Origin of the sequence: Streptomyces sp. NRRL B-1347, from assembly GCF_000720325.1 — a bacterium.
Taxonomy (GTDB): domain Bacteria; phylum Actinomycetota; class Actinomycetes; order Streptomycetales; family Streptomycetaceae; genus Streptomyces.
Window position 1 is genome coordinate 1 of record NZ_JOJM01000021.1, and the last position, 55,235, is coordinate 55,235.

At 73.0% G+C, this 55,235-nt stretch carries 56 protein-coding genes, 1 rRNA gene, 1 pseudogene and 1 riboswitch (1 of these 59 running past the window's edge); of the genes and pseudogenes, 35 read left to right on the forward strand and 23 right to left on the reverse strand.

All coding sequences use genetic code 11. The features are described from left to right. The 11 genes and pseudogenes from rrf to IG74_RS0119175 form a co-directional block, all read left to right on the forward strand. Nucleotides 1-96 (forward strand): 5S ribosomal RNA (gene rrf / locus IG74_RS48040); the annotation flags it as partial. Nucleotides 97-245: 149 nt separating this feature from the next. After that, complete coding sequence (locus IG74_RS0119130; RefSeq protein ID WP_030678291.1) at nt 246-854, forward strand: CDP-alcohol phosphatidyltransferase family protein; 609 nt, start codon at nt 246-248, stop codon at nt 852-854. Nucleotides 855-967: 113 nt separating this feature from the next. Then, entirely contained in the window at nt 968-3,463 is a 2,496-nt protein-coding gene (locus IG74_RS0119135; RefSeq protein ID WP_030678293.1) for a mannose-1-phosphate guanyltransferase, read from the forward strand. A gap of 88 nt (nt 3,464-3,551) precedes the next feature. After that, nucleotides 3,552-4,451 carry a DUF881 domain-containing protein gene (locus IG74_RS0119140; RefSeq protein ID WP_030678295.1) on the forward strand — a complete coding sequence of 300 codons (900 nt, stop codon included), beginning with the start codon at nt 3,552-3,554 and terminating at the stop codon, nt 4,449-4,451. Then, nucleotides 4,448-4,780 (forward strand): small basic family protein, encoded by a 333-nt coding sequence (locus tag IG74_RS0119145; RefSeq protein WP_003988855.1) that lies wholly within the window; start codon nt 4,448-4,450, stop codon nt 4,778-4,780. Before IG74_RS0119140 ends, IG74_RS0119145 begins: the two co-directional genes overlap by 4 nt. A 5-nt stretch (nt 4,781-4,785) precedes the next feature. Next, nucleotides 4,786-5,643, forward strand: a complete 858-nt coding sequence (locus IG74_RS0119150; RefSeq protein ID WP_030678298.1) for a DUF881 domain-containing protein — start codon at nt 4,786-4,788, stop codon at nt 5,641-5,643. Nucleotides 5,644-5,725: 82 nt separating this feature from the next. Next, complete coding sequence (locus IG74_RS49500) at nt 5,726-6,673, forward strand: FHA domain-containing protein (RefSeq protein ID WP_078868882.1); 948 nt, start codon at nt 5,726-5,728, stop codon at nt 6,671-6,673. Between the two features lie 43 nt (nt 6,674-6,716). After that, nucleotides 6,717-7,460, forward strand: a complete 744-nt coding sequence (locus IG74_RS0119160; RefSeq protein WP_030678301.1) for a MerR family transcriptional regulator — start codon at nt 6,717-6,719, stop codon at nt 7,458-7,460. Between the two features lie 53 nt (nt 7,461-7,513). After that, nucleotides 7,514-7,987 (forward strand): bifunctional nuclease family protein, encoded by a 474-nt coding sequence (locus tag IG74_RS0119165; RefSeq protein WP_028797289.1) that lies wholly within the window; start codon nt 7,514-7,516, stop codon nt 7,985-7,987. Between the two features lie 214 nt (nt 7,988-8,201). Further along, nucleotides 8,202-8,888: a MerR family transcriptional regulator gene (locus IG74_RS0119170; protein WP_420709917.1), complete on the forward strand. Its 687-nt coding sequence runs from the start codon at nt 8,202-8,204 to the stop codon at nt 8,886-8,888. A gap of 197 nt (nt 8,889-9,085) precedes the next feature. After that, nucleotides 9,086-10,684 (forward strand): annotated as a pseudogene (locus IG74_RS0119175) (DNA polymerase IV). Here IG74_RS0119175 and IG74_RS0119180 read toward each other — a convergent pair. Next, nucleotides 10,609-10,980 carry a PRC-barrel domain-containing protein gene (locus tag IG74_RS0119180; protein WP_030678310.1) on the reverse strand — a complete coding sequence of 124 codons (372 nt, stop codon included), beginning with the start codon at nt 10,978-10,980 and terminating at the stop codon, nt 10,609-10,611. The pseudogene IG74_RS0119175 and the gene IG74_RS0119180 overlap by 76 nt on opposite strands. A 135-nt stretch (nt 10,981-11,115) precedes the next feature. Then, nucleotides 11,116-11,213, forward strand: a riboswitch (glycine riboswitch). Between the two features lie 186 nt (nt 11,214-11,399). Here IG74_RS0119180 and gcvP point away from each other — a divergent pair. Then, on the forward strand, nt 11,400-14,288 hold the full coding sequence (gene gcvP / locus IG74_RS0119185) for an aminomethyl-transferring glycine dehydrogenase (RefSeq protein WP_030678312.1): 2,889 nt from the start codon (nt 11,400-11,402) through the stop codon (nt 14,286-14,288). 179 nt (nt 14,289-14,467) lie between these two features. Here gcvP and IG74_RS0119190 read toward each other — a convergent pair whose 3' ends face one another. Further along, nucleotides 14,468-14,674 carry a DUF5999 family protein gene (locus IG74_RS0119190; RefSeq protein WP_030678314.1) on the reverse strand — a complete coding sequence of 69 codons (207 nt, stop codon included), beginning with the start codon at nt 14,672-14,674 and terminating at the stop codon, nt 14,468-14,470. 322 nt (nt 14,675-14,996) lie between these two features. Continuing rightward, nucleotides 14,997-15,593 (reverse strand): hypothetical protein, encoded by a 597-nt coding sequence (locus tag IG74_RS0119195; RefSeq protein WP_030678316.1) that lies wholly within the window; start codon nt 15,591-15,593, stop codon nt 14,997-14,999. 501 nt (nt 15,594-16,094) lie between these two features. On the opposite strand from IG74_RS0119195, the gene IG74_RS0119200 reads away from it, so the two are divergent. Both IG74_RS0119200 and IG74_RS0119205 read left to right on the forward strand, forming a co-directional pair. After that, the gene (locus IG74_RS0119200; RefSeq protein WP_030678318.1) at nt 16,095-17,615 is read left to right on the forward strand and encodes a glutamate--cysteine ligase; all 1,521 of its coding nucleotides are present in this window, start codon (nt 16,095-16,097) and stop codon (nt 17,613-17,615) included. 209 nt (nt 17,616-17,824) lie between these two features. Continuing rightward, nucleotides 17,825-18,625 carry a CPBP family intramembrane glutamic endopeptidase gene (locus IG74_RS0119205; protein ID WP_030678320.1) on the forward strand — a complete coding sequence of 267 codons (801 nt, stop codon included), beginning with the start codon at nt 17,825-17,827 and terminating at the stop codon, nt 18,623-18,625. Nucleotides 18,626-18,649: 24 nt separating this feature from the next. Here the strand turns inward: IG74_RS0119205 and IG74_RS0119210 are convergent, their stop codons facing one another. Both IG74_RS0119210 and IG74_RS0119215 read right to left on the reverse strand, forming a co-directional pair. Beyond that, nucleotides 18,650-19,477 carry a PhzF family phenazine biosynthesis protein gene (locus IG74_RS0119210; protein ID WP_030678322.1) on the reverse strand — a complete coding sequence of 276 codons (828 nt, stop codon included), beginning with the start codon at nt 19,475-19,477 and terminating at the stop codon, nt 18,650-18,652. Between the two features lie 174 nt (nt 19,478-19,651). Then, complete coding sequence (locus IG74_RS0119215; RefSeq protein WP_030678324.1) at nt 19,652-20,059, reverse strand: hypothetical protein; 408 nt, start codon at nt 20,057-20,059, stop codon at nt 19,652-19,654. Nucleotides 20,060-20,587: 528 nt separating this feature from the next. Here IG74_RS0119215 and IG74_RS0119220 point away from each other — a divergent pair. Beyond that, the gene (locus IG74_RS0119220) at nt 20,588-21,220 is read left to right on the forward strand and encodes a PadR family transcriptional regulator (protein WP_030678327.1); all 633 of its coding nucleotides are present in this window, start codon (nt 20,588-20,590) and stop codon (nt 21,218-21,220) included. Between the two features lie 93 nt (nt 21,221-21,313). Here IG74_RS0119220 and IG74_RS0119225 read toward each other — a convergent pair whose 3' ends face one another. Further along, nucleotides 21,314-21,742, reverse strand: coding sequence for an SRPBCC family protein (locus tag IG74_RS0119225; RefSeq protein ID WP_030678331.1), 429 nt, complete (start codon nt 21,740-21,742; stop codon nt 21,314-21,316). A gap of 175 nt (nt 21,743-21,917) precedes the next feature. Here IG74_RS0119225 and IG74_RS0119230 point away from each other — a divergent pair, with 175 nt between their 5' ends. Further along, nucleotides 21,918-22,724 carry a putative protein N(5)-glutamine methyltransferase gene (locus IG74_RS0119230; RefSeq protein ID WP_030678335.1) on the forward strand — a complete coding sequence of 269 codons (807 nt, stop codon included), beginning with the start codon at nt 21,918-21,920 and terminating at the stop codon, nt 22,722-22,724. Nucleotides 22,725-22,760: 36 nt separating this feature from the next. Here IG74_RS0119230 and IG74_RS0119235 read toward each other — a convergent pair whose 3' ends face one another. Further along, nucleotides 22,761-22,949, reverse strand: a complete 189-nt coding sequence (locus IG74_RS0119235; protein ID WP_030678336.1) for a hypothetical protein — start codon at nt 22,947-22,949, stop codon at nt 22,761-22,763. Between the two features lie 198 nt (nt 22,950-23,147). Between IG74_RS0119235 and IG74_RS0119240 the strand changes: the two genes are divergently transcribed. The 3 genes from IG74_RS0119240 (at nt 23,148) to IG74_RS0119250 (ending at nt 26,101) form a co-directional block, all read left to right on the forward strand. Beyond that, the gene (locus IG74_RS0119240) at nt 23,148-23,690 is read left to right on the forward strand and encodes a Clp protease N-terminal domain-containing protein (protein ID WP_037825737.1); all 543 of its coding nucleotides are present in this window, start codon (nt 23,148-23,150) and stop codon (nt 23,688-23,690) included. Between the two features lie 108 nt (nt 23,691-23,798). Next, entirely contained in the window at nt 23,799-24,815 is a 1,017-nt protein-coding gene (locus IG74_RS0119245) for an EamA family transporter (protein WP_107058976.1), read from the forward strand. A 332-nt stretch (nt 24,816-25,147) separates the two neighbouring features. After that, entirely contained in the window at nt 25,148-26,101 is a 954-nt protein-coding gene (locus tag IG74_RS0119250) for a DMT family transporter (protein ID WP_030678344.1), read from the forward strand. Here IG74_RS0119250 and IG74_RS0119255 read toward each other — a convergent pair. Then, entirely contained in the window at nt 26,083-26,787 is a 705-nt protein-coding gene (locus IG74_RS0119255) for a pyridoxamine 5'-phosphate oxidase family protein (RefSeq protein ID WP_030678346.1), read from the reverse strand. The two genes, IG74_RS0119250 and IG74_RS0119255, sit on opposite strands and share 19 nt — an antisense overlap. Before the next feature lie 95 nt (nt 26,788-26,882). Between IG74_RS0119255 and IG74_RS0119260 the strand changes: the two genes are divergently transcribed. Beyond that, complete coding sequence (locus IG74_RS0119260) at nt 26,883-28,214, forward strand: aminotransferase class I/II-fold pyridoxal phosphate-dependent enzyme (RefSeq protein WP_030678348.1); 1,332 nt, start codon at nt 26,883-26,885, stop codon at nt 28,212-28,214. Between the two features lie 64 nt (nt 28,215-28,278). Here IG74_RS0119260 and IG74_RS0119265 read toward each other — a convergent pair whose 3' ends face one another. Continuing rightward, nucleotides 28,279-29,265, reverse strand: coding sequence for a DMT family transporter (locus IG74_RS0119265; protein ID WP_030678351.1), 987 nt, complete (start codon nt 29,263-29,265; stop codon nt 28,279-28,281). 114 nt (nt 29,266-29,379) lie between these two features. Between IG74_RS0119265 and IG74_RS0119270 the strand changes: the two genes are divergently transcribed. Next, nucleotides 29,380-30,282 carry a LysR family transcriptional regulator gene (locus IG74_RS0119270; RefSeq protein ID WP_030678353.1) on the forward strand — a complete coding sequence of 301 codons (903 nt, stop codon included), beginning with the start codon at nt 29,380-29,382 and terminating at the stop codon, nt 30,280-30,282. Nucleotides 30,283-30,339: 57 nt separating this feature from the next. Here the strand turns inward: IG74_RS0119270 and IG74_RS0119275 are convergent, their stop codons facing one another. Next, entirely contained in the window at nt 30,340-30,825 is a 486-nt protein-coding gene (locus tag IG74_RS0119275; RefSeq protein WP_030678355.1) for a pyridoxamine 5'-phosphate oxidase family protein, read from the reverse strand. 247 nt (nt 30,826-31,072) lie between these two features. On the opposite strand from IG74_RS0119275, the gene IG74_RS0119280 reads away from it, so the two are divergent. Further along, nucleotides 31,073-31,723, forward strand: a complete 651-nt coding sequence (locus tag IG74_RS0119280; RefSeq protein WP_030678359.1) for a cysteine hydrolase — start codon at nt 31,073-31,075, stop codon at nt 31,721-31,723. Nucleotides 31,724-31,727: 4 nt separating this feature from the next. On the opposite strand, the gene IG74_RS0119285 is transcribed toward IG74_RS0119280, so the two are convergent. After that, a complete protein-coding gene (locus tag IG74_RS0119285) occupies nt 31,728-32,207 on the reverse strand; it encodes a Rieske (2Fe-2S) protein (protein ID WP_030678362.1) in 480 nt (159 codons plus the stop codon). 89 nt (nt 32,208-32,296) lie between these two features. On the opposite strand from IG74_RS0119285, the gene IG74_RS0119290 reads away from it, so the two are divergent. The 7 genes from IG74_RS0119290 (at nt 32,297) to IG74_RS0119320 (ending at nt 38,426) form a co-directional block, all read left to right on the forward strand. After that, nucleotides 32,297-33,073, forward strand: a complete 777-nt coding sequence (locus IG74_RS0119290) for a HipA family kinase (RefSeq protein ID WP_030678364.1) — start codon at nt 32,297-32,299, stop codon at nt 33,071-33,073. After that, nucleotides 33,070-33,471 (forward strand): DUF3037 domain-containing protein, encoded by a 402-nt coding sequence (locus tag IG74_RS0119295; RefSeq protein WP_030678367.1) that lies wholly within the window; start codon nt 33,070-33,072, stop codon nt 33,469-33,471. The genes IG74_RS0119290 and IG74_RS0119295 overlap by 4 nt, the downstream gene beginning before the upstream one ends. Nucleotides 33,472-33,617: 146 nt before the next feature. Then, the gene (gene fabG / locus IG74_RS0119300) at nt 33,618-34,379 is read left to right on the forward strand and encodes a 3-oxoacyl-ACP reductase FabG (protein WP_030678370.1); all 762 of its coding nucleotides are present in this window, start codon (nt 33,618-33,620) and stop codon (nt 34,377-34,379) included. Nucleotides 34,380-34,417: 38 nt separating this feature from the next. Next, a complete protein-coding gene (locus tag IG74_RS0119305) occupies nt 34,418-35,173 on the forward strand; it encodes an SDR family oxidoreductase (protein ID WP_030678373.1) in 756 nt (251 codons plus the stop codon). A gap of 202 nt (nt 35,174-35,375) precedes the next feature. Beyond that, a complete protein-coding gene (locus tag IG74_RS0119310; protein WP_030678377.1) occupies nt 35,376-36,962 on the forward strand; it encodes an ABC transporter substrate-binding protein in 1,587 nt (528 codons plus the stop codon). 130 nt (nt 36,963-37,092) lie between these two features. Next, nucleotides 37,093-37,761, forward strand: a complete 669-nt coding sequence (gene ung / locus IG74_RS0119315; protein ID WP_199818860.1) for a uracil-DNA glycosylase — start codon at nt 37,093-37,095, stop codon at nt 37,759-37,761. Nucleotides 37,762-37,931: 170 nt separating this feature from the next. Further along, on the forward strand, nt 37,932-38,426 hold the full coding sequence (locus IG74_RS0119320; protein ID WP_030678382.1) for a hypothetical protein: 495 nt from the start codon (nt 37,932-37,934) through the stop codon (nt 38,424-38,426). Between the two features lie 3 nt (nt 38,427-38,429). Here IG74_RS0119320 and IG74_RS52145 read toward each other — a convergent pair whose 3' ends face one another. Both IG74_RS52145 and IG74_RS0119330 read right to left on the reverse strand, forming a co-directional pair. Then, the gene (locus IG74_RS52145) at nt 38,430-38,927 is read right to left on the reverse strand and encodes a hypothetical protein (protein ID WP_158857688.1); all 498 of its coding nucleotides are present in this window, start codon (nt 38,925-38,927) and stop codon (nt 38,430-38,432) included. Between the two features lie 142 nt (nt 38,928-39,069). Then, the gene (locus IG74_RS0119330; RefSeq protein WP_030678391.1) at nt 39,070-39,666 is read right to left on the reverse strand and encodes a TetR/AcrR family transcriptional regulator; all 597 of its coding nucleotides are present in this window, start codon (nt 39,664-39,666) and stop codon (nt 39,070-39,072) included. Between the two features lie 94 nt (nt 39,667-39,760). Between IG74_RS0119330 and IG74_RS0119335 the strand changes: the two genes are divergently transcribed. After that, a complete protein-coding gene (locus tag IG74_RS0119335) occupies nt 39,761-41,062 on the forward strand; it encodes an FAD-dependent monooxygenase (RefSeq protein ID WP_078868889.1) in 1,302 nt (433 codons plus the stop codon). Nucleotides 41,063-41,072: 10 nt separating this feature from the next. Then, nucleotides 41,073-41,978 (forward strand): Gfo/Idh/MocA family protein, encoded by a 906-nt coding sequence (locus tag IG74_RS0119340; RefSeq protein WP_030678397.1) that lies wholly within the window; start codon nt 41,073-41,075, stop codon nt 41,976-41,978. Here the strand turns inward: IG74_RS0119340 and lnt are convergent. The 5 genes from lnt to IG74_RS0119365 all read right to left on the reverse strand — a co-directional run bounded on the left by lnt (nt 41,902) and on the right by IG74_RS0119365 (nt 46,920). After that, nucleotides 41,902-43,548 (reverse strand): apolipoprotein N-acyltransferase, encoded by a 1,647-nt coding sequence (lnt, locus tag IG74_RS0119345; RefSeq protein ID WP_078868897.1) that lies wholly within the window; start codon nt 43,546-43,548, stop codon nt 41,902-41,904. The two genes, IG74_RS0119340 and lnt, sit on opposite strands and share 77 nt — an antisense overlap. 121 nt (nt 43,549-43,669) lie before the next feature. After that, the gene (locus tag IG74_RS0119350) at nt 43,670-44,200 is read right to left on the reverse strand and encodes a nuclear transport factor 2 family protein (RefSeq protein WP_063761264.1); all 531 of its coding nucleotides are present in this window, start codon (nt 44,198-44,200) and stop codon (nt 43,670-43,672) included. A 138-nt stretch (nt 44,201-44,338) separates the two neighbouring features. Continuing rightward, on the reverse strand, nt 44,339-44,488 hold the full coding sequence (locus tag IG74_RS49505; protein ID WP_374120593.1) for a hypothetical protein: 150 nt from the start codon (nt 44,486-44,488) through the stop codon (nt 44,339-44,341). A gap of 127 nt (nt 44,489-44,615) precedes the next feature. Beyond that, on the reverse strand, nt 44,616-45,206 hold the full coding sequence (locus tag IG74_RS0119360) for a DUF2165 domain-containing protein (protein WP_078868891.1): 591 nt from the start codon (nt 45,204-45,206) through the stop codon (nt 44,616-44,618). Nucleotides 45,207-45,429: 223 nt separating this feature from the next. Then, on the reverse strand, nt 45,430-46,920 hold the full coding sequence (locus IG74_RS0119365) for an MFS transporter (protein WP_234334375.1): 1,491 nt from the start codon (nt 46,918-46,920) through the stop codon (nt 45,430-45,432). Between the two features lie 67 nt (nt 46,921-46,987). Between IG74_RS0119365 and IG74_RS0119370 the strand changes: the two genes are divergently transcribed. After that, the gene (locus IG74_RS0119370; RefSeq protein WP_037825739.1) at nt 46,988-47,644 is read left to right on the forward strand and encodes a TetR/AcrR family transcriptional regulator; all 657 of its coding nucleotides are present in this window, start codon (nt 46,988-46,990) and stop codon (nt 47,642-47,644) included. 60 nt (nt 47,645-47,704) lie between these two features. Here the strand turns inward: IG74_RS0119370 and IG74_RS0119375 are convergent, their stop codons facing one another. Then, complete coding sequence (locus IG74_RS0119375) at nt 47,705-48,571, reverse strand: LysR family transcriptional regulator (protein WP_030678414.1); 867 nt, start codon at nt 48,569-48,571, stop codon at nt 47,705-47,707. Nucleotides 48,572-48,731: 160 nt separating this feature from the next. Here IG74_RS0119375 and IG74_RS0119380 point away from each other — a divergent pair, with 160 nt between their 5' ends. Beyond that, entirely contained in the window at nt 48,732-49,283 is a 552-nt protein-coding gene (locus IG74_RS0119380; RefSeq protein WP_051855026.1) for a cupin domain-containing protein, read from the forward strand. 119 nt (nt 49,284-49,402) lie between these two features. Then, entirely contained in the window at nt 49,403-51,178 is a 1,776-nt protein-coding gene (locus tag IG74_RS0119385) for a hypothetical protein (RefSeq protein WP_030678419.1), read from the forward strand. A gap of 40 nt (nt 51,179-51,218) precedes the next feature. Here the strand turns inward: IG74_RS0119385 and IG74_RS0119390 are convergent, their stop codons facing one another. Together IG74_RS0119390 and IG74_RS0119395 are read right to left on the reverse strand one after the other, a co-directional pair. Continuing rightward, nucleotides 51,219-52,274 (reverse strand): S1 family peptidase, encoded by a 1,056-nt coding sequence (locus IG74_RS0119390; RefSeq protein WP_030678422.1) that lies wholly within the window; start codon nt 52,272-52,274, stop codon nt 51,219-51,221. A gap of 142 nt (nt 52,275-52,416) precedes the next feature. Continuing rightward, nucleotides 52,417-53,055, reverse strand: a complete 639-nt coding sequence (locus tag IG74_RS0119395; protein WP_051855027.1) for a LysR family transcriptional regulator substrate-binding protein — start codon at nt 53,053-53,055, stop codon at nt 52,417-52,419. Here IG74_RS0119395 and IG74_RS48045 point away from each other — a divergent pair. Then, nucleotides 53,047-53,232, forward strand: coding sequence for a hypothetical protein (locus IG74_RS48045; RefSeq protein ID WP_158857690.1), 186 nt, complete (start codon nt 53,047-53,049; stop codon nt 53,230-53,232). The genes IG74_RS0119395 and IG74_RS48045 overlap by 9 nt on opposite strands. On the opposite strand, the gene IG74_RS0119405 is transcribed toward IG74_RS48045, so the two are convergent. Then, nucleotides 53,219-54,205, reverse strand: a complete 987-nt coding sequence (locus IG74_RS0119405) for an NAD(P)/FAD-dependent oxidoreductase (protein ID WP_420709916.1) — start codon at nt 54,203-54,205, stop codon at nt 53,219-53,221. The genes IG74_RS48045 and IG74_RS0119405 overlap by 14 nt on opposite strands. A gap of 116 nt (nt 54,206-54,321) precedes the next feature. After that, on the reverse strand, nt 54,322-55,235 hold the 3' portion of the coding sequence (locus IG74_RS0119410; protein ID WP_051855028.1) for an SMP-30/gluconolactonase/LRE family protein. The gene runs 97 nt beyond the window's last position; only the last 914 of its 1,011 coding nucleotides appear in the window; its start codon lies beyond the right edge, outside the window; it ends in the stop codon at nt 54,322-54,324.

The window sequence follows — 55,235 nt, forward strand, 5'->3', positions numbered from 1 at the left end:
GAAACGCCCGGTTACATTCCGAACCCGGAAGCTAAGCCTTACAGCGCCGATGGTACTGCAGGGGGGACCCTGTGGGAGAGTAGGACGCCGCCGAACTAAATTTAGGGAAAGCCGTGTTCCTTGAGTCGAAAGACTCGGGGAGCACGGCTTTCTTGCGTTGTCCGTCGAGACCCCTCCGCACTGCGACCCGACAGCTGACGGTAAGGTCTGGGGGCATCATCGGCTCGTTCACAGGAGGCCCCCGGGTGGAGGTCCAAGAGACCCGTGTCCAGACGGACCGGGTCCTCACCATCCCCAACATCCTCAGCATGGCGCGCCTCGTCGGCGTGCCCCTCTTCCTGTGGCTGATCCTCAGGCCGGAGTTCGGCGGACCGAAGAGCGACGGCTGGGCGCTGCTCGTCCTGGCGTTCAGCGGCGTCAGCGACTACCTCGACGGGAAGCTCGCCCGCCGGTGGAACCAGATCAGCAGCCTCGGCCGGATCCTCGACCCCGCGGCCGACCGGCTCTACATCCTGTCGACACTGGTGGGCCTGACATGGCGGGAGATTCTCCCGCTATGGCTGACCGCAGCGCTCCTGCTGCGCGAGCTGGTTCTGCTGGTGATGGTCGGGATCCTCAGGCGACACGGCTATCCGCCGCCGCAGGTGAACTTCCTGGGCAAGGCCGCCACCTTCAACCTGATGTACGCCTTTCCGCTGCTTCTCCTCAGCGACGGAACTGGCTGGTTCTACACGCTCGCTGGTATTTTCGGATGGGCGTTCGCCGGATGGGGTACAACGCTGTACTGGTGGGCAGGGATCCTCTACGTGGTTCAAGTCCGCCGACTTGTCAAGGCGGATGCCATGGCCGATTGAGCTCGCCAGTAAGGCAGCTGTAGCGGCTTGCGGGCCCGAAAGACACCTGAACGGGTCAATATCGGCGGGCTGAGTCGGCTAGATCGTCACCTATCAAGGAGGACGTTTCCGACATGAAGGCCGTCGTGATGGCCGGAGGCGAAGGCACACGCCTGCGCCCCATGACCTCGAGCATGCCCAAGCCGCTCCTGCCGGTGGCCAACCGGCCGATCATGGAGCATGTGCTGCGCCTGCTGAAAAGGCACGGGCTCACCGAGACCGTAGTGACAGTGCAGTTCCTGGCATCTCTCGTCAAGAACTACTTCGGCGACGGTGAAGAGCTCGGAATGGAGCTCACCTATGCCAATGAGGAGAAGCCACTCGGCACCGCCGGCAGTGTGAAGAACGCCGAGGAAGCACTGAAGGACGACGCCTTCCTCGTCATCTCCGGTGACGCTCTGACCGACTTCGACCTCACCGACCTGATCAGCTTTCACAAGGAGAAGGGCGCGCTCGTCACCGTCTGCCTGACGCGCGTCCCCAATCCGCTGGAATTCGGCATCACCATCGTCGACGAAGAGGGCAAGGTCGAGCGCTTCCTGGAGAAGCCGACCTGGGGCCAGGTCTTCTCCGACACGGTGAACACGGGCATCTACGTCATGGAGCCCGAGGTCTTCGACTACGTCGAGGCCGATGTGCCCGTCGACTGGTCCGGGGACGTGTTCCCGCAGCTCATGAAGGAAGGCAAGCCGATCTACGGCTATGTCGCCGAGGGCTACTGGGAAGACGTCGGCACCCACGAAAGCTACGTCAAGGCGCAGGCCGACGTCCTCGAAGGCAAGGTCGACGTCGAACTCGACGGCTTCGAGATCTCACCCGGAGTATGGGTCGCCGAAGGAGCCGAGGTGCACCCCGACGCCGTCCTCCGCGGCCCGCTCTACGTCGGTGACTACGCGAAGATCGAAGCAGACGTCGAGATCCGTGAGCACACCGTCGTGGGCTCGAACGTCGTCGTGAAGAGCGGCGCCTTCCTGCACAAGGCCGTAGTCCACGACAACGTGTACATCGGGCAGCACAGCAACCTCCGCGGCTGCGTCGTCGGCAAGAACACCGACATCATGCGAGCCGCCCGCATCGAGGACGGAGCCGTCATCGGCGACGAGTGCCTCGTCGGTGAGGAATCGATTGTCCAAGGGAACGTACGCGTCTACCCGTTCAAGACGATCGAAGCCGGTGCCTTCGTCAACACCTCGGTCATCTGGGAGTCCCGAGGCCAGGCGCACCTCTTCGGCGCCCGCGGGGTGTCCGGCATCCTCAATGTGGAGATCACGCCGGAGCTCGCGGTGCGGCTCGCCGGAGCGTATGCGACGACCCTGAAGAAGGGCTCCACGGTCACCACGGCCCGTGACCACTCCCGCGGCGCGCGGGCGCTCAAGCGGGCGGTCATCTCCGCGCTGCAGGCCAGCGCCATCGACGTACGGGACCTGGAGAACGTGCCGCTGCCGGTGGCGCGGCAGCAGACGGCGCGGGGGAGCGCCGGCGGGATCATGATCCGGACGACGACCGGGGTGCCGGACTCCGTCGACATCATGTTCTTCGACGGCGAGGGAGCCGACCTCTCCCAGGCGAAGCAGCGCAAGCTCGACCGGGTGTACGCACGCCAGGAGTACCGGCGGGCCTTCCCCGGGGAGATCGGTGACCTGCACTTCCCCTCCAGCGTCTTCGACTCGTACACCGGGTCGCTGTTGCGGAACGTGGACACGACGGGCATCGCGGAGGCGGAGCTGAAGGTCGTCGTCGACGCTTCCAACGGCAGCGCCGGGCTCGTCCTGCCCAGCCTGCTCGGCAAGCTCGGCGTCGACGCGCTGACGATCAACCCCGGCCTCGACGAGTCGCGGCCCACTGAGTCGTCCGACGCGCGCAGGTCCGGGCTCGTCCGGCTCGGAGAGATCGTGGCGTCGGCGCGCGCCGCCTTCGGGGTGCGGTTCGACCCCGTCGGCGAGCGTCTCTCGCTCGTGGACGAGAAGGGGCGGATCGTCGAGGACGACCGGGCGCTCCTGGTGATGCTGGACCTGGTGGCGGCGGAGCGGCGCAGCGGACGGGTGGCGCTGCCGGTGACGACGACGCGCATCGCCGAGCAGGTGGCGGCGTACCACGGCACGCAGGTCGACTGGACGACCACTTCGCCGGACGACCTGACCCGGGTCGGGCGCGGTGATTCGACGATCTTCGGTGGGGACGGGCGCGGCGGCTTCATCGTGCCGGAGTTCAGCAGCGTGTTCGACGGCACGGCGGCGTTCGTACGGCTCATCGGTCTGGTGGCGCGCACACAGCTCACTCTCAGCCAGATCGACGCCCGCATTCCGCGCGCGCACGTGCAGCGCCGTGACATCCCCACGCCGTGGGCGGTCAAGGGCCTGGTGATGCGGAGCGTGGTGGAGGCCGCGGGCGACCGGTCCGTGGACACCACCGACGGCGTACGGGTCGTGGAGGCGGACGGGCGCTGGGTCCTGGTGCTGCCGGACCCGGCGGAAGCGGTCACTCATCTGTGGGCCGAGGGGCCCGACGACGCTTCGGCTCAAGCCCTGCTTGACGAGTGGTCGGCGATTGTGGACGGCGCCGGGCGCTGACGTGCGGGTGTGCCGGGCCGCACCCGTAAGTGGTGCTGTCCGGCACACCGGTGGGGCCATTCGGAGGTAGCGCCCGCGACGTGCGACGATGTGCGGCATGCCGCAGCAGCCCCCCGTTCGGAGCACCGTCTCGCGACCCCCGCGCCCGGACGCCTCCATGTCGCTGCTCACCACCGTCATGGACCACAGCCTGGACGAGGGATACGCGGAGGCCGCCGCCCGCAAGAGGGAATCCGGCACGGGTGGAGTGCCGAAGACCCTCCGGGCGAAGCTGGGGCTCGCGGCGGGTCTCGTCCTGGCCGCGCTCGTCGTGACCGTAGGGGCCGCCCAGGCGCGGATAGCGGCACCCGTCCTCGCCAAGGAGCGCGCCGAGCTGATCGACCGGGTCGAGTCGGCGACGGCGGACGCGGACGACCTCGAGGACGACGTCGACGACCTGCGCAACGACGTGAGCGCGCGGCAGCGTGCCGCGCTGCGGAAACACGGCGGCGGCCAGGCCGAGTTGGTGTCCCTGCTCTCCGGCGCCACGCCCGTGCGCGGGCCGGGCGTACGACTCGTCGTCAACGACAAGAAGCAGGCCGACCAGGGCGGTGGCGGGCCCCGGGACAGTGCCGGGTTCTCCGACACCGGCCGGGTGCGTGACCGCGACATGCAGCGCGTCGTCAACGGACTGTGGCAGTCCGGCGCCGAGGCGATCGCCATCAACGACCAGCGGCTGACCGCGCTGTCGGCGATCAGGGCGGCCGGTGACGCGATACTGGTCGACAACAAGCCGCTGGTGCCTCCGTATACGGTGCTGGCGGTGGGCCAGGGGCAACAGCTGAGCACCAGGTTCCAGAACAGCCCCGACGGTCAGTATCTGCATGCTCTGCAGGAGAACTTCGGCATCCGGACCAGCATCTCCGTGGCCGACGGCCTCCGGCTGCCGGCAGCCCCCAGTGTGACCGTACGTACAGCAGAGCCGAAGGCAGGAAAGGGCACATCGTGATCGCCGTACTGGGCCTCGTCGTGGGAGTCGTGGCCGGATTGTTGGTCCGGCCCGAGGTTCCCGCGGTGGTGGAGCCTTATCTTCCGATCGCCGTGGTGGCGGCGCTCGACGCGGTGTTCGGAGGCCTGCGGGCGATGCTCGACGGGATCTTCGACGACAAGGTCTTCGTGGTGTCGTTCCTGTCCAACGTGGTGGTGGCCGCGCTGATCGTCTTCCTGGGGGACAAGCTCGGCGTGGGCGCCCAGCTGTCGACGGGCGTTGTCGTGGTCCTCGGGATCCGTATCTTCTCCAACGCCGCGGCCATCCGCCGGCACGTCTTCCGGGCGTGACGCCGATGAGCCCGACGAGCCCCGCGAACGGGGACGACACGCCCGGAGACGGCCGGCGCAGGGAACTGCCTCCCGAGGTCCCGGTGACGCCTGGGAAGGCCGGGGAGGGAGCGCCGGGCGCAGCGGGCCCCGCGCCGCTGACCGGCCGCCAGCGGCTCGTACAGGGGCTGTGGCCACCGCGCCTGACACGTGCTCAACTCATCGTGGCCCTGCTGCTCTTCGTCCTCGGCCTGGGCCTTGCGATCCAGGTGCGGTCCACCAACGACAGCAGCGACGCGCTGCGCGGGGCGCGACAAGAAGATCTTGTTCGCATCCTCGATGAACTGGATGACCGTACTCAGCGTCTGGAAGATGAGAAGCGGCGCCTCGAAGAACAGCGCACCGGTCTCGAGAACAGCTCGGACCAGGCGGAGGAGGCCCGCAAGCAGACCGCCGAGAGGGAACGGCAACTCGGCATCCTCGCGGGTACGGTCGCCGCGCAGGGGCCGGGCATCACGCTGACGATCGACGACAAGAAGGGGACGGTGGAGGCACACATGCTGCTCGACGCCATCCAGGAGCTGCGCGCCGCGGGCGCCGAGGCCATCCAGGTCAATGACGTACGGGTGGTGGCCAGCACCCATCTGTCGGACGCGGCGGGCGGCGGTGTGCGTGTGGACGGCCAGAAGGTGGCCGAGCCCTACCGCTTCAAGGTCATCGGCAAGCCCCAGGACCTGGAGCCTGCGCTGAACATCCCGGGAGGGGTGGTGCAGACTCTGGAGAAGGAGCAGGCCACGGTCGTTGTCGCACGTACGGAGAAGATCGTCGTGGACGCCTTGCGACCGGCGAAGCGCCCTGACTACGCTCGGTCGTCCTCCCAGTGAGGCGGGGGTGCATGCGGGCCTCGGGTCCAGGGCATGAGGTTGCGGGGGGTCGCCGCACCCGGGACGGGGTGCGTGGTGGAAACTGTTTGGCGGATACGGACGTTGTGAAGATGTCCGTGTTGGCGATGCACGCCGGTGTGTGCAGTCAGGGTTCGTCCTGCCCCACGGGCGGGTCTGTTTCGGTCAAGGGGAATCGCCCGTGAAGTTGTTTGCGAAGTTGTTCGGCAAGAGTGCGCGTGAGGACGCGCGTCATCGTGCGCCGCGCCAGGGAGACGTGCCGGAGACCCAGGTGGGCGAGCGCCCGCTGTTCCGGGACCAGGTGGCTGGTCCGGGTGGTGACAATTCGGGCGGACAGGGCGCGTCGTCTGTTGACCCTGCTACTTCCGGCCGCATAGGTTTCGGGGATCCGTCGACCTCAGGTACGGGTGGAGGGTTTTCCGACCCGTACGCGTCCCACGCCCCAGCGGGGCAGCCGCGGCAGGAGGATCCGTCCATGTCGGCCCTGGTGTGTCAGAGGTGCGGTAACCGCAATGCGCAGGCGAGCCGGTTCTGTTCCAACTGCGGCGCGCCGCTGCGGCCCGGAGCGGTGAGCGAGCGCCCGTCCGAAACCACTTCGACGATCTCCATCTCCGGTCTTGAGGCCTACGACGCCGAGACCACGGGTCAGACGCTGTCCCCGGCGCTGTCGCCCGAGGCCCAGGCGGCCGTGGACGCGCTGCCGCTCGGCTCGGCGCTGCTCGTGGTCCGGCGCGGGCCGAACTCGGGCAGCCGCTTCCTGCTGGACGGCGACCTGACGACGGCGGGCCGTCACCCGCAGAGCGACATCTTCCTGGACGACGTGACCGTGTCGCGCCGCCACGTGGAGTTCCGTCGCGCCGCGGACGGCAGCTTCACCGTCGCCGACGTCGGCAGCCTCAACGGCACGTACGTGAACCGGGAGCGGATCGACTCCGTCGCCCTGTCCAACGGCGACGAGGTGCAGATCGGCAAGTACCGGCTGGTCTTCTACGCGAGCCAGCGGGGCATCTGACCCTCCCCCGGACACCGTCCGGGGGAACGCTGAGGGAAGGTCCATGCTGCACACACCGAGGGGCGGTGCCGGTCACGGCACCGCCGCTGCGGAACACCGGCTGATGAGCATCGGCGCCGTGCTGAACGTGCTGCGTGACGAGTTTCCCGAGGTCACCATCTCCAAGATCAGGTTCTTGGAGTCCGAGGGCCTCATCGAACCGCAGCGCACGCCGTCCGGGTACCGCAAGTTCAGCCCCGAGGACGTCGAGCGCCTGGCGCACGTCCTGCGGATGCAGCGTGACCACTATCTGCCCCTGAAGGTCATCCGCGAGCAGCTGGACGCGCTGGAGCGGGGCGAGCAGGTCACGCTGCCCTCGGTGGGCCAGCAGCGCGACGGGGGCGACGGTGACGGCACCCCGGCGGAGGACGAGCGCACCGCCGCCCGGGTGGGGCGCGAAGCCCTGCTCGCCGCCGTGGAGGCCGACGAGGGGCAATTGGCCGAGTGGGAGTCGTACGGCCTGATCGGCGCGCTGCCGGACGGCAGCTATGACGCGGACGCCGTGACCGTGGCCGCGCTCGTCGTCGAGCTCGGGCGGTTCGGTATCGAGCCGCGCCATCTGCGTGCCATGAAGGCCGCGGCGGAGCGGGACGCGGCGCTCGTCGACCAGGTCGTGGCGCCGCTGCGCAGGCACCGCAATCCGCAGACCAGGGCCCATGCGGAAGCGCGTACGAAGGAGCTCGCGGGGCTCGCGGGACGGCTGCACGCGGCGCTCGTGCACAGTGCGCTGGGCGTGCGGGCACGCTGACTCGACGGGTGCCCGACTACCCAAACCCGCCGGGCACGTCCTAGGGTTGCTGTGTGAACGAGCTCGACGTCGTAGGTGTCCGGGTCGAAATGCCCTCCAACCAGCCGATCGTGCTCCTGCGTGAAGTGGGAGGCGACCGGTACCTCCCCATCTGGATCGGACCAGGGGAGGCGACCGCCATCGCCTTCGCACAGCAGGGCATGGCACCCGCGCGGCCGCTGACCCACGACCTGTTCAAGGACGTGTTGGAGGCCGTCGGTCAGGAGCTCACCGAAGTGCGCATCACCGACCTGAGGGAAGGCGTGTTCTACGCCGAGCTGGTCTTCGCCAGCGGGGTCGAGGTGAGCGCCCGTCCCTCGGACGCCATAGCCCTCGCGCTGCGCACCGGGACGCCGATCTTCGGCAGCGACGGCGTGCTCGACGACGCGGGCATCGCGATCCCGGACGAGCAGGAGGACGAGGTGGAGAAGTTCCGCGAGTTCCTCGACCAGATCTCGCCCGAGGACTTCGGTACCAGCAGCCAGTGAGAGGTCGGAATCCGCTGAGCGGTGGCGGCCCGGTCCGTGGGAAGCGGGCCGGGTGCCGACGGCGGCGGACGGACGGCTGAGGGCCCCTGTGAGGGGCGGCCGAGGGGCCCGCTCCGGAGCATTCGGCTAGCCTTTCCCCGCAGTGTGGGACGGGAAACCACTCGCAGGGTGATTATCACTCGGCGTGCCGAGTGTGGCGATCGTTGACGAGCCCCTGGCGACTGCCTACCGTCGAGAAGGCAGGTCAAGGACGGAGGTCGGCGTGAGAAGCAGCGGCGACGGTACAGCGGTGGGCGGTTCGTATCCGCTGCACGGTGGCTCGGCCGAACCCTCGTTGAGGCGCCCGGTGCCGGTTCACGGTAGCGGCAGCCCCTTCGGACCGGAAGGCCAGGAGCAGCAGGGCGAGACCGACCGGATCGGTTATCGGGGCCCGACGGCGTGCGCGGCCGCGGGCATCACCTATCGACAGCTCGACTACTGGGCCCGCACCGGTCTCGTCGAGCCCAGCGTGCGCGCCGCGGGCGGCTCCGGCACTCAGCGGCTCTACAGCTTCCGCGACGTCGTCGTCCTGAAGATCGTGAAGCGTTTCCTCGACACGGGTGTGTCGTTGCAGAACATCCGCACCACGGTCCAGCACCTGCGGGACAGCGGCTTCCGGGACCTCGAACGCACGACGCTGATGAGCGACGGCGCGACGGTGTACGAGTGCACGTCGCCCGGCGAGGTGCACGAGCTGCTCCAGGGCGGCCAGGGCGTCTTCGGGATCGCGGTGGGCGTCGTCTGGCGCGACGTCGAGGCGGCCCTCTCGCAGCTGCACGGGGAGCGCGTCGACACGGGGGAGACCCTCGTCGGGAACCACCCGGGGGACGAGCTGGCGCAGCGCCGCAATCGCGCTGTGTGAGGCGCTGAGGGGCGAGCGGAGGCTCTGATGCCCTCCGCCCCTCCCTGCGCGCCCCAGGCGCGCACAGGCCCGTACACGCCCTTGGCGGGCGCCCGCCCGCGCCGCCACCGCACGGTCCCGCCCGCGCCGTCGCCGCAGGCCCCGCTCGTCGTCGCTGGTCACGGGCATTGTCAGTGGCGTAGGGCAGCATCAGTGGCGTGAGAACCGCGCCGACGATCCTGCATCTCGACATGGATGCCTTCTACGCGTCCGCCGAGCAGGCCGCGAAGCCGAGCCTGCGCGGCAAGGCCGTCGTGGTCGGCGGCCTGGGTCCGCGCGGTGTGGTCGCGACCGCGTCGTACGAGGCCCGGCGGTTCGGGGTGCACTCGGCGATGCCGATGGGGCAGGCGCGGCGCCTCGCGCCGAACGCCGCGTACCTCGTGCCCCGCTTCGGCCTGTACCGGGAGGTCAGCGAGCAGGTCATGGGGCTGCTGCGGCAGCTGTCGCCGCTGGTGGAGCCGCTCAGCCTCGACGAGGCCTTCGTGGACCTGGAGGCGGGCGGCGTCGCGGACGACGCGGCGTCCGCGCGGGCCGTGGGGGAGCGGCTGCGGGCGGACATCCGGCGGGTGACCGGGCTCACCGGGTCCGTGGGCCTGGCCGTGTCCAAGATGCTGGCGAAGATCGCCTCGGAGCAGGCGAAGCCCGACGGCCTCGTGCTGATAGCCCCCGGCACGGAGCGGGCGCTGCTCGGGCCGATGCCGGTGCGGGTGCTGCCCGGCGTGGGCCCCGCGACCGGTGACCATCTGCGGCGGGCCGGGATCACCACGGTGGCCGAGATCGCCGAGGCCGGGGAGGACGAGCTGGTGCGGCTCCTGGGCAAGGCCCACGGCGGGGCGCTGTACGCGATGGCGCTGGCGCGGGACGAGCGGTCCGTGGTGGCCGAGCGGGACACCAAGTCGGTCAGCGTCGAGGACACGTACGACGTGGACATCCACGACCGCGTGCGGGTGCGGATGGAGGTGGCGCGGCTCGCCGACCGGTGTGTGCAGCGGCTGCGGGCGGCCGGGCACTCGGGGCGGACCATCGTCCTGAAGGTGCGGAGGTTCGACTTCTCGACGCTGACGCGCTCCGAGACGCTGCGGGGGCCCACGGACGATCCGGCCGTGGTGCGGGAGGCGGCGGCGCGGCTTCTGGAGTCCGTGGACACGACGGGCGGGGTGCGGCTCCTCGGCGTAGGAGTGAGCGGTCTCGCGGACTTCACGCAGGAGGACCTGTTCGCGCAGGCCCACGCCGTGCTGCAGACCGAGTCCCTGGCGCCCGGGGCCGAGGGGGAGGACGCGGCGATGGTCCCGGTGGATGTCGCGGCTGGTGACGGCGGGCCCGACGCGGCTTCCGGGGCCGGGGAGGCGGCCGGGGAGCCGGTGGTGCCCGCCGAGCGGCGCTGGCCCGCGGGGCACGACGTGCGGCACGCGGAGTACGGGCCCGGATGGGTGCAGGGCAGTGGCCTGGGGCGGGTGACCGTGCGGTTCGAAACCCCGGATTCCGTGCCGGGGCGGGTGCGGACGTTCCGTACGGACGATCCGGAGCTGGAGCCTTCGGATCCGCTGCCGCTGGTGGCGGTGGAGGGGGACGGGACGGACGCGGGGGCGTCGGAGGACGGGGAGGCCCCAGGGGGTGAGAAGACAGTGCCGATGACGGGAGGAGCGGCCGGGTAGCCGCGGGGGAGTCCGGCGGGTAGGCGTCAGGCGCCCGTTCCGTCCGCCCGGTGGCCGAAGTCGTGGTCCGGCGGGGGCGGTGGCGTCACGTCCAGGCCGTAGTGGCGGTAGAGCTGGAGCTCCTGCTCGGGGGAGAGGTGGCGGCCCACGCCGAAGTCGGGGGCGTCCTTGATCAGAGCGCGCTCGAAGGGGACGCGCAGGGTGCCGTCCTTGATCAGCTCGCTGGGCTCAAGGGGGACGAACGCGTCACGGCTGAACAGACCGGTGCGTATGGCCGCCCACTCCGGGGCGCCCGTGGCGTCGTCGAGGTAGATCTCGTCGACCGTGCCGATCTTGGTGCCGTTGCGGTCGAACGCCTTGCGGCCGATGAGATTGCGGGGATCGATATCGGTCTGCACGTTCCCTCCACTTGGTCGCAAGTCATCCGGGCTCATCCGGATTTCGGTCGTCACCACTACGAAAGAGCACATCGGGACGGGCGGCCACTCGAGGGATCGGCCACGGACCGCGCTGGTAGGCTGGCAAGCGGCTGTTGACCCCGTGCGGGAGAGCTCTTCGGTGGCAGCACCGGAGGCGCCGAAGGAGCAACTCCTCCCCGGAATCTCTCAGGCCCCTGTACCGCACGGACGAGGCCACTCTGGAAAGCAGGGCGGGCGTCGGGCGGGCACGTTCGGAACCCTTCCTCACCGACGGTGAAAGCAGGACCGTTTTAGCGGTCCTGTGAAGCTCTCAGGTTGAGATGACAGAGGGGGAGGCCGTCCGGGTACCCGCGCCGTGGTGCCCCTCGCAGGTCGTGTCAGACCAGGAGGCCTCCGCAATGACAGCCACCCCTCGTACTCCGCTCACGCAGCTGGAGCAGGGAATTCCCTTCGAGCAGCGGCACATCGGACCCGATGCAGAAGCCCGCGCCAAGATGCTCGCCCAGGTCGGGTACGGCTCCCTGGACGAGCTCACGGCCGCCGCCGTGCCGGATGTGATCAAGAACGCCGAGGCGCTCGAGCTGCCCGGCGCGCGGACCGAGGCCGAGGTCCTGGCCGAGCTGCGCTCCCTCGCGGACCGCAACCAGGTGCTCGACTCGATGATCGGGCTCGGCTACTACGGGACGTTCACGCCGCCTGTGATCCTGCGGAACGTGATGGAGAACCCCTCCTGGTACACCGCGTACACGCCGTACCAGCCGGAGATCTCGCAGGGCCGCCTGGAGGCGCTCCTCAACTTCCAGACCGTCGTCGCCGACCTGACGGGGCTGCCCACCTCCGGTGCCTCGCTGCTCGACGAGGGCACCGCGGCCGCCGAGGCCATGGCCCTCTCCCGGCGCGTCGGCAAGGTCAAGAACGGCGTGTTCGTCGTCGACGCCGACGTGCTGCCGCAGACCGTCGCCGTCATCCAGACCCGGGCCGAGCCGACCGGTGTCGAGGTCGTCGTCACGGACCTCAGCGACGGCATCCCCGCCGACCTCGCCGCGCGCGAGATCAACGGCGTGCTGATCCAGTACCCGGGCGCCTCCGGCGCCGTGCGCGACATCAAGCCCGTCATCGAGCAGGCCCACGGCCTGGGCGCGGTCGTCACCGTCGCCGCCGACCTGCTCGCGCTCACGCTGCTCACCTCGCCCGGCGAGCTCGGCGCCGACATCGCGGTCGGCACCACGCAGCGCTTCGGCGTGCCGATGGGCTTCGGCGGCCCGCACGCCGGCTACATGGCGGTGCACGAGAAGTTCGCCCGCAGCCTGCCCGGCCGTCTTGTCGGCGTGTCCGTCGACGCCGACGGCAACAAGGCCTACCGCCTGGCCCTGCAGACCCGCGAGCAGCACATCCGCCGCGAGAAGGCGACCAGCAACATCTGTACGGCGCAGGTGCTGCTCGCCGTGATGGCCGGGATGTACGCGGTCTACCACGGCCCCGAGGGCCTGAAGACGATCGCCCGGCGCACCCACCGCTACGCCACGCTGCTCGCCGCGGGCCTCAAGGCCGGCGGCGTCGAGATCGTGCACGGCGCGTACTTCGACACGCTGACCGCGCGCGTGCCCGGCAAGGCCGCCGACGTGGTCGCCGCCGCGCGCGAGGGCGGGGTCAACATCCACCCGGTCGACGCCGACCACGTGTCGTTCGCCTGCGACGAGACCACCACGCGCGCCCAGCTCTCCGCGCTGTGGACGGCGTTCGGCGTCGAGGCCGACGTGGAGGCCCTGGACGCGAGCGTCGAGGAGGCGCTGCCCGCCGGGCTGCTGCGCTCCGACGAGTACCTGACCCACCCGGTCTTCCACCAGCACCGCTCCGAGACCGCGATGCTGCGCTATCTGCGCAAGCTGGCCGACCGCGACTACGCGCTCGACCGCGGCATGATCCCGCTGGGCTCCTGCACCATGAAGCTCAACGCGACCACGGAGATGGAGCCCGTCACCTGGCCGGAGTTCGGGCAGCTGCACCCGTTTGTGCCCGCCCAGCAGGCGCAGGGCTATCTGACCCTGATCCGGGAGCTGGAGGAACGTCTCGCCGAGGTCACCGGCTACGACAAGGTCTCGCTCCAGCCGAACGCGGGCTCCCAGGGCGAGCTGGCCGGTCTGCTCGCGGTGCGCGGCTACCACCGCGCCAACGGCGACGACCAGCGCACCGTCTGCCTGATCCCGTCCTCGGCGCACGGCACCAACGCCGCGAGCGCGGTCATGGCCGGGATGAAGGTCGTCGTGGTGAAGACCGCCGACGACGGCGAGATCGACGTCGAGGACCTGCGCGCCAAGATCGAGAAGCACCGCGACGAGCTGGCCGTGCTGATGATCACGTACCCGTCCACGCACGGCGTGTTCGAGGAGCACGTCGCCGACATCTGCGCGGCCGTGCACGAGGCGGGCGGCCAGGTGTACGTCGACGGCGCCAACCTCAACGCACTGGTGGGGCTCGCCAAGCCGGGGCACTTCGGCGGCGACGTCTCGCACCTGAACCTGCACAAGACCTTCTGCATCCCGCACGGCGGCGGCGGCCCCGGCGTCGGCCCGGTCGCGGTGCGCGAGCACCTCGCGCCGTACCTGCCGAACCACCCGCTGCAGCCCGCGGCCGGCCCCGAGACCGGCGTCGGTCCGATCTCCGCCGCGCCGTGGGGCTCGGCGGGCATCCTGCCGATCTCCTGGTCGTACGTCCGGCTGATGGGCGGCGAGGGCCTCAAGCGGGCCACGCAGGTGGCCGTGCTCTCGGCGAACTACATCGCCAAGCGCCTGGAGCCGCACTTCCCGGTGCTCTACACCGGCCCCGGCGGGCTCGTCGCGCACGAGTGCATCATCGACCTGCGGCCGCTGAGCAAGGCCACGGGCGTGAGCGTGGACGACATCGCCAAGCGGCTCATCGACTACGGCTTCCACGCGCCGACCATGTCCTTCCCGGTCGCGGGCACGCTGATGATCGAGCCGACGGAGAGCGAGGACCTGGTCGAGATCGACCGGTTCTGCGAGGCGATGATCGCCATTCGCGGGGAGATCGAGAAGGTCGCGAACGGCGAGTGGACCGCGGAGGACAACCCGCTGCGGAACGCGCCGCACACCGCGGCCGCCCTCGGCGGCGACTGGGAGCACGGCTACAGCCGCGACGAGGCCGTCTTCCCGGCCGGTGTGTCGGCCGCGGACAAGTACTGGCCGCCGGTGCGCCGCATCGACCAGGCGTACGGCGACCGCAACCTGGTCTGCTCCTGCCCGCCGCTGGACGCGTACGAGGACTGATCCACGGATTCGCTGATCCACTGATCCACGGCAGGAACCCACGGGCCGTGTGACCCGGGCACAAGTCAGGGCCGGTGCGGAGGACTTCGCGTCTTCCGGGCCGGCCCTGGGTTCTTTCTGGACTGTCTGTGGTGCGTCGTTTCCTTGTTCGCTTGCCTGTTCGCTTCCGTGCGGACGGCTCAGGCGGCCGTCATCACCTGGTTGGTGCCCAGCGGCCGGTGCGGCGCGATGATCTCGCCGCTCGGCAGCAGCTCACCGGTGTCCTCGAAGAGCAGGACGCCGTTGCACAGCAGGCTCCAGCCCTGCTCCGGGTGGTGCGCGATGAGGAGCGCGGCCTCCCGGTCGGCGGATTCGGCTGTCGGGCATGCGGGCTGGTGCTGGCACATGGAAGGGTTCTTTCGCTGCGAAGTGGTGGTTGTTGCGTCCGTGCTGCGGCTCGATGCGGTGGTCATGCCGCCCCCGTTCCCCCGTTGGTTTGGTCGGTCCAGTCCAGTGTTGCCCCACGGACGTGATTCCGCAGGGATTTTGCGGCAGCGCTCCCTACTGCCTTAAGGACGTATCACCCGCCCGGACGGTTCAGCCCAACTCCCCTGTCCCTTCGGGTGGTTCGACGTGGCCGAAGTGGGCTAGTCCGGATGGGCATTCCGGGCAGGGGCGTGCCCCGCGGCCCTGGGGGCGGCGGGGCACGGAAGCGGAATCGCGCCGCGTTCAGGCGGGCGAGCCGAGCAGCGGGGCCGGGGCCAGCCGGTGGGTGAGCACCGGCAGGAGGTCGGCGACGCGGTGCGGCCGGTGGGCGGCGATGCCCGGGGGCGCCGGTGAGAGCGGCACCAGGATGTCGGCGGGGGCGAGCGGTCCGCTCGCGGCGTCCGCTGCGCGGTCGCCGTGCAGCCACAGGGTGAGCATGTAGAGCTCCGGTACGGACAGCAGTCGCGGCTGGTACGGCTGCGGCATGGCCTCGGCGTGGCGCAGCGCGCGCTCGGCGGACGCGATGTACGGACCCTCGCAGAAGTGCGAGAACGCCCAGCCGTCGGGCGTGAGCATGGTCTCCGCCGCGGCCACCGCGCGCTCGTCGCAGCGGATCAGGAAGCGCCAGCCGATGAGCTTGGTGGCCGCTCCGGTTGCCGGTGCGGGCTCCGTCGCCGCGTGGTCCAACTCGTGCACGGGCAGCGGGACATCCGGGCTCACGGGGCCTTGGGCGGTGCGCAAGGAAGGTGTACGGGCCTCGCGGACGGCGGTGGGAGAGCTGAGGGCCGTGAGGACGCTGCGCAGTGCGGGCGCGGGAGCCGGGGGAACATGCAGCGGCATGGTGGGTCGCCTCTCTTATTCGACAGGCACAAGTGGAGCGGGGGGCAGGTGCGGACGGCGCTGTCTGCTCGGGGTCAGAGGGGGCGGGGGCAGGGGCCCCGGGGGACGGGGGACCGCGAGCGCCAACTCTCTGCCTCAACCCGGGAGTTTATACGACACGTGTTCAGGAAGTGTTTCTGCTAGCTGTCGCTCCTATGCCGGGCAAGTCGTCATTCGGTCGCACTTCTGGGGTATTTCTCCTGATTCCGGATCGTGTCCGGGCGTGTGACCTCGCGATTTTCCACGGCCGCGGTCGGCCGATTCTCGTCGGTTTTTTCGCCACAACCGGAGGAAGGGAAAGCGGCGACGCGTCCCTTGCCCCGCGAATGTGCCCCACGGCACATTCTGGAGCCTACCGGTCCACGGGCCCGCGCGGGGCGTTACGGATCACATCGTCGGGGCATCATCCTCCGTACACAGCGGCCGGGTTGCTGGCTGCCCATCCGGAGGAGGGACGCTTCGATGGGGGAAAAGGTCGAGGCGGGATCGTACGACCTGTCCGATCGCCAGCTGTACCGGATCAAGCATCGGCAGTGTCTCGCCGCGCTCGGGCGGATGCTCGAGGAGCGGCGCTTCGACCGGCCGAAGAACCTGCTGGGTCTGGAGATAGAGCTGAATCTCGCGGGACCCGACGGCACCCCGAGAATGATGAATACCGAAGTTCTCAGGCGTATCGCGAGCCGCGATTTCCAGACCGAACTCGGAATGTTCAATCTGGAAGTGAACATTGCCCCGCACCGCCTCGGCGGGCGTGTTCTCGACCAGCTCACCGAGGAGTTGCGCACGGCGCTCGCCTACGCCCACCGGAAAGCGAACGAGGTGGACGCGGGCATCGTGATGATCGGCATTCTGCCGACCCTGAGCCGTGCGGACCTGGTGTCCGCGAACCTCTCCGAGGACGACCGGTACGCGCTGCTCAACGACCAGATAGTGGCGGCCCGCGGCGAGCACTTCGCCCTGGACATCGAGGGTGTGGAGCGGCTGCGGTGCTCGTCCGCGTCCATCGCGCCGGAGGCCGCGTGCACGTCGGTGCAGCTCCACCTCCAGGTCACGCCGGGCAAGTTCGCCGACGTGTGGAACGCGGCGCAGTCGATCGCGGCCGCCCAGGTCGCGGTGGGCGCGAACGCGCCGTTCCTGTTCGGGCGCGAGCTGTGGCGCGAGTCGCGGCCGCCGCTGTTCCTGCAGTCCACGGACACGCGGCCGCCCGAGCTCCAGGCGCAGGGCGTGCGGCCGCGCAGCTGGTTCGGGGAGCGCTGGATCGACAGCGCGTACGACCTCTTCGAGGAGAACGTGCGCTACTTCCCCGCGCTGATCCCGCTGTGCGACCCCGAGGACCCGCAGCGCGTGCTCGACGACGGCGGGGTGCCGCAGCTGGCGGAACTGACGCTGCACAACGGCACGGTGTACCGCTGGAACCGCCCCGTGTACGGCATCGCCGACGGCGTGCCGCACCTGCGCGTGGAGAACCGGGTGCTGCCCGCGGGCCCGACCGTCACGGACGTCATCGCCAACGTCGCCTTCTACTACGGGGTGGTGCGCGCGCTCGCCGAGGAGGCGCGGCCCGTGTGGAGCAGGCTGCCGTTCGCGACGGCGGCCCGGAACTTCGACACCGCGTGTCGGTACGGCATCGAGGCGTCCCTGGAGTGGCCGCGTCGCGGTCGGTACGGCGGGCTCACGCAGGTGGCGGCCGTCGATCTCGTACGCGACGAGCTGCTGCCGCTGGCCGGGGCCGGGCTCGACGCGTGGGGCGTGGAGCCCGCCGACCGCGATCTGTACCTGGGCGTGATCGAGGAGCGGTGCAGGCGGCGGGTGAACGGCGCGTCGTGGCAGGCGGCGACGTTCCACCGGGCGCTCGAACGCGGCCTGGAGCGCGAGGCGGCCCTCGCCGCCACCACGCGCCGGTACTGCGAGCTGATGCACGCGGGCGAGCCGGTGCACACCTGGCCCGTGGGCCTTCCGGAGCCGGCGCTGCCGGTGCGGTGACGCGCCACGGCGCGGCGCGGCAGGGGCCTTGGCGGACGCGGGCCCCGCGCGCCCCCGCGCCGTGGCGTGCGTGATCTCGTGAGCGCGGGTCGCCCGACCGCCGTCGGCGGTCATCGGGCAAGCTTGACGACCCAGGCGCGGTCCCGTACCGATCGGTGCGACGGGCGGCGCGGTGAGCGACGAGGCGGGATCACGCAGTGGAGGCAGAAGTGCGAGCGGAGCCGGGGCCGACGGCTGGTGTCCTTCCCGAGGCGGGGCCCTCGCGGCGGTCCTTGCGGGACGAGACGCTGCTCGTCCTCGCCCTCTCGCTCGGCGCGAGCGGGGTGTCCGCGCTCATCAGCTTCATCGGCTCGGTCACCAAGCCGGGCGGTCTCAAGGACCAGGCGGCGACCCTCAACTCCTCGGCGGCTCCGGGGCGGCCCTGGCTGGACCTCGCGTGGCAGCTGTTCGGCATCACGACCGCGCTGGTGCCGGTCGCCCTGGTGGCCCACTTCCTGCTGCGGGAGGGCTCGGGCCTGCGGGCGCTCGGCTTCGACCGGACGCGGCCGTGGCCGGACCTGGGGCGCGGGACGGCGATCGCCGCGGTCATCGGCTCCACCGGCATCGCCTTCTATCTGGCGGCCCGCGGTCTCGGCTTCAATCTGACGGTGGTGCCGGAGGACCTGCCGGACGTGTGGTGGAAGTACCCGGTGCTCGTCCTGTCGGCGCTGCAGAACTCGATCCTCGAGGAAGTGATCGTCGTCGGCTATCTGCTGCGCAGGCTCGACCAGTTGGGGTGGTCGCCGATGGCAGCCCTGGGGGCGAGCTCGGTGCTGCGCGGCTCGTACCACCTGTACCAGGGCATCGGCGGGTTCATCGGCAACATGGCGATGGGCGTGGTCTTCGTCCTGCTCTACCGCAGGTGGGGCCGGGTCGGGCCGCTCGTCGTGGCCCACTCGCTCCTGGACATCGGGGCGTTCGTCGGATACGCGCTGCTCGCCGGGAAGGTGGGGTGGCTGCCCACCGCGTGATGCGACGCGGTGGGCGCTCGCACGTCAGGCCAGCAGGTCGCCCTCGATGACGGTGACCGCGCGGCCGGTCAGCAGGGTGCGGTCGCCGCGCAGATCGGTGCGCACCAGGCCGGAGCGGGGGGAGGCCTGCAGGCCCGTCAGCTCGGTGCGGCCGAGGCGCGCGGACCAGAAGGGGGCCAGGGCGGTGTGCGCGCTGCCCGTGACGGGGTCCTCGTCGATGCCCACGCGCGGGAAGAAGCCGCGCGAGACGAAGTCGTAGCCGCGGGCGGGGTCCTCGGCGAGCGCGGTCGCGATGATGCCGCGCTCGGAGTGCAGCGCCAGGGCCCGGTGGTCGGGGGCGAGCGCGCGGACCGTCTTCTCGTCGGCCAGCTCGACCACCAGGTCACCGGTGTGCGGACCCGCGTCGTACACCGAGAGCGGCTCGGCGCCGAGCGCTTCGGCGATGCCGTCCGGGGCGGGCGTCGCGGTGAGCGGGGCGGTGGGGAAGTCGAGCGTGATGCTGCCGTCCGCGTGGCTGGTGGAGACGAGCACCCCGGCCCGGGTGGCGAACCGCACCGTGCCCTCGGCCGTGCCCGTGGTGCGCAGTACGTGGGCGAGGGCCAGGGTGGCGTGCCCGCACAGGTCGACCTCGGTGGCGGGCGTGAACCAGCGCAGCGCCCAGTCGGCGTCGCCGCCCGGCGGCAGCGGGTGGGCGAAGGCGGTCTCGGCGTGGTTGACCTCGGCGGCCACGTGCTGGAGCCAGACGTCGTCCGGGAACGAGTCGAGCAGCAGGACGCCCGCGGGATTGCCGGTGAAGGGACGCTCGGCGAAGGCGTCGACGATGCGGATGCGCTTCCGTGGGGATGTCGTCATGGGCCGACGCTATGGGTCCACCTAAGGGCTTGGGTAAGGCCAATTCACTTCAACTGGACCTGTTTGGTGGTGGGTGGCGGATTTTTGGTCATGACGGGGATGCTTCGACGGTGGTGCCTGCTGTGGCGGCGGGGTTCGAGCGTGCGCTTTCGGGTCGTGGGTGGCGGCGTTGGGTCAGTCCGTCTCCAGGACGTAGGTTCCGCCGCCGAAAGTGACGATGGCCGGCTGGGCTTCGGCCTCCTCGCGGAGGTGTCCGCCGTATCCGGGATCTTCGACGTGGGGCGCCAGCAGGTCCAGGAGGGGGACGACCTCGCCGATCTCGTCATCGAGCCAGTAACTGCGGGTGAACAGGCCCCAGGCGTTCCAGTTGCCGCGCGACTGGTGGCGCAGGGACGCGGTGTCCCCTCCCGGCAAGTAGCTGTCCGGGTCCGGGATGAGCATGGGGCAGGGGTGTTCACTCGCGTCCATGCCTGCGGGCCGGTCGCTGATCTCGCCCATGTGCCAGCGCAGTGCGTCCAGGACGGTGTCGGGTGTGTCGTCCCGGAGGAAGCAGGCGAAGACGACTTCGTAATGAAGGCTCACGGGACGGATTGTGCCGGGCGGCACTGACACCGGATCGGAGCAGATGGACGGACCCTCTCGGCTCCGCCGTCCCGGGTGTGGCAGTCGGGCGGGCTGGTTTTCGTGCGGGTCTGATCGGTCGTCGATGGCGCGCGTGCCGGCGCGGGTCGGCGGGTGTCCCGTCCCAACTGATCTGGTCCGCGACGGCGACTGTGACCTGCGACGACCAGATCATGTGAGACGGAGTCGGCCCGGGACTCTCAGGCGATCTGGCCCCGGAGCGACGAACGCGCGGCGTGCGCTCTGCCGCTGGCCAGGGCGTCTCAACCGGCCTGGCCCAGCGGGACCAGATCGGTTGAGACGGGGACCGGGCCGACGGAGACGGGACAGCGGGTGCGGGACGCCATGGGGTTGTCAGGCGAACAGTTCCGATATATCGTTGAGGCATCGCGACTGATCAACGATGTCGCTGATCGATGATGTCACTGGTCAGCGGTGTCGCTGGTCGGCGATCGAGTAGCGAATTGAGCGACGAAAGGAATGATCGACATGCGTTCCCACGGTTTTGAGCACGAGCACCAGCGCGGCCGCGGACGTGGTCCGTTCGGCCCCGGCCCCGAGGGGCGCGGGGGATTCGGCGGCGGGTACGAAGGGCGGCGCGGAGCGTTCGGGCCCTTCGGGCCCGGCTTCGGGGGCCCCGGTCCCTGGGGTGGCCGCGGCGGGCGTGGCGGTCCGCGCGGCCGGGCCCGGCGCGGCGACGTACGCGCGTCCATCCTGGCCCTCCTGAAGGACCGGCCGATGCACGGCTACGAGATGATCCAGGAGATCGCCGAGCGCAGCGGCGGGGCGTGGAAGCCCAGCCCCGGCTCCGTCTACCCGACCCTCCAGCTCCTGGAGGACGAGGGCCTGATCGTCAATGAGAGCGAGGGCGGCAAGAAGCTCTTCTCGCTCACCGAGTCCGGCCGCGCCGCGGCCGACGAGGGCGCGGACGCGCCTTGGGAAGAGGCCGGGCGCGGCGTCGACCGGGAGGCCCTGAACGAGATCCGGCAGGCCGGGTTCGGCCTGATGGAGGCGTTCGGCCAGGTCTGGAAGACCGGCTCCAAGGAGCAGCGCGAGAAGGCGCTGACCGTCATCAACGACGCCCGCAAGAAGCTGTATCTGATCCTCGCCGATGAGGACTGAGGCAGCGCGGGCCGCGCCCTCCGCGCGGCCGTCGAGGCGCCCCGCACCCGTCGTGCGGGGCGCCTTCGTCGTCCGTGCCGCGTCCGGCGCGGCTCACTTCACCAGGTCGCCCAGCTTCCGCAGCGACTCGTTGAGCGCCGCCGTCACCGAGTCCTTGAGCTTGCCCGCCATCATCGACACCGCCGCGCCGCTGAACTCCCCGTTCGCGCGCACCGTCGTCGCCCCGCCGTCCGGCACCACCGTGTAGCGGGTGCCGACCGTGACGCCCATCGGGCCCTTGCCCTTGATCGCGAACGTACGGCCGGCCTCCAGGTCCACGACCGTCCAGGCGACCTCGGCGGGGAAGCCCATCAGCTTCATGTTCTCCGTGAACGTTCCGCCCAGTTCGAGCGAGGCGGGTGGGCCCTGCGGGAAGCCGGTGTGCGTCGCGTTCCACTTTCCGTACTGGGACAGGTCGGCGAGCTGCGCCCAGACCTGCTCCGCTGGTGCCTCGATCCGTGCCTCCGCGCTGACCTCGGGCACTGCGACCACCCCTTCTCGTCGGGCGCTGCGGCGGGCGCAGCGACGGTGTCGCGGAAAGTAGCCCCAGGCTCCTCAACATTCAAGACGGCCGAACCGGCCGCTCACGGTGGCCGGATAGGCTGGCCGCCTCCCTCCTCCGTACCGCCGGAACTCCGTACTGCCGGAAGGCTCCTTCATGTCAGCCCCCGCCCACTCCGCCGCCCGCCCCCCGGCCTCCGCCGCCGTCGTGGCGCGGCTGCGCGCGGCGGGCTGCGTGTTCGCCGAGGAGGAGGCGGACCTGCTCGCGGCCGCCGCCGCGAGCCCCGAGGAGCTCGACGCCATGGTGGCGCGGCGGGCGAGCGGCCTGCCGCTGGAACACGTCGTGGGCTGGGCCGAGTTCGCCGGTCTGCGCATCGCCGTGGACGCCGGGGTGTTCGTGCCGCGCCGCCGCACCGAGGCCCTCGTCCGGGAGGCGGCCGCGCTCTCGGTGCCCGGGGCCGTCGTCGTCGACCTGTGCTGCGGGTCCGGCGCCCTGGGGGCCGCCGTCGCGGCCGCGCTCGGCCGGGCCGAACTGCACGCCGCCGACATCGACCCGGCGGCCGTGGCCTGCGCGCGCCGCAACGTGCGCGACGCCGACGGCCGCGTGTACGAAGGCGACCTGTACGAGGCGCTGCCCGCCGGGCTCCGCGGCCGGGTCGACGTCCTGCTGGCCAACGTGCCGTACGTCCCCTCCGGCGAGGTCGCGCTGCTGCCCGTCGAGGCCCGTGAGCACGAGGCGCGCGTCGCCCTCGACGGCGGCGCCGACGGACTCGACGTGCTGCGGCGGGTGACGGCGGACGCGGCGCGCTGGCTGGCGCCCGGCGGCTGCCTGCTGTTCGAGACGAGCGAGCGGCAGGTGACCTCGGCGGTCGCGGCCGTCACGGACGCGGGCCTCGTACCGCGCGTCGTCACGGACGACGAGCTGTACGCGACGGTCGTGACCGGCCGGCGCCCCGAGAGGTAGACCCGGCCAGGACTCCGTGACGCGGCCTTGGCGCGGTCAGCCGACGCGCTGTATCTCGGCCGCGTCGAAGAGGTCGGAGGCCCGGGGGTAGGGGCCCTCGTCGTGGCAGTGCCACGCTTCCCAGAACAGATCGGCGGGCAGGGCTTCCTCCGGCGCGTACACGCGGTACACGTACAGTCGGCCGTCGACCGCCGGCAGGGTGACCAGCCAGCACCTGCTCTCCATGCCACAGACAGACGAGCGCCGGAGCGGACTGGTTGCGCGTCCGGCGCGAAGCATGAAGGCGCGCGCCCCACCTGCGAAAACAGCCGAAAGTCATCCGTAAGGAGGACAACCCGCCCGGCGGTGCCCAACTTGCGTGGGACGCGGAAATGCTTCCCGCCGCCGATGCCGGGAGCCGCGGGGGCTGATGGGGTGGGAGGTGTGCAAAGCCGTACCCCTCAGGGCGCCGAACCCGGCCCGACCCGAACCGACGTCGATTCCAGCCTGAGCGCGGCGCTGGCCTCGGTGCTGTCCGGTGCGCGCAGGCGGGCCGTGCGGGACGGGGACCGGCAGGTCGACACGGCCCATCTGCTGCACTCGCTCCTCGAGTACGAGCCGCAGGTCCGGGCGGTCTTCGACGGCGGGCCGCAGATCGCGCGGCTGCTCGGCTACCTCGTCCAGCGCAGCATCGGCTACGGCCTCCAGTGGCAGGGCACCGTCGAGGACTCCGGGGCCGTGCCGGTCGTGCCGTCCGCGAAGGAAACGGTTCTCTCGCCCGCCGCCGCCGGGGCCATGGAGGCCGCGCACGAGCGTGCCGTGCTGCGCGGCGAGCCCCTGGCCCACGGCGTCGACCTGCTCGCCGCCCTCGCCGCCGACCGGGAGTGCCGGGCCGTCGAGGTGCTGCGACGCGCGGGCGTCGACGCCGACGTGCTGCTCGCACGCCTGGAGAGCGACGGCGACACGGGGTGCGAACCGGCCTGGTGACGGCCCGCGCGCCCGGCGTGACCGGCGTGCACCGCACGGCGGCGTCCGCCGATTGAGACAGTGGTCATCAGGGGTGACGGTCATGACCTCGGCTGTCATCATGTGCCGGTGCGTGGGACTCAGAAGAAGCTTCGGGGCGCGGCGGCGGACGGCGGCAGAGGGCTCGGGCTCGGCCTCGCCCTGGTGTCGGCGGTCGCCTTCGGCGGCTCGGGGGTCGCGGCCAAGCCGCTGATCGAGGGCGGTCTCGACGCGCTGCACGTGGTGTGGCTGCGGGTCGCGGGCGCCGCGCTCGTGATGCTGCCCGTGGCCTGGCGGCACCGGGCGCTCGTGCGGCGCAGGCCCGCGCTGCTCGCCGGGTTCGGACTGCTCGCCGTCGCCGGCGTGCAGGCCTGCTACTTCGCCTCGATCTCCCGCATCCCGGTCGGCGTCGCGCTGCTCGTGGAGTACCTCGCGCCCGCGCTCGTGCTCGGCTGGGTGCGGTTCGTGCAGCGCAGGCCCGTGACGCGGGCCGCCGCGCTCGGCGTGGTGCTCGCCGTGGGCGGGCTCGCCTGCGTCGTCGAGGTCTGGTCGGGGCTCAGCTTCGACGCGGTCGGACTCCTGCTCGCGCTCGGCGCCGCCTGCTGCCAGGTCGGCTACTTCGTCCTGTCCGACCAGGGCAGCGACGCGGGCGCCGACGCCCCGGACCCGCTCGGCGTCATCGCGTACGGCCTGCTCGTCGGCGCGGCCGTGCTCACGGTGCTCGCCCGCCCCTGGGGCATGGACTGGGGCGTGCTCGCCCGCACCGCCGACATGGACGGCTCGCGCGTGCCCGCGTGGGTGCTCGTCGGCTGGATCGTGCTGATCGCCACGGTCGTCGCGTACGTCACCGGGGTGCTCTCGGTGCGCCGCCTCTCGCCGGCGGTCGCGGGCGTCGTGGCCTGCCTGGAAGCGGTCGTCGCCACCGTGCTCGCCTGGGTCCTGCTGGGGGAGCGGCTCTCGGCGCCGCAGCTCGTCGGGGGCGCCCTCGTCCTGGTGGGCGCGTTCATCGCCCAGTCGTCGGCGCCCGCGAAGCCCTCGCCCGACGACACCGCGGGCGCCGTCCCGGAATCCGAACAACGGTTGTCCCCGAGCGGGACCGCCGCATAAGGTGCCGATCATGCACGCACGAGCACTCGTTCTTCCGCCTCCGGCCGCCTGAGCGCGGGCCCCACACGGATCACGCCCGGCCCTCGGCCGGGCCGAGCGGTGCTGCCCGCAGACGACAAGTCCCAGACCTGCGTCCCAGCGGCCCGTGCGGGATGCCGTCCCCTTTCTTCTTCGGGGCGGCCCCTGTTGAGCCTGTGCCTGCGGGCACTCCTCGTCGCCACGCCCGGCCGTGACGCGGTCTCCTTCTCGAACCGCTGCGGAGATTCCACGTGTCGAGCGTGTCCAGCACGTCCCCCGCGTCCACGGACGCTACCCCCGTTCCCGTCACCGCCCTGCCCCGGCTTTCCGTGGGGCGCGGCCTCGTCTACCTAGGCATCGCCGGAGCCGCCTGGGGCACCGCGGGCGCCGCCGCCTCGCTGGTCTTCTCGGCCGGCGGGATGGGGCCCGTCACTTTGTCCTTCTGGCGTTGCGCCGGCGGGTTCCTGCTGCTGTTCGCCGTGCGTCTGGTGCGGTCGCGCGGCGGTGCCCGCAGCGTGCCCGTACGGCGCCCTTCGGCCCGCAGCGCCGGGCGCGTCGTCGCGATCGGTCTGGCCCTGACCGTGTTCCAGACCGCGTACTTCGCCGCCGTGGAGGCCACCGGACTCGCGGTCGGCACGGTCGTCACGCTCGGGGCGGGCCCCGTGCTCATCGCGCTCGGCGCCCGTCTGACCCTGGGCGAGCGCCTCGGGCTCGGCGGCCTGTGCGCGGTGGGCGGTGCCCTCGCAGGGCTCGGCGTCCTCTTCGTGGGCGGCGGCGAGTCGGCCGTACGCCCCTGGGGCGTCGTCTTCGCCCTGGCGTCCGCCGCCGGGTACGCCGTCATGACGCTCCTGACCCGCTGGTGGGGCCGGGACGGCGGAACCGACGCGTCCAGCACCACGGTGTGGTCGTTCGCGGTGGTGTCGCTGTGCCTGCTGCCGTTCGCCGTGGCCGAGGGGCTGTGGCCGCACACCGCCGACGCCGCCCGCGTGCTCGGCTGTCTGCTCTACATCGCCGCCGTGCCGACGGCCCTCGCGTACGCGCTGTACTTCGCCGGGGCCGCCGTCGTCCGCTCCGCGACCGTCTCCGTGATCATGCTCCTGGAGCCGGTGAGCGCTGCGGTCATCGCCGTCGCCCTGCTCGGTGAGGAGCTGAACGCCGCCACCGTCGCGGGCACCCTCCTGATGCTCGCGGCCGTCACGGGCCTCGCCGCGGCGGAGGCGCGCGCCTCCGCCCGTGCGCGCCGCGCGCCTCAGGGCTCGATCAGGTAGTCGGGGATCTCGATGCCGGGAGCCAGGTCGGCGGCCGGGACGACCGGGTCGTAGCCCTTGCGCAGCGGCACGACGCCCGCCCAGTGGGGCAGGTCCATGTCCTCCGGCTCGTCGCCCGGCCCGCCGGTGCGCACCTTCGCGGAGACCTCGGCGAGATCGAGGCTGAGCACGGCGGTCGCGGCCAGTTCCTTGGCGTTCGCGGGCCGCGAGTCGGCGGCGCGGCCGGGCACCACGTGCTCGACGAGCGCGTCGAGCGCGGTCCGCTTCTCCTCCGGGTCCGTGACCTGGCGCGCGATGCCGTGCACCACCACGGAGCGGTAGTTGATCGAGTGGTGGAAGGCCGAGCGGGCCAGCACGAGGCCGTCCACGTGCGTCACCGTCAGACACACCGGAAGGCCCGGGTCCGCGTGGTCGTCCGGCTGCGCGGCCCCGGCCATCCGCAGCGGGCGCGACCCCGTCGAACCGTGCACGTAGAGCCGCTCGCCGACCCTGCCGTACAGCGTCGGCAGCACGATCGGGGCGCCGTCGCGGACGAAGCCGAGGTGGCACACGTACGACTCGTCGAGTATCGCGTGCACCAGCGTGCGGTCGTACGCGGCGCGTTCGCGGGCCCGGGTGGGCACGGTGCGGTCGGTCGCCGCATAGGGGGCGCTGTCCGGCGTGGCCGAGTGCGTCGTCGTCTCCATGGCTTCTCCCTCGGGTGCGCGCCGCGCTCCGGCCTCCGTGGGCCGTGCGCGCCGCCGCTTTGCCTCATCGATTGCACTAGTGCATACTGTGCTTTGTGCTAGGAGAGTATCCGATCGCCGGGCGGGGCGCAGCCGAGATCGCCGCCAGTGTCGAGCGCGCCGTCGGGCGCGGTGACCTGGAGCCGGGGCAAGCGCTGCCCCCGATGCGGGAGTTGGCGCGCCAACTGGGGGTGAATCCCAACACGGTGGCGGCGGCCTACCGCACGCTGCGCGAGCGCGGCGTGATCGAGACGGCGGGGCGGCGCGGCAGCCGGGTGCGGAGCAAGCCCGCGACCACCGCGCGCGAGTACAGCCGCCTCGTCGTGCCGCCCGGGGTGCGGGACGTCGCGAGCGGCAATCCGGACACGGCGCTCCTGCCGCCGCTCGCCGGGGCCTTCGCGGCCGCCGCGGCGCACGCGGACCAGCACCCCGACCTGTACGGGGAGTCCGCCGTCGACCCCGCGTTCGGCCGCTGCGCGCGCGGGGTGCTCGACCGCGACGGGGTGCCCCAGGGTCCGCTGGCCGTCACCTCAGGAGCGCTCGACGCGATCGAGCGGGTGCTCGTCACCCGGCTGAAGGTCGGCGACGCGGTGGCGGTGGAGGACCCCGGATGGGGCAGTGTCCTGGACCTCGTGCCCGCGCTCGGCCTGCGGCCGGTCCCGGTCGGCGTCGACGACGAGGGGCCGCTGCCCGACGACGTCGAGCGGGCGCTGCGGGCCGGGGCCCGGGCGCTCGTCGTCACCGCCCGCGCCCAGAACCCGACCGGCGCGGCCGTGAGCGCCACGCGCGCGCGTGCCCTGCGGGAGGTCCTCACCGCGCACAAGGAGACGCTGGTCATCGAGGACGACCACGGCCACGGCATCGTCGACCTGCCGCTGCACACCCTGACCGGGGTGACCCACGCCTGGGCGTTCGTCCGCTCCACGGCCAAGGCGTACGGCCCCGACCTGCGCCTGGCCGTGCTCTCCGGTGACGTCGAGACCGTCGACCGGGTGCAGGGCCGGCTGCGGCTCGGGCCCGGCTGGGTCAGCAAGGTGCTCCAGCGGGCCGTCGTACACCTCTGGGAGGGCGGCGCGGTCGACGCGCGGGAGGTGGCGGCCGGGTACGGAAGCAGGCGCGACGCGCTGATCGCGGCGCTCGCGGGGCACGGCGTCACGGCGTACGGGCGCAGCGGGATGAACGTGTGGGTGCCGGTCCCCGACGAGACGGGGGTGGTGGCCCGGATGCTGCACGCGGGCTGGGCGGTCGCCCCGGGGGCGCGGTTCCGCCTGGGCGCGGCCCCAGGGGTGCGGATCACCGTCTCCGCACTCGAAGGAGAGGACATCGCGGCCGTGGCCGAGGCGCTGGCGGCGGCCACGGGGCCGGTGGTGGAGCGCCGCTACGGCTGACGGCCGTCGGCCGCCCGCGGGTGTGCCCCGGCCGGCCGCGTCGTTCCCCGCCCCGTCGAGGCGCTCACCTCGCCCTGCGCGGCTTGGACTGCGTGAGCGCGGCGCCCGCCAGGATGATCACCGCGCCGACCGGCGTGGTCCAGGCGAGGGACTCGCCGAGCACGGCCACGCCCGCCGCCGTCGCGATCACCGGAGTGAAGTACGTGACCATCTGGGCCGTCGTCGGGCCGACCTCGGCGACGATGTCGTACTGCAGCAGGAAGGCGAGGCCGGTGCCGACCGCGCCGAGGGCGACGACGGCGAGCAGCGGCACCACGGGGAAGTGCCGCGGCAGGGTCGTGAACAGCGGGGTCACGACGGCCAGTTCGACCGTGGCGACGAGGAGCTGGGCGCCGGTGAGGGCGAGGTTCGAGTGGCCGGAGCCCGCCAGGGTGCGGCGTACGTAGATCCAGCCGATCGGGTAGCACAGCGAGGCCAGCAGGGCCATGCCCGTGCCCCGGGCGTCCAGGCCGCTGAAGCCCTGCCAGGCGCCGAGGACGGTGAGCACGCCGAGGAAGCCGATGCCGAGGCCCGCGACCCGGCGGCGCGTGGGGCGGTCCTCGGAGAGCGCGACGAGGGACAGGGCCATGCCCCACAGCGGTGACGTCGCGTTGCAGATCCCCGCGAGCGTCGACGGGATCGTCAGCTCCGCGTACGCGAACAGGGAGAACGGCGCCGCGTTGAGCAGGAGCGCCGCCACCGCCAGATGCGCCCAGGTGCGCGGGGAGCGAGGGAGCCGCTCGCGCTTCACCACCAGGAAGACCGCGACCACCAGCGTGCCGAACAGCAGCCGCCCGAAGGTGACCTGGAACGGCGCGTACCCCTCCGTGCCGACCTTGATGAACAGGAAGCTGAAGCCCCACACCAGGGAGAGGAAGGCGAAGCGCAGGCGCCAGTCCAGCTTGCGGCGGCCGTCCGCGCGCGGGGACGCGCTCCGAGCGGCTTCGGCGGGTGCGGGTGCGGGAGCCGGTCGGGAGGCGGAAGCCGAGGCCGGGACGGCGGAGGTGGTCATGGTCGCCACGATGGATCACCACATGCCTTAGCACAAGCGAGTTTTTGTGCCCGGTATCGCGTAGCATTGCTTATACGTCGATTCTGGAGGAGCCATGTTGAACCTGGAACGGCCATGTTGAACCTGGAGCGTCTGCGGACCCTCGACGCGCTCGCCCGGCACGGATCGGTGAGCGGCGCGGCCGCCGGGCTGCACGTCACGACGTCCGCCGTCTCGCAGCAGATGACCAAGCTGGAGCGCGAGGTGGGCCAGCAGCTGCTCGCGAAGAACGGCCGGGGAGTGCGGCTCACCGACGCCGGACGGCTGCTGGCCGACCACGCCGCGCGCATCCTGTCCCAGGTGGAGCTGGCCCAGGCCGATCTGGAGCGGCAGCGCGGCAAGGCGGTCGGCGAGCTGCGGATCTCCGCGTTCCCGACGGCGATGCGCGGCCTTCTGCCCACCGCCCTCTCCTGGCTGCGGGCCCACCACCCGGGCCTGCGCGTGACGGCCGAGGAGCTGGAGCCGCAGGCCGGCGTCCAGAAGGTGGTGCGCGGCGACCTGGACCTGGCGGTCGTCCTCGACTGGTACAACAAGCCGCTGCCGCTGCCCGACGGGCTCCTCAAGGCCCCCGTGCTCGACGACCCCGCCGATGTGGCGATGCCCGTGGCGCACCCGCTGGCCGACCGCCCCGAAGTCGACCTGGAGGACTTCGCCGAGGACGAGTGGATCACCTGGACGGAGGGCGAGTTCTGCCACGAGTGGCTGATGTTCACCCTGCGCGGCCAGGGCTTCGAGCCGCGCATCGCGCACCGCGCGGAGGAGCACCACACCCAGCTCGCCCTGGTCGCGGCCGGGCTCGGCGTGTGCGTGGTGCCGCGGCTCGGCCGCGACCCGATGCCCGCGGGCGTGCGGACCGTGCCGGTGCGCCACCGGGTGCGGCGGCACGTGTACGTGGTGTGGCGCACGGACGCCGACCGCCGCCCGTCGATCCGCGCGGCGGTGGAGGCGCTGCGGGTGGCGGGCGCGGGGCTCGGCTGACGGCGGGGCGGCAGCCCCGGAAGGGGCGTGGCTTCCGGAGGCGCCGGGCGGACTGCGTCAGTCTGCGGAAGCCCGGGCTGACTGCGCCAGCTTGCGGAAGTCCCAGGACGCCACCGCGTCCGGGGTGAGCCGCAGCCACGCGTGCCGCCCGTCGTGCACCATCGCGTCCATGTCGAAGTTCTTGCGCGCGAACAGCCGCTCCACGGCGTCGAGTTCGGGGCAGGGCCCGCCGACGCGCGGTGCCTCGCCCACGCGCTCGACGGTGCCGGTCAGCTCGGCGCCGCGCAGTTCGCCGTACGTCTCGCCCGCGTCGACGACGACCGCGATCCGCGGGTCGCGCCCCAGGTCCGCCCAGCGCCTGCTGCGCGTGAGCGAGTACAGCCACAGGGACGTGCCGTCCCACACGAACCACAGCGGGCTCGCGTGCGGGGCGCCGTCGGCGGACACCGTCGCCACCCTGCAGGTCCGCTCGGCGGTCAGGAAGGCGTCAAGCTCGCCCGGGGTCATCATGATCCGGCGGCCGCGGCGCTGGGTGAGGGCCATGCGTCGTCTCCTCGTCCGGGGGCCGTCCGCGCGGTGGTCGCGGTCGCGCGGCCGTGTGTCCGCGCGGAGGCGCGGCCGTACGGCCGCGCGCTGCGGCGCCCATAACTGACAATGCGTCAGATGAGCATGGGGTCTCTTCCGCCGGGGCGCAATGCCGGTTAGCCTCCCGCGCACCGCGGCCACCGACGGCCACGGCCCGCGACCGGGCGCGCCACGCGCCGCGCGGCGGGCTCAGCCGAGGGGGACCATGCCCACGTACGAACAGCTCAGCCGCCTGCTCGACCCGGCCGCCACCGCCCTGCTCACGGTCGAGTGCCAGCAGGGCGTCGTCGGGCCGCAGAGCGCGCTGCCCGAACTCGCCGAAGCGGCCCGTGCGTCGGGGGCCCTCACCAATGTCGCGCGCCTGGTGGCCGCCGCCCACGTCGGCGGCGTCCAAGTCCTGCACGCCGTCGCCGAGCGGCGGCCCGACGGGCGCGGTGCCAGCCACAACGCGCGCCTCTTCAAGGCCGCGGCGAAGCTGCCCGTGCAGCAGCTGTCCGGCACGACGGCCGTGCGGATCGCGCCGCCGATCGAGGTCGCGGAGGAGGACTTCGTGGTCCGCAGGCTGCACGGCCTCTCGCCGATCGCGGGCACCGACGTCGACGCGCTGCTGCGCAACATCGGCTGCCGCACCCTCCTGGTGACCGGGGTCTCGGCCAACGTGGCGATCCCGAACGCCGTCTTCGACGCCGTGAACCTCGGCTACACCGCCGTCGTGCCCGCGGACGCCATCGCGGGGGTCCCCGCCGACTACACCCCCGCGATGGTCCGCAACACGCTCGCCCTGGTCGCCACCGTGACCTCCACCGAGGAGGTCCTCGCCGTGTGGCAGCGGCCGCGACGCCTGCGGCCCGCCTAGCGGCTCAGGCCAGTTTGATCGAGTCCCCCTCCACGCTGATCCCGGCCGGGGGCAGCGGGCTCGTCGCCGGGCTCCTCTTCACGCTGCCGTCGGCGATGTCGAACTTGCTGCCGTGGCACGTGCAGTTGATGGTGCCGCCCTCGACACTGGCGACCGGGCACTGCTTGTGGGTGCAGAGGTTCGAGAACGCCTTGAACCGGCCCTTCTCCGGCTGGGTGACCACCACGCCCTCGTCCTTGAAGATCTTCCCGCCGCCCACGGGGATGTCGGCCGTCCTGGCGAGCACGGCGGCCGCCGCGCCGCCCCCTTCCTTCCCCTTCTCTTTCTCCTCGCCCGCCGGTGCGGAGGAGTCCTTGTCGTCGTCGCCGGAGCCGCAGCCGACGAGGGCGGCGGCCAGGCCGGCGGCGCCCGCGGCGGTGACCACGGTGCGGCGGGTGAGGTGGTGGCCCGTGGGCAGGGGGGAATCGTCGCTTGAAGCAGTCATGTCGGGGGATACGGATGCGAGGGGCGGGTTGTTCAAGGTTTGAGCGAGGGCGCCCCGCGAGGGTTTGGTGAGGCCAGTAACCTGGGGCAATGCTCTCCGAAGTCACCGCCGTCCGGTACGTCACGCCGTTGCGTGAGGGCGGCTCGCTGCCCGGCCTCGTCGAGACCGACGACGGCCGCGGGGCGTACGGGACGTACGTCACGAAGTTCAGCGGCGCGGGCCAGGGCCGCAAGACGCTGGTCGCGGAGGTGATCTGCGGGCAGCTGGCGCGCCGCCTCGGCCTGCGCGTGCCGCGCCTCGTGGGCGTCGGCCTCGACCCCGTGCTCGGCCTCGCCGAACCGGACCAGGAGGTGCAGCAGCTGCTCAAGTCAAGCGGCGGGCTCAACCTCGGCATGGAGTACCTGTCGGGTGCCCTCGGCTTCGACCCGCTGGCCTTCGTGGTGGACCCGGCCGAGGCCGGCCGCGTCGTGTGGTTCGACGCGCTGATCAACAACGTGGACCGCTCCTGGCGCAACCCCAACCTCCTGGTGTGGCACGGCGACATCTGGCTCATCGACCACGGCGCGAGCATGATCTGGCACCACAACTGGCCCACCGCCCAGACCGCATCCGCCAGGGCGTACGACGCCTCCGATCACGCCCTCGCCCCGTACGGCCCCGACGTCGCCGCGGCCGCCGCCGAGCTGGCCCCGCTGGTCACCAAGGAACTGCTCGCCGAGGTGACCGCCGACGTGCCCGACGCGTGGCTGGACGGCGAGCCGGGCTTCGACGGCCCCGACGCGGTGCGGCAGGCGTACGCCGACGCGCTGCTCCCGCGCGCGGAGAGCATCCACGAGCGCATCACCCTGGAAGGCGGCGGCAAGTGACCGACACGACCGAGGCCCCCGCACGGGACGTCTACGAGTACGCCCTGCTGCGGGTCGTCCCGCGCGTCGAGCGCGGCGAGCAGTTCAACGCGGGCGTGGTGCTCTACTGCCGCGCCAAGTCCTACGTCGCGGCCCGCGTCCACCTCGACGAGGCCAAGCTCCGCGCCCTCGACCCGGAGGCCGACGCCGCCGGGGTGCGCGCGGCACTCGGCGCCGTCGCAGGGGTCTGCGCGGGCGGCGACGCCGCGGGTCAGGCCGCGCCGGACGACGCCGGGCGGCGCTTCCGCTGGCTGATCGCGCCGCGGTCGACCGTGGTCCAGCCGGGGCCCGTGCACACCGGCCTCACCGCCGACCCCGAGGCCGAGGTGGAGCGGCTCGTCGAGCTCCTGGTGCGCTGATCGCGGATCGCCCGCCGTGCTGATCCCGGGGGTGCCGTTGACACCGGGTGCCAGGGCTTCTAGCGTCTCGTCTGCTGAAGGTACTAAGCGGTCGCTCACCTGGGGGCGCACCGCGGAGCCGCATCCCAAGGGCGAGGAGAGCCAGCATGTCCACCACTGAGCAGCGCGTCGCGGTCGTGACCGGAGCGGCGCGAGGCATCGGCGCCGCCACCGCCGTACGCCTCGCCGCCGAGGGCCGCGCCGTCGCCGTGATCGACCTCGACGAGGCCGCCTGCAAGGACACCGTCGAGAAGATCACGGCCGCGGGCGGCCGGGCCCTCGCCGTGGGCTGCGACGTGTCCGACGAGGCCCAGGTCGAGGCCGCGGTCGCCCGGATCGCCCAGGAGCTCGGCGCGCCGACGATCCTGGTGAACAACGCGGGCGTGCTGCGCGACAACCTGCTGTTCAAGATGAGCGCGGACGACTGGGACACGGTCATGAACGTGCACCTGCGGGGCGCTTTCCTGATGTCCAAGGCCTGTCAGAAGCACATGGTCGACGCGGGCTTCGGCCGCATCGTGAACCTCTCCAGCTCCTCCGCGCTCGGCAACCGGGGCCAGGTCAACTACGCGGCGGCCAAGGCGGGCATGCAGGGCTTCACCAAGACCCTCGCCAAGGAGCTCGGCAAGTTCGGCATCACCGCCAACTCGGTCGCGCCCGGCTTCATCGCCACCGAGATGACCAAGGCCACCGCGGAACGCGTCGGGATGGGCTTCGAGGACTTCCAGGCCGCGGCCGCCACGCAGATCCCCGTGCAACGCGTCGGCGAGCCCGAGGACATCGCCAACGCCATCGCCTTCTTCACCGGCGACGCGGCGGGCTTCGTCTCCGGCCAGGTCCTGTACGTGGCCGGCGGCCCGCTCAACTAGCGCCTCCGCTCCCTCCCCGACGCAAAGGACAGCCCAGAATGGCAGTGCAGGACAGCGGCAAGGCGGCGCTCGTGACGGGTGCGAGCCGCGGCATCGGCTACGGCATCGCGGAGGCGCTCGTCGCCCGCGGCGACCGCGTGTGCATCACCGGGCGCAACGAGGACGCCCTCAAGGAGGCCGTCGAGAAGCTCGGCTCCGACCGCGTCATCGGCGTCGCGGGCAAGGCCCACGACGAGGCGCACCAGGCGATCGCCGTGGAGCGGGCCATGGAGGCCTTCGGGCGCGTCGACTTCCTGGTCAACAACGCCGGTACGAACCCGGTGTTCGGGCCCATGGCCGAGCTCGACCTGAACGTGGCGCGCAAGGTCTTCGAGACGAACGTGATCTCGGCCCTCGGCTTCGCGCAGCTGACGTGGAAGGCGTGGCAGGGCGAGCACGGCGGCGCGATCGTGAACATCGCCTCGATCGCGGGCGTGGCCGCGTCGCCGTTCGTCGGCGCGTACGGCATGAGCAAGGCCGCCATGGTCAATCTGACGCTCCAGCTGGCGCACGAGTTCGCCCCGAAGGTCCGGGTCAACGCGATCGCGCCCGCCGTGGTCAAGACCCAGTTCGCCCGGGCGCTGTACGAGGGCCGCGAGGAGGAGGTGACGTCGGCGTACCCGCTGGGGCGGCTCGGCGTGCCCTCCGACGTCGGCGGCGCGGCGGCGTTCCTCACCTCCGGGCAGTCCGACTGGATCACCGGCCAGACCCTCGTGGTCGATGGCGGCATCTTCCTGAACGCGGGCGTGGGCTGACCGGCCGCCGCGCCTCCGGCCGGTGCGGGCACCCCGCCGCACCGGCCGACACGCAGGAAGCGGCGCATCGTACAAACCTCAACAACCGCTCTTAGGTGACGTACGCGCGCAACAAGTACCCCCTCGGCGTGCCGGGTTGGACCGGCCGGACCTTGCGGTAGCGTCTGCCGCCCCATGGCACGGCAGATCGAGGAGCGCCCGCGTGTTCACTAGAGGTCAGCTGCGATGCCTGCGTCCGTTCGCGGTGTCGTTGTCCATATCCCTGCTCGCCGGCTGCGGGATGTTCTCGTCCGGGGACTCGGACGACGAGGACGTCATCACCGTGGGGACGACGAGCGCGCCGACCACGCTCGACCCCGCGGCGTCCTGGGACGGCTCCTGGGAGCTGTACCGGAACGTGTTCCAGACGCTGCTGAGCTTCCCGTCCGGCGCCACGCAGCCACAGGCGGACGCCGCGCGCTCGTGCCGGTTCCGCGACGCGACCAGCACGGTGTACACGTGTACGCTCCGCGAGGACCTGAGGTTCTCCAACGGCGACGTGCTGGACGCCGCGGCCGTCAAGCACTCCTTCGACCGGATCCGGCGCATCGACGTCAAGGGCGGCCCCGCGGGACTGCTCGGCTCCCTGGCGTCGGTCGACGTCGAGGGCGAGCGGACCGTGGTCTTCCGGCTGAAGAAGCCGGACGCGACCTTCCCCTTCGTGCTCGCCACGCCCGCCATGTCGATCGTCGCCCCGGCCGACTACCCGGCGGACAGGCTCCGCGAGGGCGACGAGGTCACCGGCTCAGGACCGTACGAGCTCGACGACTACCGCGTCGACGAGAAGGCGGTCCTGGTCAGGAACGACCGCTACGAAGGCGCCGCCGACCGCAAGAACGACGCCGTGACCATCCGCTACTTCGACGACTCCGCCGCCATGGTCGACGCGCTGCGCGAGAAGGAGCTCGACCTGACCTTCCGCGGGATCGCCGCCGAGGACGTCGTGGCGCAGCAGGGCGCCGACAAGGAGGAGCACCTCCGGCTCGTCGAGGGCGCGGGCGCCGAGATCCGCTACCTGGTGTTCAACCCCAAGGACCCGTGGGCGCGCAAGCCCGCGGTCCGCAAGGCGTTCGCGCAGGTCCTCGACCGGCCCGCGCTCGCGCACAAGGTGTACAAGGACACCGTCGAGCCGCTGTACTCGATGGTGCCGCGCGGGGTGAACGGGCACACCACGGGCTTCTTCGACGAGTACGGCGAGCCCAGCGCCGCCAAGGCCCGGCGCATCCTCAGGGCCGCGGGCATCACCGAGCGGGTGCCGCTCACCCTCTGGTACGCCACCGACCGCTACGGCTCCGTGACCGCGGCGGAGTTCGCCGAGCTCAAGCGGCAGCTGGAGGCCTCGGGCCTGTTCGAGATCACGATCAAGGGCCGCCCCTGGAAGGCCTTCGAGAAGGGCTACGAAGAGGGCCGGTACCCGGTCTTCGGGCGCGGCTGGTTCCCGGACTTCCCGGACGCGGAGAACTTCATCGCGCCCTTCGTGGGCGAGCGCAACGTCCTCAACACGCCCTACCCCTCGCCGACGATCACCAGGGACCTCCTGCCGCGCTCGCGCCGCGAGGCGGACCGGGGCAAGGTCGCCGACGAGTTCGAGGCGGCGCAGCGCGTGCTCCTCGACGACGTCCGGCTGCTGCCGCTGTGGCAGGGCAAGCAGTACATCATGGCCAGCGAGGAGATCGCGGGCGGCGAACGGGCCCTCGACCCGTCGGCGATCATGATGATGTGGGAGCTGAGCCGCAAGACGAGCTGGTAGCCGCCGGGGGGGGGCGGGCCGGGGCGGGGGCGGGGATGCCCGGCCGGGACCGGTTGTCAGTGGTCGCCGGTAGGTTCTGTGCTGAAGAACGGACCGCACCCCGGAGGTTGTTGACGTGACCGACATCGCCATGCTGCCCGCGTCCTGGCGCGGAGTCCTCGGCGAGGAGCTCCAGAAGCCCTACTTCAAGGAGCTCACCGAGTTCGTCGAGGAGGAGCGGGCGAAGGGACCGGTGTTCCCGCCGCGCGAGGAGGTCTTCGCCGCCCTGGACGCGACGCCGTACGACGACGTGAAGGTCCTCGTCCTCGGCCAGGACCCGTATCACGGCGAGGGCCAGGGCCACGGCCTGTGCTTCTCGGTGCGCCCCGGGGTGCGGACCCCGCCGTCGCTGCGGAACATCTACAAGGAAATGCACGCGGAGCTGGGCCTGCCCATTCCGGACAACGGCTATCTGATGCCCTGGGCCCGCCAGGGCGTCCTGCTCCTGAACGCGGTCCTGACAGTCCGCTCCGGCGAGGCCAACTCGCACAAGGGCCAGGGCTGGGAGAAGTTCACGGACGCGGTGATCAGGGCCGTCGCCGACCGCGCGGAGCCGGTGGTCTTCGTCCTGTGGGGGAACTACGCGCAGAAGAAGCTGCCGCTGATCGACCAGGAGCGGCACGTCGTGGTCAAGGGCGCGCACCCGTCCCCGCTGTCCGCCAGGAAGTTCTTCGGCTCGCACCCCTTCACGCAGATCAACGAGGCGGTGGCGGCCCAGGGCCACGCGCCGATCGACTGGCGCATCCCGGACGTGGGCTGACCTCCGGGTCCGCCCGGGGGGCCGGGCCGGTGTCCGTCACCGGCCTGGCGCAGCGGGCGGCCCCGGGCTGCCCGCGTCGCACCGCGCCTGACGGGGATTGTCAGTGGTGGCCGCTAGCGTCGGGACCGTTGGACGACCGAGGACGGACGGCGGACGTGGAGGGCGGCGCGGTGGTGGAGCGGCAGGAACGGACGGCGGACGGCGAGGACGCCGTGATGACCCGGATCGGGCAGGCGGTCATGCTCCAGCACGCCGGTGACCGCGAGGAGGCGAGGACCCGCTTCCTCGCCATCTGGTCGGAGATCGGCGAGGACGGCGACGCACTGCACCGCTGCACCCTCGCGCACTACATGGCGGACACCCAGGACGACCCGGCGGACGAACTGGCCTGGGACCTCAGGGCGTTGTCGGCGGCGGACGAGCTGACCGACGAGCGGGTCGGCGCCCACCACCGCTCGCTCGCGGTCCGCGGCTTCTACCCCTCGCTGCATCTGAACCTGGCGGCGGACTATGTGAAGCTCGCCCGCCCCGAGGCGGCCCGCAGCCAGCTGCGCCTCGCGCGCGGCGCGGTCGGCGCGCTCGGCGACGACAGCTATGGGGACGGCATCCGCGCGGCCCTGCACCGGCTGGAGGCGCAGGTGGGGGAGGGCGCCGTCGACGAGTGACGCTCAACTCCCGTAGACCTCCCGGCAGATGACCGCCTGCGGGCTGTCCGGATCCCAGTGGCCGTGCCGCTGCGCGAGGGCGCAGACCCCCGCCTCGCCCCGGGCGTGGGGAGGCGGACCGTGCGGGGTCTCGCGAGGGCGGTGCCCGTGCCGGGGCGGGCCGGGACGGGGCCGCTCGGGCCGGGGGCGCGGGCGCGCGGAGGGCTCGTCGGGCGTGGCCGCCCGGGGCGCGGGCACCGGAGCCGTGCGGGCGGGGGAGGGGGTGCGGGGCGGCAGCGCCGGTGGTGGCGCGGGCGTCGGCCCGGCCTCCTGCAGCCGGTCACGGGCCGGGGGCTGGGTGGCCCGCGGAGGCGGCCGTTCCCCGGCGCTGGGCGGGTGCTCGGCCGGTCCCGAGGGCGCCTTCGCCCGGTCGACGGCCGACCGGTCGACGCCGACGCAGCCGGAGACGGCCGAGACGGTCACGGAGACGAGCAGGGCCATGATGGTCGTCGTACGCCGCATCCCGGGCACTCTGCCGGGTGCCGGGCGGCGCGCGGCCGTGAAGGCGGGCCGGTCCGCCCGCACGGGCGAGGGCACGGGCGAACCGGCGGGGCGCGCCCGTCGCCGCACGCGCCCGGCCCGGTGAGGCGCGCCTCCCGGACGGCTATTCGTCAAGCATCCCGCGGAGCAACTCCCCGAACCCCGCCCGCAGTTCCTCCATCGTCGGGGTCGCGGCGCTGTACGAGCCCGCCACGCAGGAGAACATCAGGCCGTCGCACCACGCGACCAGGGACAGGGTGTGCCGGTCCGGGTCCGTGGAGCCGGCCGCGCGCACGAACGCGTGGAGGGGCTCGCGGAACCGGGCGCCCGTCGCGTCGTAGTACGCCCGCAGCTCCGGGCGTCGCGTGGCCTCCAGGGCCAGCTCGTAGCGGGACACGAGCAGGGCGCGGTGCTCGGCGCCGGAGAGGAAGCGGTGCAGGGCCGCGGAGAGCCCTTCGACCAGGGCCGCGCGGCCGTCCGCCGGGTCCGGTAGCTCGCCCGGGGTGAGGACGGCGGCCTCGCGCTGCGCCTGCCGCCGCACCGCCGCTTCGAGGAGCGCGAGCCGGGTGCGGGCGTGGTTCGACGTCGAGCCCGGGGGGAGCCCCGCCGCCTCGTCGACGGCCCGGTGGGTCAGGCCGCGCATGCCGCGCTCGGCGAGCAGGGCGAGGGCGGTGTCGGCGATCAGTTCGGGGCGCGATGAGCCCTTGGTGCGTACGGACATGGGAGGCACCCTACCCGTCTCACTATAGATGTAGTACGTTCTTCTCGCTGGCACTACACCTGTAGTGTCGCGGGTGTGTGACCGAGGAGAGAACATGGCCCCCACAGGCAAGCCCCTCAAGCCCCACGAGTCCGTCGGCCCCACCGGGCCCACCAGCCCCACCGGCCCCACTGGGCCCGCCAAGCCCCACGCGGTCGTCGTGGGCGGTGGCATCGGCGGGCTCACCAGCGCCATCGCCCTGCACCGGTCCGGCTGGCGCGTCACCGTCCTCGAACGGGCCGCGTCCCTGGAGCCCGTCGGCTCCGGCATCGGCCTCGCCCCGAACGCCCAGCGCGCCCTGGACGTCCTGGGCCTCGGCGACGGCGTGCGCGAGCTGGCCGCCTGGCGCGGCGCGGGCGGCCTGCGCGCACAGGACGGCCGCTGGCTGGTGCGCACCACGTCCGCCGCCACGGCGCGGGAGTTCGGCGGCGCCCTCGTCCTCGTGCACCGGGCGACGCTCGTCGACCTGCTCGTCGGCGCGCTGCCCGGCGACAGCCTGCGCACCGGCACGGCCGCGCGGCTCGCGGACCCGGGCGGGCCCGGCCGCCCCGCCGTCGTGAGCACCCCCGAAGGAGACATCGAGGCGGACCTGGTGGTCGGCGCCGACGGCATCAACTCCGCGGTGCGCAAGGAGCTGTTCCCGGCCCATCCCGGGCCCGTGTACACCGGGTTCACCGCCTGGCGGCTCGTCGTGCCCGCGCCGGAGCGGCCCTTCGAGCCGCACGAGACCTGGGGCCGCGGCGGCGTATGGGGCACGCAGCCGCTGAAGGACGGCAGGGTCTACGCGTACGGCACGGCGCTCGTGCCCCCGGGCACCCGCGCGCCCGACGACGAGAAGGCCGAGCTGGCGCGGCGCTTCTCCGACTGGCACGACCCGATCCCCGAGATCCTCGCCGCCGCCCGGCCCGAGGACGTCCTGCGCAACGACGTGTGGCACATGGCCACGCCGCTCGCCGCGTACCACCGCGGCCGCGTCGTGCTCGTCGGTGACGCGGCGCACGCCATGGCGCCCACCCTCGGCCAGGGCGGCAACCAGGCGATCGAGGACGGAGTCGTGCTCGCCCACCACGCCCGGCCCGGCGGCGACCTCTTCGCCGGGCTGGCCGCCTACAGCGCGGTCCGCGTGCCCCGGACGACCGCGATCGTGCGGCAGGCCGCCCGCACGGCCCGCCTCAACCACCTCTCCCACGGCGGGCTCATCGCCGCGCGCGACACCCTGCTGCGCGCGGCCCACAGGATCGGCCCGGACCTGATCGTGCGGGGCTTCGCCTCGATCGCCGACTGGCAGCCGCCGGGTCCCCCGTATGCTGCGGAGACGGACGCGGGGGCGCATGGGCGCGCACCCGCACGACGGTAGGGAGACAGTGGTGAAGGTCGGCTGCATCGGACTCGGTGACATCGCGCAAAAGGCGTACCTGCCGGTGCTCACCACGCAGCCAGGCGTCGAGCTGCACCTCCAGACCCGCACGCCCGCCACCCTGGAGCGGATCGGCGAGATCCACCACGTCCCCGCCGGGCAGCGCCACACGGACCTGGACTCGCTGCTCGCCCAGGACCTCGACGCGGCCTTCGTGCACGCGCCGACCGGCGCGCACCCCGAGATCGTGGAGCGCCTCCTGGAGGCGGGCGTGGCGACGTACGTGGACAAGCCCATCGCGTACGAACTCGCCGACTCCGAGCGGCTCGTGGAGCTCGCCGAGCGGCGCGGGGTGAGCCTCACCGTCGGCTTCAACCGCCGCTACGCGCCCGGCTACGCCCAGTGCGCCGAGCACCCGCGCGAGCTGATCCTGATGCAGAAGAACCGCGTGGGCCTTCCCGAGGACCCGCGCACGATGGTGCTCGACGACTTCATCCACGTCGTGGACACGCTGCGGTTCCTGGTGCCGGGCGCCGTCGACCACGTGAGCGTGCGCGGCCGGGTCACGGACGGCCTCCTGGAGCACGTCGTGCTCCAGCTGGCGGGCGACGGCTTCACCGCGATCGGCGTGATGAACCGGCTCAGCGGCTCCACCGAGGAGGTCCTGGAGGTCTCCGGGCAGGACACCAAGCGGCAGGTCCTCAACCTCGCCGAGGTCGTGGACCACAAGGGCCAGCCCACCGTGCGGCGGCGCGGCGACTGGGTGCCGGTGGCCCGTCAGCGCGGCATCGAGCAGGTCACGCTCGCCTTCCTCGACGCCGTGCGCGCGGGCAAGGTGCTCAGCGCCCGGGACGCGCTGGCGACCCATGAGCTGTGCGAGCGGGTGGTACGCGCAGTGTGCGAGCAGGCCGCCTGAGCGCCCGCGCCCCCTCGACGACGGCGAGCGCGGCGAGGACCGTGAGCGCCGCGTACACCGGCCAGTCGCCGAACCTGACGTACGGCGTCGTGCCCGTGGCCAGCGGGATCTCGTACTCCGCCGTGCTCGACGCGGAGGTGCCGAGCGGCTCGCCGACGCGCTCGCCGCTCGGGCCGTAGACCGCGGAGACTCCGGTGAGCGTCGCGTGCACCATGGGGCGGCCGGTCTCGGCGGCCCGCAGGGCCGCGAGCGAGGCGTGCTGCTCGGGTGCCCAGCTGTGCTGGAACGTGGACGTGGCGGACTGTGCGAGCAGCAGCTGCGCGCCCTCGCGGGTGAGATGGCGGCTCATGTCGGGGAAGGCCGACTCGAAGCACACCAGGGGCCCGACGCGCAGGCCGTGCGCGAGGTCCATCACGACGGGCCGCTCGCCGCGCCTGCGGTCCTCGCCCGCGGCCTTGCCCACCGACGTGGCCCAGCCGAGCAGCGAGCGCGCCGGGACGTACTCGCCGAACGGGACCAGGCGCATCTTGTCGTAGCGGTCACCCGTCGGCCCGTCCGGGCCCACGAGCACCGAGCTCTTGAAGATGCCGGGCCGGTCCGAGCGGCGGGCGTCGACGTTCACCAGGATCTCGGCGCCCACCTGACGCGAGAGCGCGGCGATCCGCCGCGCCAGGTCGGGCCGGTCCGCCAGGTCGTGGCCCACGCTGCTCTCGCCCCACACGACGAGGTCGAGGCCCCGGCCCGCGAGGGCGCGGGTCAGCGCCTCCTCGCGGTCGAACCGCCGGTCGGGGGCGTCCGCCCCGTCAAGGACGCCGGGCTGCACCACGGCGACGCGGACGCTGCCCGCGGCCTCCGGGCGCGGGGACCAGGTCCACGCGGTGGTGGTCGCGGCGGCCACGGCGACGAGCCCGGCGACGGCGGGAGCGCGCGCCGACCGCCACGCGAGGAGCACCGCGACACCGGTGTTCACGGCCACGACGAGCCCGCTGACCAGCCACACACCGCCCACCGACGCAAGGCGCAGGGCGGGCTCCACCTTCCACTGGCTGGAGCCGAGCAGCCCCCACGGGCCGCCGAGACCCTCCCAGGACCGCACCAGCTCGACGAAGAGCCAGCCGGACGGCAGCACGAGCAGCGCGGCCACCGCCCGCCCCGGGCCGGGCGGCCCACCGAGGAAGCGGTGCGCGAGCCAGCCCCAGGGCGCCCACAGGAGCCCGAGGAGCGCGGCGATGACCAGCGTGAACACATGCAGGCTCGGCAGCAGCCAGTGGTGCACGGCCACCATGAAGCCGAGCCCGCCCAGCCACCCGTCGAGCGCGGCCCGCCGCCCCGAATCCGCCGACCGGGTGAGCAGGATCCACGGCACGAGCGCGACGTACGCGAACCACCACCACGACGGCTCGGGGAAGGCGAGCGCGGGCAGGGCGCCGCTCAGGGCGGCGAGGACGCCGCGCTGCCACCGCGAGGCGAGGGCGGCGTCCAGGCGGTGGCGCCACGAGGGGAAGGCCCGCCGGGACAGGGCCCGGCGGGGTGCCCACCGGTGTGGCCGCCTGCCGCTGAGTACGTCCATGCAGCGCGCCTCCTTGCCCCCGACTCGGCCCGACGCCCGGTCGTGCTCCCAGTGTGCGCGCCGGTGACGATCTAGGACAGGGGGCGGAGCCGCCCGGGTCACGGGGCGGTCCGGGGCCCGCTCAGCCGGGCTCGGTGAGGGGCGGCGTCCGCTGTCCGACGACGGCCTGGTCCCACGGCTTGCCGGTGGTGCGCGTGCTGCGCCACTTCTCCCGTACGACCACCTGGCGCAGCCGCCAGCCGCTGTGGGTGCGCAGCGCGGTGAACTCGTAGCGGCCGCCACAGGTGAAGTCGGGCGTGGTGGTGCCCTCGGCGTCCGGTTCCCCGGCGAACCGCATGGGGTTCACATAGTCGGCCCGCACGCGCGCGGTGTCGCCGACGTCCTGCTCGCGGACGCCGAAGCGGAGTCTGCGGTTGACGACGAGGTGCTGGCGCATGGCGAACATCCGCATCGTCTCGGCGAGCCACGCGGACACCTCCCCCGCGGAGCCCTCTATGCCGCCCGCCGACCGGTAGTCGGCGCGTCCTTCGGGGGTGAACAGCTGTCGGTACGCGTCCCAGTCGCCGTCGTCGACGGTGCCGGCGTAGTCGGTGATGAGGGTGTCGATGGCCAATCGGTCGATGAGGGCGGCGAGTTCCACGCGCTGCGTCATCGCCTCAGTGTTGGGCACCGCGGGGGCGGCGCCAAGAGGGAGGACGGCGAAGGACCCCCGTCGAACCGGAAGGAACCCCCGGGGACCGTGTCCCCGGGGGCGGGGAGCGCCATAGCGTCGGGGGAGGGAGAGTGTTGCCTAGGCGGCCTGGACGACCTCCGCGCGCACCGCCTCGGCCCACTCGGTCACCAGCTGCTCGTACTCCCGGCGCTGCTCGGCGGAGAGTCGGCCGCCGGCGCGCAGCCACAAGCCTCGTATCCGCTCGTTCAACTCGGTAGAAGACCGCACGGAACCATGGGGTTGAGGGGTTAAGGGCATGCACTCAGCCTAGGCGATGGCTCCGACAATCGGAACTGTCGGCTACCGCACACCTGCGGCACGTGATCACGCCCGGGTGGGATCCGGCGCGCGTCCCTCAGCGGTCCGCATCCTCGCTTCGCGCGGGGTGCGCGCCGTCGGACCGCCGCCCCGCGAACGGCAGTTGCACCACGAGGAGCGCAATGCCGCACAGCGTGACCACGCGGATCGCGGCGTCGAGTCCGTTCCAGTCCTCGGACTGCCACATCGCGAACCACTCGCCGCCGACGCCTATGAAGCCGCCGCCGAACAGCAGCACCAGCATCAGCAGTCCGGCGGTGCTCACCCGGCGCGCCCGGGCGAAGTCGGCACCCGGCCCGCGAAGCCCGGCGATCCACAGGACCGTCCCCGCGATGAGGACGAGCGCTGCCAGCGTCTCCCAGGCGATGATCGCGACGTACGCGGCGTCCTGGAGGGCGCGGGACTCGACGGCCCGCCACATCAGGTCCTCGTCCTTGAACGTCGTGTCCATCGACAGGACGTGCCGGACGAACTGCTGGTTGCTGTCGAAGTCGGTGATGTTCCCGAACGCGACGAGCGCGATGTAGAGCGCGACGACACCCGTGAGCACGGCCGCCGCGACGGCCGGTGTCCCGATGGCGGTCCCCTCGTGTCTCCTCGTCGTACGCTCGCCAGCATCTGTGGCCATGCCCAACTCCTCTCGCCCGCCTGTCCGTTCGCCCACTGCGGGCGGCTGAAGACCCGTGGCGCGGCAGTGCCGGGGCGGGCCAGGACCGGCTCGTCCCGTCACTCCCGCCACGGATCGGTACGCCATTCTCATGGATCGGCACGCGATTCCCGCGGGCCGGGTGCGCCATTTCCGCAAGGCGAATCCCGGCCCGCCGGTCGGATGTCGCGGGACCCGGCGGCGCTCAGGGCGTCGCGGGCCGGATGCGGTGGGCCGCCAGGACTCCGGCCGCCGCGAGGGCGGTGGTGAGCGCGAAGGTGGCCGTCAGGGCGACCGTCACCGTCGAGCCGTACGCCGAGGCGAGCGAGACGGCGGCGCCGCCGAGGCCGCTGAGCACCGCGACCGCCAGGGTCTGGGCGAGCTGCATGGCGCCGCTGGCCTCGCCCTGCCGGTCGGCGGGGGCCTGCTCCATGGCGTCCGTGGTGGCCGCGTTGAACGCCACGCCCATGCCCGCGCCGCCGATCGCCCAGCCCGCCACGGCGACCAGGGCGGGCACCGCGTCGACCAGGACGCCCAGCGCCATCACCACGATGCCCGCGAGCAGCACCGCGAACCCGGCCGCGATCGGCACGGCGCGCGAGCGCCCGCTCCAGCGGCCGTCGACCCGCCCCTGCCAGGCGGCGCCGAGCACCCAGGTGATCGCGCCCGCCGAGAGCCCGAGGCCGGCCTCGGACGCGCTCAGGTCCCGCAGCCGGACCAGGCCGAGCGGCAGGAAGGCCTCGCTGCCGAAGTACGCCCCGCACAGCAGGAAGCGCAGCACGACCCCCGTCGGCACCCCGCGCCGCACGGCGAGGGTGCCGGGCGGCGTGACCGTGCGCAGGGCGAGCACTCCGGCGACGCCGCCGGCCACGACCAGCGGGACCAGCAGGGCGAGCTGGCGCAGCTGGAGCCCGGCGAGCAGCACGCCGGTGCCCGCCGCAAGGAGCACGCTGCGCGCGACCGGCGTGGCCCACCAGCGGGCCGCCGGGGCGTCGGCCGGGGCGCTCGCGGCGCCTTCGGCCCGGTCCAGGCGGCGCAGCTGCGGCAGCGCGAGGGCGGCGGCGACGGCGATCAGGGGCAGCAGCAGGACGAAGACGCCGCGCCAGGAGACGTGGTCGGAGATCACGGCGGCGACGGTCGGGCCGACGAGGGACGGCACCGTCCAGCCGCCCGCGACGAGGGCGAACATCCGCGCCCGCAGGCGCTGGGGGTAGGCGAGCGAGATGGCCGCGTAGGCGAGCGCCATCACCGCGCCGACGCCGAGCCCCTGGAGGAAGCGGCCCGCGAGGAACACGGGCCAGTCGGGCGCGGACCCGGCGAGGGCGCAGCCGACCGCGAACACGACGAGCCCGACGGCGAGGGGGCGCGCCGGGCCGTGCCGGTCGGCGTCGCGGCCCGCGGCGACGGTGCCGATGAGGTTGGCGAGCATCAGCGCGGACAGGCCCCAGCCGTAGGCGTGCAGGCCGCCGAGCCGCTCCGCGATGTCGGGCAGGACCGTGGCCACGCCCATCGACTCGAACGCCACGAGGGCGACGGACAGGACGATGCCCCAGGTCAGGGCGGCATAGGGGGCGCGGAAGACGTTTTCGGCGGTGGGCGTGGGCGCGGGCGTGGGCGTGGTGTCGGGCGGCTCGCCCGCGGGGGACGTGGACGCGGCGGGACCGCGGTGGGCGGTCGCTTCCTGCTCTGACGGCAAGGCCGACCCCTCCTTTATATTTCGATCCGGAACGGAACGAAAGCACATGCTACCTATACTGATCCCCATGGCAACCCCGGATTCCGCAGCCCCGCCCGCCCGTTCGGCGGGCCGCCCGCGCGACACCCGGCTCGACGAGGCCATCGTCAAGGCGACGCTCGACCTCCTGGAGGAGTCCGGCTACCCGCACCTGACGCTCGAAGGGGTGGCCCGGCGAGCGGGCACCACCAAGCCGGCCATCCGCCGCCGCTGGCCGTCCCGGCAGCACCTCGTGATCGCCGCCCTCGCCGAGACCATGGGGACCGCGCCCACCCCCGACACCGGCTGTACGCACTGCGACCTCATCCTGGGCATCGAGACCCTCAGCCAGGCCTTCGGCGGCACCCTCGGGCGCCGGACGCTGCCCGCGCTCGTGGCCGAACTGGCCGACGACCCGGAGCTGGACCGCGTGTTCACCGAGACGGTCTTCCAGCCCCGCAGGGCCACGACCGAGGCGGCGCTTCGCCGGGGCATCGAGCGCGGCGACATCCGGGAGGACGCCGACATCGGCCTGCTCCTGGACATGCTCGGCGCCACCACCTACCACCGCGTGCTCTTCGGCCACCTGCCCGTGACGGAGTCACTCGCGCACGACGTGGTGATGACGGTCATGGGCGGCGCGGCGACACCGCGCTGGCGCGGGCACTACCAGCGGCACCACGAGCGCGCGGGCAGCACCGTCTGAGGCGGCCCGCCCACGGCCCGCCCACAGCCCGCCCACGGTCGCCACGCGGTCACCGCACGGTCACCGTGCGGGCAGTACCTCAAGCAGCCGCCGGAGCGCCGGACCCGGCGCGCCCGGACGCACCGCCACGTACGTCGTCACGGCCGGGGCGGCGAGCGGCCGCACGGCCACGCGGGGGAACGACGGCACCCCCGCCACCTCGTAGAAGACCGTCCACGACGGGGCGCCCGCGCCGATCTCGGCCAGCGTCTCCTGGAGCGTGGTGAAGGGCGGTCCGAGCGGCGGCCCGGCTCCGGCCGCCCGGAGCGCGCCGGTCACCAGGTCGTGGAACGGCGGGTTCTGCTCGCGCGGCGCGAGGCGCAGCGGCAGCTCCCCGAGCTGCTCCAGGCGCAGCGGCGAGCAGCCCGCGAGCCGGTGCCCCGCCGGGAGCGCCACGTACAGCGGATCGCTCCACACCGGCAGGAGTTCGAGGCCCGGGGCCGCGTCCGCCGCCCGGACGAGGGCCGCGTCCAGCTCGCCGGAGCGCACCGCGGCGAGCCGCTCCGCGAGCCCCAGGCGCCGCAGCCGGACGGGCAGCAGGGGCGCCGCGGCCGCGAGGTCCGCCAGGAGCCGGTGGACCCGGTCGCCGGGGCCCTGCACGGTGCCGAGGCGCAGCGGCGCGTCGCCCGCCGCGAGGTCGGCCGCGACCTGGCGGGTGCGCCGTGCCGCGGCGAGCACCGCGCGGGCCTCGGGCAGCAGGCGCTCGCCCGCGCCGGTGAGTTCGACGTGCCGCGTGGTGCGCCGGAAGAGCCGTACCCCGAGCTCGCGCTCGAGGCGGCGCACCTGCTGGCTCACCGCGGACTGGACGATGCCGAGCCGCTCGGCGGCCCTGCTGAAGCCGCCCTCGTCGGCGACCGCCGCGAAGTACTGGAGCTGACGCAGTTCCACGGCTCATCCGCCCCTTCCGGTCCCGCGCGGCCGATTCATCACGATCGATGATTTCTGCAGGTGGCAACTGCTTCTGGTACGCGGCTTGTTCCCCGGGTCGAATGGGTTCCGCGCAGAGCGCGCTGACCGCACGGCGGTCGACCGCACCCGAGGAGCCCCGATGACCGATCGCAAGCGCACCGCCGAAGCCCTGGTCGTACGGCCCGGCACCGCCGAGCGCGTCCCCTTGCCGCACGGCGGCGGCTTCGAGCTGCTCGCCGACGCCGCGGCCACCGGCGGCTCCCTGGGCGTCAACCGGCTGACGCTCACCGACGGAGCCGACGGCGCCCGGCCGCATCTGCACGCCCTGTCGACGGAGCTGTTCTACGTCCTCGACGGGACGCTGGACTTCCACCTGGACGGCGCCTTCGAGACCGTGGCGCGCGGCGGGCTCGTCGTCGTGCCGCCCGGGATGCCGCACGCCTTCGGCGCCGCCGCAGGGGCGAGCGCCGATCTGCTCGCGGTGCTCACGCCGGGCGTCGACCGCTTCGACTACTTCCGGTCCCTCGGCCGCGTCCAGCACGGCCTGGACCCTTTCGAGAGCCTGCTGCCCGAACAGGACCGCTACGACGTGCACTTCCTGGACGCCACGGACTGGCGGTCCGCCCGTGCCGCGGCCGCCGCCCCGGCCGCCGGGGGAGCACAACGCGCCAAAGGCCGCCGAATGCCCTGATGGCCGTGGTGACCCACGGCAGGGTTCTGGGCAACACTGCACACAGCACGCAGCACACAACGGGACGCCGCCCGCTACAGCCTGTGCCTGGCGGCAGGGCTCACGTCAGGAGGCTGCTGGTGTCGACGGTGGAGAGCCGGGCGGTCCACCCGGCCAGTGAGCGCTGGGAGGTCGCCCTGCCGGACGGCCGCGTCGTGCCGTGGACGGGGTTCCACGTCGGCCCGGCGGGCATCGCGCCGCGGGAGTTCGCGCACATCTGCCGGCGGCTGCTCGGGCTCGGTCCCGCCGAGGTCGAGGCCGCCGCCCGCGAGGAGCTGCGCCCGGCCGGTGCCACCCGCGACAGACCCGGCATCGTGGCGTACTCGCCGCCCATGGCCAAGCGCATGTTCGAGGGCGCCCTGGAGAGCCTCGCCGCCGGTGAGCCCGCCGAGGACTGGCCCACGATCCTGGAGGCCCGCTCGGTCTGTCTGGCGCACGCGGACGACCTGCTCATCGGCAGGACGGCGCCCTGGAAGGAGGCGGCGGCGGGCCGCCCGGTGGTCGTGGTCCCCGACCACGACCACTTCCACCTCAGCCACGCCCTGCTGCGGCTGGCCGACGGCCCCGCCGACCGCTGGTCGCGGATCCTCGGCCCGGCGATCGACCGGCTGCGCGCGGATCCCGCCTGCGTCGTCCGCGTCTACGCGCTGGACGAGCCGATGCGGGTGCTGCTCCTGTGGCTCAAACGGGTCGCGGGCGTCGACCGCCTCCTGGTCGAGGCCAACGCCCCCGAGATCACCGAGGAGTGGGGGCACAAGGCGGTCCTGCACCCCGCCGCCCGCGCGGCCCACGACCTCCCGGCGCCGCCGCCCGGGCGCGACCCCTTCGACGCGCTCGACGAGGAGACGGAACTCACGCCGCTGTACCGCGTGTTCGGCCTGGCCGTGCCGCGGCTTCCCGGGTACACCGTCGTCTGGGACGGCGGGCCGGGGGACACCGCAGCGGACGACGGGATCCGGACAACTCCCGGTGACGTCCGGGTGCCGGACGCCACCGGCGACGAGGCGCTCGCGAACGGCCACGCGCACGGCGCGCGGGACGCCTTCGCCGCCCAGCTCTTCCTCGCCGCACAGCTCCTGAGGGAGCGTCACGGGCTGCGCCTGGGCTGTCTGAAACCCGTCAGGGGCGGCACGGGGCAGCGCATCCACGTCGGGGTGCCCCTCGACGACCCGGACGTGCTCGCCGCCCTCGCCCGGCAGGCGGCCCACTCCGGTGAGGACTACCTCCTGGAGGCGCACGCCGACTACCTCCGGCACGCCGTGACCGGCCACGAGTTCCTGCTCGCGCCGTCGGTGCACGTGCGGGCGGGGGCCCTCGCCGACGGCATGGCCCTGCAGTTCCTGAACGGCACCATGTGGGAGGGCAACGTCTTCCTCGACGAGGCCACCCACGCCGCGTTCGGCATCACCCGGGACCACTACGCGCGGGTCCGGCGCGCCATGGCCGACTTCGTGCGGCTCTTCCAGGGCCGGGGCCTGATCAACGGGGGCGTCGACTTCGCGATCGCGCGCGTCGGCGGCCGCTTCGGGGACACGCCCCTGGTGGCCATGCAGGACCTGAACCTCTCCGCGTGCGGCGCCGACTACCTGCACGCCTTCCTTGAGGAGAGCCGCACCGCGCTCGGCGCCCTCGCCGGGAGCGGGACGGGCATCTCCGCCGCGACCAAGGTGATCCGCCCCGCGTCCGACATGGACCTGCCCCGCCTGCGCCGCCTCGTCGACCACCGCACCCCCACGTCGTACGCCCGGGCCCTCACGTCCGTGCCGGGCAACTGGGGGCTGATCGCCGTCGCCTGCCCGGACGCCGTGCGGGCGGCGGAGGAGGTCCTGGCGCTGGAGGCGCGGCTCACGGCCTGACGGGTCAGGTCCATGCCGTCACTGTCGTACGCGTACGGCGTCAGTACACGCTGACGCCGTACGCGGCGAGGGCCTCGCGCACCGGCTGGTGGATGGCGGAGCCGTTGGTGCCGGTGCAGCCGGAGCTGCCGGAGTGGATGCCGAGGGCCACCGTCCCGGCGAAGTGGGCGCCGCCGCTGTCGCCGCCCGCGGAGCAGGCGGTGGTGCGGACCATGCCGTAGACGGGTCCTTCGCCGTAGTTCACGGTGACGTTGACGGCGGTGACGGTGCCGCTCGTCACCTTGGTGGTGGAGCCGCTCTTGCGGAGCGACTGGCCCACGACGGCGTCGGCGGCGGAGGAGATCTCCTGGTAACCGCCGTTGTAGAGGTTGACGTTGCCCGCCGGGTTCGAGCCGTTGGTGTAGCGGACGATGCCGTAGTCGTTGGTCGGGAAGCTGGTGCCCTCGCGCACGCCGACGGCCGCGCCGCCGGACGTGGCCGACCAGTTGGCGCTGAGGTTGGTGCAGTGCCCCGCGGTGACGAAGTACCGGGTGGAGCCCTTGGTCACGTTGAAGGCGGCCGAGCAGCGGGAGCCGCCGCCGTAGATGGCGTCGCCGCCCGCGACCTCGCGCTTGAAGGTGCCGGGCACGCGGCTGACGCGTACGGCGCCGTCGAGCGAGTCGGCGACCCGGCGAAGCCGGGCCAGGTCGCGGGCCGAGACCGAGCTGTCGGCCTGCACGGCTATCTGGTTGGTGCGCGGGTCGATGCCCCAGGAGGTGCCGGTGATCTTCGCGCGGGACTCCAGGGCGTCCATGGCGGAGTCGAGCCGGGCGGCGCTCCGCCGCACCCGCTGCGGGGTGGCGCCCGCCGCGCGGGCGCGCTCGGCGGCCGCTTCGCTGGTGACGGTGACGACCAGCTTCCCGGTCCTCCGGTCGACGTACGTACCGGCGCTGTCGTCGCCCAACTGCCGCTTGACCTTGGCGTCGAGGGCGTTGACCTGGGCCGCGGAGGGCGTCGGCGGCTCGCTCTGCGCGCCGGCGGGGGACGCGCCGATGGCGAGGGAGCCGGTGACGAGGAGAGCGGACAGGACGAGGCGCGCACTGGTGGTGCGTCTCATGTGGGGGGTCTCCTTTGACGGTGACGTGTGACGTACCGCGGTACGTGTGGGACGTACCGAGCAAGGAAAGTGGCATGGGCGCGTCAATCGCGCAAGGGTGCGGGACGGCTCCGCGCGCCTCACGCGGGTGCGGGAAGGGCGCCTAGGCGAGTCGTTCGGCCAGGTGGTCGGGGGTCAGGCGGGCGTGCCGACGGGTGGTGGCGACGAACTCGGCGATCAGCGGGTGGGGCCCGGGGCGGGTGAGGACGGCCAGGGGCCGGCGCCTGCGCGGAGTGAGCCGCAGCGCCGTGCCCGGGAAGTCGGGGGTGAGCGCGTTCGCGGGTACGAGGCCGACGCCGACCCCGGCGGCGACGAGCCGGGGCACGGCGGCGGTCCGGGTCGAGCGGATCGCGGCGTGCGGGGTGAACCCGGCCTCGGAGCAGAGGAGTTCGACCGTGGCGGACAGGGCGTGCGTCGGCCCGTACTGGACCCAGGGGCGCTCGGCCAGCTGCTCCAGGCGCACGGACACGCGCCCGGCCAGCGGGTCGCCGGGCGGGACGAGCGCGACGAACTCCTCCGCGTCCAGCGGGTGATGGGGCCCCTCCCAGCCCTCCGGCAGCGGCCCGATGGCCACGTCGGCCGTGGCGTCCGTCAGGGCGCGGGCGAAGGAGGCGAGGTCGGCGTACTCGTGCAGGACCACGTCGACGCGGGGGTGCTCGCGGTGCCAGGCGGCCAGGACGCCGGGCACCACGCCCAGGGCGACGCTGAGGACGGCGGCGAGGTGCAGCTCGCCGTGGACCATGTCCGCCACGGCGCGGGCGGCGCCGGTGGCCCGTTCGGCGCCCACGAGGGCGTGCCGGGCGCCGGGCAGGAAGGCCCGGCCCGCCGGGGTGAGGCGGGCCCCGCGCGGCGTGTGCTCGACGAGCGGCGTGCCGCCCGCCCGCTCCAGGCTCTTGAGCTCACCCTCATGACGCTCTGAGAACCGCGCCCGCCGGTGACCCGTTCCGCCGGGCCTCGACGGCCAGCCGGGTGTCCTCGGTGACCAGGTCGGCGTTGATCTGGGCCCCGGCCGCGGCGCCCGCCGCGGCGGCCCCGCCGACCTGGGCGGACAGGTCGGTCACGTTGCCCGCGACCCACACGCCCGGCACCTCGGTGCGGCCGGTGGCGTCGCAGGAGACGTACGCGCCGATGCCCAGCGGGTGCTCCGTCGCCCGCAGCCCGAGCGCCGAGAGGAAACCGGCGCGCGCCACGACCCGCGTCGAGACCGCGAGCGCCTCGCGGGCGACCGCCGTGCCGTCGCGCAGCCGCACCCCCACGAGGCGGTCGGCCGCGATCTCCAGGCCCGCCACCTCGCCGTCCACCACACGGATGCCGCGTGCGGCGAGGCGCTCCGCGTCCTCGTCGGACAGCGGGGCGGCGGTGTGGGTGAAGAACGTGACGTCGTCGCTCAACTGCCGGAACAGCAGCGCCTGGTGCACCGCCATCGGCCCGCTCGCCAGGACCCCGACGGCCCGGTCGCGGACCTCCCAGCCGTGGCAGTACGGGCAGTGCAGCACGTCCCGGCCCCAGCGCTCGCGCAGCCCCGGCACGTCCGGCAGCTCGTCGACGAGGCCGGTGGCCACGAGGAGCCGCCGCGCCCGGACCGTACGGCCGTCGGCGAGCGCCACTTCGAAGCCCGCCCCGTCGCGGGTCGCGGCGGTCACGGTGGCGGACGCGACGTGCGCGCCGTACCCGCGCACTTCCGCCCGGCCGCGCGCCAGCAGTTCGGCAGGCGGCATCCCCTCCCTGGCCAGGAGCCCGTGCACGCCGTCGGCGGGGGCGTTGCGCGGGGCGCCCGCGTCGAGCACCGCCACGGAACGCCGCGCGCGGGCCAGCATCAGGGCCCCGTTCAGTCCGGCGGCACCGCCGCCGACCACCACCACGTCGTAGCTGTCGTTCAGCTGATCGGTCATCGTGACCACCTCCACGACGACCATGCGCAGCACCGCGCGCTTTGGGCAAACCCTGTTGCTGATACAGCAAGTGTGTACGTATGTGTACGTACGTACGTCGGAGGTGCGTGCGCTGCTCAGGTCCTCGGGGGCGGCAGCGCGCACACGGCAATGCCCGGCTCCACCAGGCTGCCCAGGACGAGGGTCCCGGCGCGGGCGCTGACGCTGGTGACCATGCGGTAGCCGGCGCCCTTGCGGGCCAGGTCGTGCACGGTCTCACCCCCGGGAGAGAAGGCCATGACGCGCAGCACCCGGCGCGGCGGCACGGGCACGCGGCGGGCGGCAGCGGCGGCCGCGCGGCGCACGGCCGAGGGCGCCCGGTGCAACTGGTCGAGGAGCGGCTCGCGCGGCCCGGCAAGGGCGACCCACAGCGTTCCGTCCTCGTCGCGCGACAGGTTGTCGGGGAAGCCCGGCAGGTCCTCCACGAACGGGTCGCTCCGTCCCGCCCGCGGCCCTGTGAGCCAGTACCGGGTGAGGCGGCGGGCACCGGTCTCGGCCACGGTGACGTGCGACGCGTCGGGCGCGAGGACCGCCCCGTTCGCGAAGTGCAGCCCGTCGAGCAGCACTTCGGGCTCGCCGCCCGGGGCGAGCCGCACCAGGCGGCCGGTGCCGACGTGCTCGACGATGTCGGCCCGCCAGTCGTCGAGGCCGTAGCGGCGGCTGGACACCGTGAAGTACACGGTGCCGTCAGGGGCGGCGGTCGCGTTGCTGCAGAACCGCAGTGGCTCCCCGGCGACCGCGTCGGCGAGGACCTCGACCGGGCCGCCGTCCTCCGGGGCGGCGCGCAGCAGCCCCCGGTGCGCGTCACAGACGAGCAGCCGCCCGTCGGGAAGCGGTTCGAGGCCCAACGGCCTGCCGCCGGTGCGGGCCAGCTCCTCCACCCGGCCCCCGTACCCCGGCCCCGGCAGCGTGACGCGCAGGATCCGGCCGTCGGCCGTGCCGGTGACCACCCGGCCCGCGCCGTCCACGACGACGTCCTCAGGACCGGCGG

Bases quoted from the DNA above. Each gene is read 5' to 3' on its own strand.
- IG74_RS0119395 (WP_051855027.1), bottom strand. From the start codon at position 53,055: ATGGTCCACGGCGAGCTGCACCTCGCCGCCGTCCTCAGCGTCGCCCTG.
- IG74_RS52145 (WP_158857688.1), bottom strand. From the start codon at position 38,927: ATGCGGCGTACGACGACCATCATGGCCCTGCTCGTCTCCGTGACCGTC.
- IG74_RS0119350 (WP_063761264.1), bottom strand. From the start codon at position 44,200: ATGACGCAGCGCGTGGAACTCGCCGCCCTCATCGACCGATTGGCCATC.
- IG74_RS0119195 (WP_030678316.1), bottom strand. From the start codon at position 15,593: ATGCCGCTGCATGTTCCCCCGGCTCCCGCGCCCGCACTGCGCAGCGTC.
- IG74_RS0119220 (WP_030678327.1), top strand. From the start codon at position 20,588: ATGCGTTCCCACGGTTTTGAGCACGAGCACCAGCGCGGCCGCGGACGT.
- IG74_RS0119335 (WP_078868889.1), top strand. From the start codon at position 39,761: ATGGCCCCCACAGGCAAGCCCCTCAAGCCCCACGAGTCCGTCGGCCCC.
- IG74_RS0119290 (WP_030678364.1), top strand. From the start codon at position 32,297: ATGCTCTCCGAAGTCACCGCCGTCCGGTACGTCACGCCGTTGCGTGAG.
- IG74_RS0119305 (WP_030678373.1), top strand. From the start codon at position 34,418: ATGGCAGTGCAGGACAGCGGCAAGGCGGCGCTCGTGACGGGTGCGAGC.
- fabG (WP_030678370.1), top strand. From the start codon at position 33,618: ATGTCCACCACTGAGCAGCGCGTCGCGGTCGTGACCGGAGCGGCGCGA.
- IG74_RS0119370 (WP_037825739.1), top strand. From the start codon at position 46,988: ATGGCAACCCCGGATTCCGCAGCCCCGCCCGCCCGTTCGGCGGGCCGC.
- IG74_RS0119150 (WP_030678298.1), top strand. From the start codon at position 4,786: ATGAGCCCGACGAGCCCCGCGAACGGGGACGACACGCCCGGAGACGGC.
- IG74_RS0119200 (WP_030678318.1), top strand. From the start codon at position 16,095: ATGGGGGAAAAGGTCGAGGCGGGATCGTACGACCTGTCCGATCGCCAG.
- lnt (WP_078868897.1), bottom strand. From the start codon at position 43,548: ATGGACGTACTCAGCGGCAGGCGGCCACACCGGTGGGCACCCCGCCGG.
- IG74_RS0119265 (WP_030678351.1), bottom strand. From the start codon at position 29,265: ATGACCACCTCCGCCGTCCCGGCCTCGGCTTCCGCCTCCCGACCGGCT.
- IG74_RS0119275 (WP_030678355.1), bottom strand. From the start codon at position 30,825: ATGGCCCTCACCCAGCGCCGCGGCCGCCGGATCATGATGACCCCGGGC.
- IG74_RS0119390 (WP_030678422.1), bottom strand. From the start codon at position 52,274: ATGAGACGCACCACCAGTGCGCGCCTCGTCCTGTCCGCTCTCCTCGTC.
- ung (WP_199818860.1), top strand. From the start codon at position 37,093: ATGCTGCCCGCGTCCTGGCGCGGAGTCCTCGGCGAGGAGCTCCAGAAG.
- gcvP (WP_030678312.1), top strand. From the start codon at position 11,400: ATGACAGCCACCCCTCGTACTCCGCTCACGCAGCTGGAGCAGGGAATT.
- IG74_RS0119140 (WP_030678295.1), top strand. From the start codon at position 3,552: ATGTGCGGCATGCCGCAGCAGCCCCCCGTTCGGAGCACCGTCTCGCGA.
- IG74_RS0119160 (WP_030678301.1), top strand. From the start codon at position 6,717: ATGCTGCACACACCGAGGGGCGGTGCCGGTCACGGCACCGCCGCTGCG.
- IG74_RS0119380 (WP_051855026.1), top strand. From the start codon at position 48,732: ATGACCGATCGCAAGCGCACCGCCGAAGCCCTGGTCGTACGGCCCGGC.
- IG74_RS0119285 (WP_030678362.1), bottom strand. From the start codon at position 32,207: ATGACTGCTTCAAGCGACGATTCCCCCCTGCCCACGGGCCACCACCTC.
- IG74_RS0119360 (WP_078868891.1), bottom strand. From the start codon at position 45,206: ATGGCCACAGATGCTGGCGAGCGTACGACGAGGAGACACGAGGGGACC.
- IG74_RS0119270 (WP_030678353.1), top strand. From the start codon at position 29,380: ATGTTGAACCTGGAGCGTCTGCGGACCCTCGACGCGCTCGCCCGGCAC.
- IG74_RS0119280 (WP_030678359.1), top strand. From the start codon at position 31,073: ATGCCCACGTACGAACAGCTCAGCCGCCTGCTCGACCCGGCCGCCACC.
- IG74_RS0119330 (WP_030678391.1), bottom strand. From the start codon at position 39,666: ATGTCCGTACGCACCAAGGGCTCATCGCGCCCCGAACTGATCGCCGAC.
- IG74_RS0119235 (WP_030678336.1), bottom strand. From the start codon at position 22,949: ATGGAGAGCAGGTGCTGGCTGGTCACCCTGCCGGCGGTCGACGGCCGA.
- IG74_RS0119135 (WP_030678293.1), top strand. From the start codon at position 968: ATGAAGGCCGTCGTGATGGCCGGAGGCGAAGGCACACGCCTGCGCCCC.
- IG74_RS0119190 (WP_030678314.1), bottom strand. From the start codon at position 14,674: ATGTGCCAGCACCAGCCCGCATGCCCGACAGCCGAATCCGCCGACCGG.
- IG74_RS0119230 (WP_030678335.1), top strand. From the start codon at position 21,918: ATGTCAGCCCCCGCCCACTCCGCCGCCCGCCCCCCGGCCTCCGCCGCC.
- IG74_RS0119255 (WP_030678346.1), bottom strand. From the start codon at position 26,787: ATGGAGACGACGACGCACTCGGCCACGCCGGACAGCGCCCCCTATGCG.
- IG74_RS0119210 (WP_030678322.1), bottom strand. From the start codon at position 19,477: ATGACGACATCCCCACGGAAGCGCATCCGCATCGTCGACGCCTTCGCC.
- IG74_RS0119405 (WP_420709916.1), bottom strand. From the start codon at position 54,205: ATGACCGATCAGCTGAACGACAGCTACGACGTGGTGGTGGTCGGCGGC.